Below are 56,610 nucleotides of genomic sequence, written 5' to 3'. Positions count from 1 at the left end.
TTAGGGGAAGATGTCGGCTTAAAAGGCGGCGTGTTCAAAGCGACAACAGGCTTGTATGACCAGTTCGGCGAAGCGCGTGTACTAGATACACCGTTAGCGGAAAGTGCAATTGCCGGTGTTGCCATCGGTGCAGCAATGTACGGCATGCGTCCGATTGCCGAAATGCAGTTTGCGGACTTTATCATGCCTGCTGTAAACCAGATTGTTTCAGAAGCAGCAAAAATTCGTTACCGCTCGAACAATGACTGGAGCTGTCCTTTAGTCGTGCGTGCGCCATTTGGTGGGGGAATTCATGGTGCCCTTTATCACTCACAATCGGTTGAAGCAATGTTTGCAGGGACACCTGGATTGAAGATTGTCATTCCATCAACACCATATGATGCAAAAGGCTTGTTAAAAGCGGCCATTCGCGATCCGGATCCAGTACTGTTTTTCGAACATAAACGTGCATACCGCCTAATTAAAGGTGAAGTACCGACAGATGATTATACATTGCCGATCGGAAAAGCCGATGTGAAACGTGAAGGCGATGATGTAACAGTCATCACATACGGTCTTGCGGTTCATTTTGCATTGCAGGCAGCAGAACGTCTGGCTAAAGACGGCATTGAAACACATATTTTAGATTTGCGTACTGTTTACCCGTTAGATCAAGAAGCGATTATTGAAGCGGCAAGAAAAACAGGTAAAATCCTTCTTATCACTGAAGACAATAAAGAAGGCAGCATTATGAGTGAAGTGGCAGCCATTATTGCAGAGCATTGCCTATTTGAACTGGATGCACCGATCAAGCGTCTCGCAGGACCGGATGTACCAGCAATGCCATACGCACCAACAATGGAAAAGTTCTTCATGATTAATCCTGACAAAGTAGAAAAAGCAATTCGCGAACTCGCTGAATTCTAGTTGATAGAATTGGGATTGTATAAGAATCCTAAACAAACAGCAAAGGCCTATTAGTTAAAGGGGGATTGTTTGATGACAATTCAAAATATCGTCATGCCGCAACTTGGAGAAAGTGTAACAGAAGGTAAGATTGAACGCTGGCTCGTCCAAGTGGGAGATAAAGTAAATAAATATGATCCATTAGCAGAAGTAACAACAGACAAAGTTAGTGCCGAAATCCCTTCATCGTTTGCAGGGGTAATTACAGAGTTAATCGCAAACGAAGGTGAAACATTGCCGGTAGGCGCAGTAGTATGCGCGATTGAAGTGGAAGGCTCTGAATTGCCGCCAGCACCGGCAGAAAAAAGCTCGAATGTCAGCTCGGCCATTTTAAATGCCGGCTCACAGAAGAAAGAAGAAGAAAAACCGGCAGCGAAAAAAGAAGACAAACCAGAGCGCACAGAACGCAAGCCTGGTCGTTTTTCACCTGCTGTTTTATCAATGGCCAATGAACATGATGTCGACTTGTCTCAGATTACCGGCACAGGTGTTGGCAATCGGATCACAAGAAAAGATGTCGAAGCTTATATTGCTGCAGGGAAGCCGACAAATCAGGACATTTCGAATGATGAACAACCAACAGCATTTGCTGAACAAAAACAAGAATCGTCTCCACAAACGTCAGCACAAAGCGCTACGCAAACTTCGGCACCTGCACCACAGCCGAAACAGGACATTCCTGTTGCTGCAGGAGATATCGAAATTCCGGTGACACAAGTGCGTAAAGCGATTGCGAAAAATATGCTGCGCAGCACACATGAAATTCCGCATGCATGGATGATGATGGAAGTCGATGTGACAGAGCTAGTTGAATACCGTGACAGCATAAAAGAAGATTTCAAGAAAAAAGAAGGATTCAATCTGACGTATTTTGCATTCTTCCTAAAAGCGGTCTCTCAGGCGCTTAAAGAATTCCCGATCATCAATTCGGTTTGGGCGGAAGATAAGATCATTCAGAAGAAAGATATTAATTTATCGATTGCTGTAGCTACGGATGATGCATTATTTGTGCCGGTTATCAAAAATGTCGATGAAAAATCGATTAAAGGCATTGCAAAAGAAATTCATGAATATGCGCATCTTGTACGCAACGGTAAACTGAAAATGGAACATATGCAAGGTGGTACATTTACTGTCAATAATACCGGTTCATTTGGTTCTGTTCAGTCGATGGGCATTATCAATCATCCACAGGCAGCAATTTTACAGGTGGAAAGTATTGTAAAAAGACCTGTAATAGTACAGGGGAATATGATTGCACCACGCTCAATGGTGAATTTATGTTTATCATTAGACCATAGAATTTTGGATGGGATGATTTGTGGTAAATTCTTATCTCGTGTGAAAAAAATTCTCGAAAATGTCGATAAACAGAAGATGTCAGTCTACTAAAAATGTCGTGAAAGCCTATGAAATAAGGCTTTCACGTTTTTTTTCTCTTTATTGTCAGAACATTCTCGTGTAAACTATAGTACAGAAATATAACAAGGGGGGAAGCTACTTAGCGACCACATGTCAATGAATATGAAAGAGATCGAATTTCAAACAGCTAGCTATGAGCAGTGGAAGGAAGAAGCGGTAAAAGCATTAAAAGGAAAACCGTTTGAATCCTTATTTACAAAGACAATTGAAAATATAACACTTGACCCACTTTATACAGAAGAAAGCTTAATCGAAAAATTGGGAGATCAACTGGAGAAACAAGTATCAACAATCCGTTCTTTAACAAAACAGACGAGCTTCACTGTTGCCCAGCAAATTGCCGGCAATGACGCAGCCAGCTTTTTTGCCAATATCGAGGATAGCTTATCACGCGGCAATGAAATGATTACAATCAACAGCCCGGTTGCATTTGACTGGACTGAACAAGATAGCGAAAAACTCGCTTCATATTTATCCGAAAATTCATTTAAATTTATCGTTTCTTCTGCTGAAGATGCGGTGCTGGATGTATTCAAATATATTGACGAAGCTAAACGTAGTGATATTGTAGGCTACATCGTTTCCCCAGAATCAGTGGAATTAGCTGACTATCCAAACGTCCGCACTTTTGGGGCAAATACAATTCCGTTCCATAATGACGGTGCTAATGCAGTTCAAGAGCTTGCGATTGCGCTTGCACAAGCAGCAAAACTTGCCACTACAGTAGAAGATTTTAAAGCATTTGAACAGAAGTTTTTCGTACAGTTTGCGGTCGATACGCAATTCTTTGCAGAAGTAGCAAAACTTCGTGCCTTCAAAGTATTATGGAAAGCGTTTGCTTCAGCATTCGGCAATGAAGCAAGCGCTGTCCCGGTCGTTGTGGAAACTTCGGTACGCAGCTTCTCGAAATATGATGTTTATGTAAACCTGTTACGTGCAGGCAATGAAGCGTTCTCAGCGGCAATCGGCGGTGCAGATGTTATTACAGTACACCCGCATGATGCTTTGACAGGTGTATCAGCGCAGTCAATCCGTATTGCACGTAATGTTTCCCTTGTTACGAAGGAAGAGTCGCATGTAACAAATGTAATCGATCCATCAGGCGGTTCATATTTTATCGAATCATTAACAGCAGACTATGTAAAAGAAGCATGGGCACTGTTCTTGGAAATCGAAATTGCTGGCGGATTGGAAACATACGGGATCGATGCTCAAATTGAGGAAGTATATCAGGAGCGCATGAAGCAAGTGGAAACACGCAAGCATTCATTAATCGGTACTAACATTTATGCGAATCCGCAAGACACAGTAGCAACAACTGAGAATGCACAATTTGCAGATGTAAAACGTCTTGCCGTTCCATTCGAAAACTTACGTGCAACTTATGCACAAACTGGAATCAAGGCAGCGATTTTGACATTCGGCGAACTGAAAAACTATAAGCCGCGCGCAGATTTTGTACAAGGATTCTTCGCAACAGCGGGCATCGTAGCATATCAGACAGCAGGCTTCCAAACAGTTGAAGACGCAACAGCTTGGCTGGCAAGCGAAGACTATGACTATGTAGTAATAGCAGCAACGGATGAAGATACGAAAGCCATTGTTCCAGCATTGTTAGAAAATAAAAAACAAACAGTTGTATTGGACGTGGCTGGTAAATATAAAGAAGAAGAAGCGGCATGGACTGCAAAAGGCTTAAACGGCTTTATTCATGCAGGTCAGAATATCGTAGAAAAGCTATCGGATGTCGTGATGAGCGTGAAGGGGGTACAACAATGAGTAAAGCAAATTTCGCAACGGTTGTCATTGAAGATGTATTAAAACAAGAGCAACTTACTTCTACAGGCTCGTACGTGACAAATGAAGGCATTGAAGTGAATTCTGTCTACAATAAAGAAGACATTCAAGATGCAAAACATTTAAAAGATGTGGCTGGTATTGCACCGAATACACGTGGCCCATATCCGACAATGTATGTCGCGCGTCCATGGACAGTGCGTCAATATGCAGGTTTCTCGACAGCGGAAGAATCAAATGCTTTCTACCGTCGTAACTTGGCAATGGGTCAAAAAGGGCTTTCAGTAGCATTCGACTTAGCAACACACCGCGGTTATGACTCGGATCACCCTCGTGTAACAGGGGATGTCGGAAAAGCCGGCGTTGCAATCGATTCGGTTGAAGATGCAAAAATTTTATTCGACGGTATTCCACTCGATCAAATGTCAGTATCGATGACGATGAACGGTGCCGTATTACCGATTCTAGCTTTCTACATCGTTGCAGCTGAAGAACAGGGAGTATCGCCTGATAAATTGGCCGGTACGATCCAAAACGACATCTTAAAAGAGTACATGGTACGTAACACATATATCTACCCACCGGCAATGTCGATGAAAATCATTGCGGACATTTTTGAATATACGGCGAAATTCATGCCGAAATTCAACTCGATTTCCATTTCGGGTTACCATATTCAAGAAGCGGGTGCGACAAATGATATCGAGCTTGCCTATACATTGGCAGACGGTCTTGAATATGTACGTACTGGTTTAAAAGCAGGCATTGATATCGATGCATTTGCACCGCGTTTATCGTTCTTCTGGGCGATCGGCATGAACTATTACATGGAAGTTGCAAAAATGCGTGCAGCACGTCGTATTTGGGCACAGATGATGTCTACATTCAATCCGAAAAACTCGAAGTCTCTTGCACTTCGTACACACTCGCAAACATCAGGCTGGAGTTTAACAGAGCAAGATCCGTTCAATAACGTAACTCGTACATTAATCGAGGCAAACGCGGCAGCGATGGGTCACACACAGTCACTTCATACGAATGCACTGGATGAGGCCATTGCGTTACCGACAGACTTCTCGGCGCGTATTGCACGTAATACACAGCTATTCCTGCAAGAAGAAACAGGAATGACAAAAGTAATCGATCCATGGGGCGGCTCGTACTATGTTGAAAAACTGACAGAAGAGCTGACAGAAAAAGCATGGGCATTAATCGAAGAAATCGAAGCACTTGGCGGAATGGCAAAAGCGATTGAGACAGGGCTTCCGAAAATGAAAGTTGAAGAAGCAGCGGCTAAACGTCAGGCGAAAATCGATTCAAAAACAGAAACGATTGTCGGCGTAAACAAATACCGTCTTGCTGAAGAAGATCCAATCGACATTTTGGATATCGACAATGCAATCGTACGCGAGTCACAAATTGCCCGCCTTGAAAAAATGAAGGCTACTCGTGATGAAGCGGAAGTACAAAAACATTTAGCCCGAATTACAAAAGCGGCTGAAGACGGCTCTGAAAACCTATTAGCTGTTGCAGTGGATGCGGCGAGAGCACGTGCATCATTAGGTGAAATTTCGGATGCGATTGAAGCGGTATCCGGCCGTCATAAAGCAGTTATCCGTTCAATTTCCGGAGTCTACTCTGCTAACTTCTCGGATGATGAAATGATTTCAGAAGTGAAGCAAATGACAGAAGACTTCCTGGAAGCAGAAGGTCGCCGTCCACGTATTTTAGTGGCGAAAATGGGACAAGACGGACATGACCGCGGAGCAAAAGTTGTAGCAACTGGCTATGCGGACTTAGGTTTCGATGTCGATATTTCTCCGTTGTTCATGACACCGGAAGAAACAGCACAAATGGCAAATGAAAATGACGTACACTGTATCGGCGTATCTTCGTTAGCAGCGGGTCATAAAACATTAGTGCCTGAACTTGTAGCTGAATTGAAGAAACTAGGTCGCGAAGACATTATCGTCATTTGCGGCGGTGTCATCCCGGCTCAAGACTATGAGTTCCTGTATGAAGCAGGTGCAGCAGCAATCTTCGGACCAGGTACTGTAATTCCAGTATCGGCAATCCGTATTATAGAAGAAATTTATAAAAAGTTAGGTTATGAGGAAGTGGCAGAGTAGTGATGCCACAAGATGAGAAGAGCGCTTTATTTGTTATGGATGGTGTGAAGGGTGGTCATGATGGTATGAGCTATTCAAACCCGAAAAAGTTCCGGAAAAAAAAGCAGGAAGCACTTGATCTACAGACGCTGGCAAGCGAAGTACGTGCGGGTAACCGTACTTCGCTCGCAAAAGCGATAACACTCATTGAAAGCTCGAACAATGCCCATAAGGAAGAAGCACAGAAGCTGCTGCAGGAACTGTTGCCTTATACAGGTAATTCAATCCGTATTGGCATCACTGGTGTACCGGGGGCGGGGAAAAGTTCGTTTATCGAAGCATTCGGTACAATGCTGTGCAAAATGGGCAAGCGTGTGGCGGTACTTGCAATCGACCCGAGTTCATCGCTTTCAGGCGGCAGTATTTTAGGGGACAAAACACGGATGGAAGAACTGGTACGCCAGGAAAATGCATTTGTCCGTCCATCACCGAGTGCCGGTACATTAGGCGGTGTCCATAAAAAATCACGCGAAACGATGCTCGTATGTGAAGCGGCAGGCTATGACGTCATTTTGATTGAAACAGTCGGTGTCGGTCAAAGTGAAACATATGTGCGCGGCATGGTCGACTTCTTCCTGCTGCTCGTGCTAACAGGTGCGGGAGATGAGCTTCAAGGGATGAAGAAGGGCATTATGGAGCTTGCAGACGGCATTATCGTCCATAAAGCGGACGGGGATAATGTACGCCCTGCACGCCGGACAATGCAGGAATACAAGCAGATCCTTCATTTCCTACAGCCATCGACTCCTGGCTGGCTCAGTACGTCACTGACCGTATCTTCCCTTGAAAAAACGGGGCTCGACAAAGTTTGGGACATGCTGATGCAGTTTGAGCAAACAACAAAGCAGTCGAATTATTGGACGACACGTCGCCATGAGCAAACACGCGACTGGTTCCATACGATGATTACCGATCATCTAATCGATTCGTTCTATAAAAATCCGGATCGCAAAAAGCAGGTCCGGTCACTTGAGGAAGAAATATTGCATGGCCAGCTAACAGTAACACAAGGGGTTAATGCATTATTTGGCGAAAAAAATGTAGATGGATGATAATCAAGAGTCTTTGCACATCTTTCGTAACCTTGCTATGATAAAAAGGAACATAGAAAGGGGCTAAAAAGCTTATGAACATGGATTATGATTTATTTATGCAACAAATTACAACGACTGCACGTGCAGAGATGGAAGCAGCAGGTTATGAACAACTGCGCACTCCGGAAGATGTAGAAGCAGCGTTTGCTCGTCAAGGAACAACTCTTGTTATGGTGAATTCTGTATGTGGTTGTGCTGGCGGTATTGCACGTCCTGCAGCAACACATGCAGTACATTACGATAAACGTCCAGACCACCTAGTAACTGTATTTGCCGGTCAAGATAAAGAGGCAACAGCAGCTGCACGTTATTATTTCGGTGAAGATCATATCCCATCATCACCATCATTCGTATTATTGAAAGATGGACAAGTTGTAGGAGAAGTTGGCCGCTTTGAAATCGAAGGACATGACCCAATGAGTGTTGTAACAAACCTTCAAGGTCACTTCGAGGAAAACTGCGAAGAAATCTAATTTTACTAGAGTTATTGTGTAACGGGTGCGTTTTGAATGTACCCGCTGCACTCCTATAACGGGGGAGTTCAACCGATATGAAGAAATTTTCAATCGGCTATCGTACTTTAAAAACAGCCATTGGTGCTGCCGTTGCGATAGCAATTGCCCAATATTTTGATTTGCAGTTTTTCACGGCAGCTGGTATTCTGACGATTTTAAGCATTCAACCAACAAAACGTAAATCTTTACATGCAGTGTATACCCGGATTGTTTCAACAATTGTCGGGATCGCTTATGCATTTATATTTTTCGAAATATTCGGTTATTCGCCGGTTGTTTTAGGGATTGTGATGATTCTTTTCATTCCGACAATCGTTTCTCTTAGAGTAGTAGAAGGGTTTATTTCTAGTTCGGTCATCATGATGCACATTTATTTGACCGCCAATTTTACGGTCGATTTGCTTATTAATGAATTTTGCTTAATGGCTATCGGTTACGGGGTTGGTTTAGTCGTAAATATGTACATGCCGGATATCCAGCAAGGCCTGTATTACCACCGCGAAAAATTGGAATCGTTATTGAAGAAAATTCTTGCGGAAATTGCAGGGTATTTGAGGGATGGCGATACATTATGGGACGGTCATGAACTGATCGAGGCGGCAAAAGTGGTCGAGGCAGGAAAAGCGCTGGCATTCCAAGATGTTGAAAATCACGTAACGCGTAAAGAAAATACATTTTATCTGTATTTTGATATGCGTGAAAGACAGCTGGAAATTATTGAGCACGTGTTGCCTAAAATTACGACACTGCCGGTAATGACAGAGCAGGCTACATTAATTGCAGCTTTCATGGAAGACTTGAGCGAGAATGTCCATTCAGGAAATACGGCAAGCCGCTTTTTGGAAAAACTCGACAAAGTAAAAGAAGAGTTCGCCAAAATGCCATTGCCAAATGATCACGAAACATTCCTCGCAATGGCCGCACTGTATCAGTTTATCGAAGAAATGGATGAATACCTGGTCATCAAACAATCGTTCAGGGGGATGAAATAATCCTGAATTATTGAGTGGAAGCGTCCGATCCGGGATGGAAATCAACTTCACCCTCAGGAGAAAATAAAAAAATGGATGCCTAAACATCCATTACATAATTGCTGCGACACCCATTGCAACAGTTGAGATTAACATGATAACAACCATTGAATAAACGACTATTTTTTGAAACTTTTTGTTGCTCATTCTTTTCGCTCCTTCAATATGAACTAGTACTAGTTTATCAAATTTGAAGGAATTCTCAAGTACATTAGATTTTACATTTTCGAAATTTTTAAATTTTTTTATCAGGCGTCAAACACCTACTATAAACACCTCAACATGTATGGACACGTTTCAGATATGGGGGAATTAATAATTTTATTCAAAAGGGAGTCAGTACCGTGGAAAAAGTGGATCATATCGGCATTGCCGTACGTAATATTGAAGAACGTATTACATATTACACAGAAACGTTAGGCTTGAAATTATTAAAGATGGAAGAAGTAGAATCACAGCAAGTAAAAGTTGCTTTTATCGATGCAGGCAACGTAAAAATTGAGCTGCTTGAACCAATGAGTGAAAAAAGCGCAATCCATGGCTTTTTGGAAAAGCGCGGAGAAGGCATTCACCATGTTGCATTCGGCGTAACAGGTATTCGTGAGCGCATGGCTGAACTTCGTGAAAAAGGTGTACGTCTATTATCTGAGGAGCCGGGACCAGGTGCTGGCGGCGCAGAAGTAGCATTTTTACACCCGAAAGACTCATTTGGTGTACTTTATGAATTATGCGATAAAAGCGGAAAAGGGGATAAATAACGATGACAACAATGGCAGTAACTCCAGATATGTTTGATAAAATTAATGAGCTTTATGACCGTAAAGAAGCGATCCAGCTTGGTGGCGGGGATGCGCGTATTGAAAAGCAGCATGAAAAAGGGAAAATGACTGCTCGTGAACGTATTGATATGTTATTGGATGATGGGTCATTCGTTGAAATCAATCCATTCATCACACACCGTACAGTTGATTTCGGTATGGAAAAACTTGAAGGCCCTGGTGACGGGGTAGTTACTGGTTTCGGTAAAATCAATGGCCGTAATGTGTATTTATTTGCACAGGATTTCACCGTATTCGGTGGAGCACTTGGTGAAATGCACGCAAAAAAAATCGCAGCGGTAATGGATTTAGCAGCGAAAAACGGTACGCCATTTATCGGGATTAACGATTCAGGCGGTGCGCGTATCCAAGAAGGTGTATTATCACTTGACGGCTACGGTCACATTTTCTACCGTAACTCAATTTATTCTGGTGTAATTCCGCAAATCTCTGTAATTATGGGACCATGTGCGGGTGGTGCTGTTTATTCACCAGCGATTACAGACTTTATTTTAATGGTTGATAAAACATCTCAAATGTTCATTACGGGTCCAAAAGTAATTGAAACAGTAACAGGCGAGAAAATTTCTGCAGAAGGTCTTGGCGGTTCTAAAGTGCATAACGCGACTTCAGGGAATGCCCACTTCCGTGCTGAAAACGAAGAAGCTGCCATTGCACAAATTCAGCAACTGCTTTCTTACTTACCACAAAACAACAGAGAAAAAGCACCGAAGCAAGCTGCTCCAGAAGGCGATAACTTCCGTTCAGAGCTTGTTGATGTTGTGCCGATTGACCAAACAAAATCTTATGATGTTCGTAAAGTAGTAGAACAAGTAGTTGATGAAGGTTCATTCATGGAAGTGCAAAAAGAATTCGCGAAAAACATCGTTGTTGGTTTCGCGCGTATCGCAGGCGAATCAGTAGGTCTAGTATGTAACCAGCCGAAGTTCCTGGCGGGTGGATTAGATATCGATTCATCTGATAAACTAGCGCGTTTCGTGCGTACATGTGACGCATTCAACGTACCTGTTATTACATTTGAAGACGTATCTGGTTTCTTCCCAGGTGTTAAACAAGAGCATGGCGGAATTATCCGTCATGGTGCGAAAATCCTTTATGCTTACTCAGAAGCGACTGTACCAAAAATTACAGTTATTTTACGTAAAGCATACGGCGGCGCGTACGTAGCATTAAACTCAAAAGCAATTGGCGCGGACTTAGTATTCGCTTGGCCAAACGCGGAAATCGCGGTAATGGGTGCTGCTGGTGCGGCAAACATTATTCATGCAGGCGAGATTGCAAAATCGGCTGATCCGGAAGCAACACGTGCAGCGAAAATTGAAGAATACAAAGAAAAATTCGCAAACCCTTATGTAGCGGCTTCACGCGGTATGGTTGACGATGTTATCGATCCACGTGAAACACGTATTAAGCTAATCCAGGCATTGGATATGCTTTCTACAAAACAGGAAGACCGTCCATATAAAAAACACGGAAATATCCCGCTATAAAATTAATAAAGCGCGCTAAGAAACACCTCTTAAATGATTTGTGCACAATACAATCATTTTTGAGGTGTTTTTTTGCTTAAATAAAAGCCCTTATTAATACAAAGTAGAAAAAAGTACTAAAAAATTAATAAAATTTACAGACCTATAATATGGTAAATCCTCCTATTTTATTATAGTGAAATTTTCAAAAAGCCATTATGCTAGATAAAGGAAAGACGATTTAGGAGGACAAAGAATGAAAGATATCTATCAACTACAGAGGGCAATTGATTTAAGAAATGATGGGGAATTACAGCAATCCAATCAGCTGTTGTTAAGTTTAGTTGAACAGCACCCGAACGAGGCCTATGTAAATTATCAATGTGCATGGAGTTTTGATGTGCTAGGAAAAGAATCGAAAGCTGTTCCGTACTATAAAAAAGCAATTCAAGGCGATTTAAATAATGACGATCTAGCAAATGCTTATTTGGGTCTTGGGAGTACATACAGAACACTAGGGGAATACGAGAATTCTAAACATACGTTTGAAAAAGGGTTGGAGATGTTTCCGCACAATTTAGCCATTCAAGTATTTTACGCGATGACATTGTTTAACTTGGAGCAACATGAGCGTTCAATGGAGCTGCTATTGAAAAATTTAGCCGCCACTTCGTCTGATCAACAAATTCAGAAGTACAGAAATGCTATTACATTTTATAGTGATAAATTAAAAGAAGTGTGGAATTGAGTGATAGATTCATTCAGATAAAGGATTTGCACAAATTACGATGAGTACTTAACGTGATAAATACGGCGATGGCCAGCCTGATCGGCTACAGCTGTTATTTTTATCGTTTGGATGGAGCTTACTGCAGCAGAGGCATCCCCAAATTCGGGCAAGTTGCTGACCATTGCCTTACATGCATTTAAATAAACCATTTTTAAAATGGTTTCTTCTATAATTCTCAGTAGTTTTTATTAATCCACCGCTCTAGACAGATTGAATGCTGCTTGTTGTTTTTTCGGTTCCTTTTCATACGGGTGCTCGTGCTCGGCAAACAGAAAGATTGCCCCAAGTTCAATGCCATGCCCATAATGGGCGGTCTCTTCAGGAGTTAATTTCAAAATTCGCAAACTCACTTCATAGACATTTTTTCGTGTGATAAAACTGATCAGCTGGTCGAGCCAGTTGCCGGCAAGATGGACTTGAATATCTGTATACATTTTCAGTGACTGTAAAGGGTGTATATCTTTTGAAAATACATGGATTTCATGCTCGGAAAAACCGTGCCCTCTAATAATGTTCAGCTTTGTCATAGCTTCCTCAACACTGTACACTAAAGCGATTTCACGTCGATACTCCATCATGATCACCTCTTTTTATCATTGTAATGGAATTTTTAATGAGATGGTAGTGATTGAAAACAATCGTACATCCATACAATTATAAAATGCAGAAAATTCGAAACTTATACAAGGTCTAATCCGTAGAACAGGAAAAGGGAGGTTTTACTGATGGGGAACTATTCCATTCGTGATTTTGTCAACAAGACGCAGCAAGACCAAAATGAAAACGATTATTTTGAACTGGAAACCGACCGTGTACTCGAAGTGAATCTGAACGGGGAAGTATGGTCGAAAATGGGCGCGATGATCGCCTATGTCGGTTCGATTAAGTTTGAGCGTGAGCGCATGCTGGAGCATGGCGTATCGAAAATGTTTAAGAAAGCTTTGACAGGTGAAGGTACACAGCTAATGAAAGCAAAAGGAAAAGGCCGGTTATATTTAGCGGATCAAGGAAAAAAGATTACCATTTTTGATCTGCAAAACGAAAGCTTGTGCGTGAACGGCAATGACCTGCTTGCATTTGAACCATCGACCAATTGGGATATACGACTTATGCGCAAAATGGCCGGTATGATGGCAGGCGGCTTATTCAACGTCATGCTGGACGGCAAAGGCAAGGTGGCGATTACAACTCATTTTGAGCCGTTAACCTTAATCGTTAAGCCGGGTGAAACCGTGTATACAGACCCAAATGCGACGGTTGCATGGTCCGGTAATTTAAAACCGGAGTTTGTAACGGATATTACGTTCAGAACACTCATTGGACGCGGCAGCAATGAATCAATCCAAATGGCCTTCTCCGGTGAAGGATTTGTCATCATTCAGCCATTTGAAGAAGTGTATTTATCGTCGGAATCATAATGGCTGCGGTATAAAGTTAGGAGAAAACAGATGTTTTTAAAATCGGTCAAACTTAAAAAAGAAGAAATATCGAACTATAGCGAGTACCCGTTTTCGATTCCGTTTATTCGCCATATGGATGAATTGGATGTGGATGCGAAGGTCACGTTTTTCGTTGGAGAAAATGGTGCGGGCAAATCTACATTGCTCGAAGCGATTGCAGATCAGATCGGATTCAATACGGCAGGTGGCAGTACACAAAACTATAAGGCATATGATGTGGATCAATCCGAATCCGCACTAGGCGATTATGTAAAGCTCTCCTGGTGGCCAAAAGTAACGAATGGCTTTTTCCTGCGCGCCGAGACATTTTATCAGTTTGCGTCACATCTGGATGAAACTGATCAGAACGGCTACAAAGCATACGGGGGAAAATCACTTCATCACCAATCACACGGCGAATCTTTTTTCTCGCTGTTCCAGCATCGGTTTACAGGGCAGGCCATCTATCTGTTGGATGAGCCGGAAGCCGCTTTATCTCCAACAAGACAGCTGGCGTTTTTAACGTTGATGAATGATTTAGTGAAACAGGGCAATGTCCAATTCATTATCGCAACACATTCGCCAATTTTGCTTGGATTTCCCGATGCCGTCATCTATCAGTTTGATGAAAAAGGGATCGAGCAGGTGAAATATGAAGAAACCGAGCATTATCAGGTAACCTCGTATTTTTTGCAGCACCGTAAAAGAATGTTGCAGGAGCTGTTTGCAGAAGATGAGGATGAACTGGATTAGCAATCGAATAAGGATTATCGGGAACTACAACGGATTGATAAAGGAGTGAATAATATGGGATGGCAGCAATTACAACAGCAATCAGAACAGTACCAACTGCAACTGTTGGAAGCAGAAAAACTGAATAAAAAAATCGAGAGCCTAGACCAACAAATCCAGCATGCCGAACAGGATATGAACCGGCATGAACGCGATTTGCAAAAAACACGCCAGCAACTAAACAAGCTTGAAAGTTTTTCGTTCGTGAATCTATTCCGGGGCTGGTCAGGGAAAAAAGATGAGCTCATTGAGGAAAGTATGGACCAGGTTGCAGTAATAGAGCTGAAGCTGGTGGAAGCACAGTTAACATTTAAAGATTTACAGGAAGACCGGGTTCAACTTGAACAACAATTGAGCAAGATCAATGTTTCAACTGTTCGTGAGCAGCTGAAGAAGATAGAAGATGAAAAACAAGTGTGGCTGATGTCAAATGCACCTGCAGCAGCAAAGGAATTAACGGGCATCATTGAACAGGAGCTTTTATGCAAACAGCTGAAAACCGAAATCCATGAAGCGATCGATGCGGGTAAACAGGCATTTAATAAGCTCACGGATGCCGGTTCCAAATTGCAGGATGCCAAATCCTACTCCACATGGGATACTTTTTTAGGCGGAGGCTTTATCGCGACGGCGTTAAAGCACGACAAGCTGGAAGAAACGAATGGCTATTTACATGAAGCACAGATGGCCCTGCAACGTTTCCAAAATGAACTGCTCGACATTAAAGAGATGCGTCAAAGTACATTGGAAGTTCATACGGATGGTTTTGTAATGTTTACGGATTACTTTTTCGATAATATTTTCACCGATTGGTCGGTTCATTCGAAGATTACAACTGCGATTGATCAGCTCTTGCGTGTGCAGGATGATGTAGCGAATACACTTCGCGATTTGAAACAAAAATTGAGCATCACAATCGAAAAAGAAGAGGCGCTACAAGTAGAAAAACAAAGCATTTTAAATGCCGATGATCAATCATTGTTTTTTCAAAAATAGAGGCGTACAATAAAGCGTAAACTAGTTATTTAAAGGAGTTATCAAACATGAACCGAGTAGTAGAAGAGTTTTTGGAATTAGTGCAAATTGATTCTGAAACAAAACACGAAGAAGTAATCGCACCAATTTTAGTGAAAAAATTAGAAGAAATGGGCTTTGATGTTTTCCAGGATGATGCGCACACACGCAATGGTCACGGTGCAGGCAACATTATCGCAACATTAAAAGGCGATGAATCTATCGAGCCAATCTATTTTACAGTACATATGGATACAGTCGTGCCGGGTAAAGGCATTAAACCGGAAATTCGTGAGGACGGCTATATTTATTCTGACGGCACAACGATTCTTGGCGCGGATGATAAAGCGGGTATCGCAGCACTATTCGAAATGGCACGTCGCTTAAAAGAAAAAGACAGCGCACACGGTACGATCCAATTCATCATTACAGCTGGTGAAGAAAGCGGATTAGTCGGTGCCAAAGAACTGGATCCATCAAAAATCATCGCTAAATACGGTTTTGCGGTTGATAGTGACGGCAAAGTAGGCGGTATCGTCGTTGCAGCACCATTCCAGGCAAAAGTATTTACGAGAATCATCGGTAAAACAGCACATGCAGGCGTTGCACCTGAAAAGGGTATTTCTGCAATCACTGTTGCAGCAAAAGCGGTTGCTCAAATGAAATTAGGCCGTCTTGATGAAGAAACAACTGCGAATATCGGACGTTTTGAAGGTGGTAAAGCAACAAATATCGTATGTGATGAAGTATCGATTCTTGCAGAAGCCCGTTCGATTGATGAAGCAAAACTGAATGCCCAAACGGACCATATGAAAGAAACATTTGAACGTGTAGCACAAGAAATGGGTGCACGTGCTGAAGTTGAAGTGAAGTTAATGTATCCAGGCTTCCGTGCGACAGAAGAAGATCAAGTGGTGAAAGTTGCAAAAGCAGCGGTTGAAGCAGTCGGACGTACACCACAGCTAGGTATTTCAGGAGGCGGCAGTGATGCAAACGTTATCGCCGGGTTCGGTATTCCTACTGTAAACTTATCGGTTGGTTATGAAGAAATTCATACAACTAACGAAAGAATGCCGGTTGAAGAGCTGGAAAAACTAGCTGATTTATTGGAAGAAATCGTTGTTCAAACAACGAAATAAGAGGTATTAATATGAGCATTGAAAAAGCAGTCGTATTTTTATGCGGCACAGAACAATATGCTGTGCCGGTTGAGCAGGTCGTATCGATTGAAAAGCTGGAGCGTGTAACACCGATTCCTCATTTACCAAACTACTTGCTCGGCTTTACGCGAATTCGTGGGGAACTTACACCAATCATCGATTTTCAGACGATATTGTACAATCGCCCGACAAATACACAAACGGCTAAAATCATTGTGTTGAAGACAGAGTTGATTAATTACGGATTGGTTGTTGCCGATGCGAAGGAAATTATCGACTTTGAAGAAGGCGTATTAAAACAGATGGGTCTTGTCAATTACGAAAAAACGAAATATTTTACAGCGGTTGCCAATTTGGAAGACCGCATGATTTCTTGCATCGACCCGAATATTCTTGTGCATTCATTGGACGGTATTCGTGAAATCATCGAATATTTACATGAAATGAATAAGCAGGAAAATGAGACAAACTAAAAAAAGGAGCTTATCATCTGAACGTGATAGGCTCCATTTTTTCAATCGGCAGTAACCGCTTTCTTTTTTTTGAATTGTTTAATGTATGCATAACCTGTAAAGCTAAATACGAAAATCGAAATAATCGTAAGTGTCAGGACGAGATTTTCTTCAACCCATGGAATATTTCCGAGTAAAAAGCCACCACCAAGCCAAACAACGGTCCAAAGTACGGCCCCCATGAAGTTATAGCGTAAAAATGTTCCATATGAAAAGCCGGAGTATCCGCATATAAACGGCGTCATTGTCCGCATCAACGGCACAAACCGTGAAAACGTAATGGCAACCCGGTCATAGTCTTCCAGGAATGTCAGTGCTTTTTCAGTCGTTTCCTCAGGCACAAAACGCTTGAACAAATTGCGCTTCGGCGGTATTTTCCGTATCGATTTTCCGATGAGGTAGTTGCTGCTGTCGGCAAGTGTTGTTGCCACGATGAAAATAATGAGCAATGTCAGAAAATCAAGCTTATCGATCGCTGCTAACGTTCCGCTTGTGAACACCGTACTATCCCCGGGTAAGAAAGTTAAAATTACAAATGCAGTTTTCGTGAAAACAACCGCAAATAACAGAATATAAATATACAGTCCGAGCTCTTTTATGTAATAAAATATGATCTGGTCGATTTCCCTTAAAAATTGAATAATATCAAGTAGCATAAGTAGTTCTCCTATCAAGAGGATGATTAAATTCCAGTATAGCGGATATTGGCAAAATATTGTTATAAAAAGTGCTAAGTAAAAATATTTAAAGAGGTGATGGAAATGAGTTTGACGAAACGCCCTAAAATTGAAATTCCAAAAACGAAGTCAGAATGGTTGATGGATATTCTCGGCTATATCGCATTAGCGCTAATGCTTGCTGTCCTATTCATGAACTGGCGTGAACTGCCAAGTGAAGTGCCTGCCCACTTTGGCGGCAACGGTGATGTCGACCGTTGGGGCTCAAAATGGGAGCTGTTAATATTACCGGGCATCGGGATTGCCATGCATATCTTTTTAATGATTTTAGAAAAATTCCCTGAAACGCACAACTATCCGGCACATTTCAATGAATCAAATGCCGAGGTCTTTTACAGAAATAGTCGCCAAACATTAAATTATATGCGAAACATCATTAATATATTATTCGCTTACATCGTATACCGCACGATTGTGATTGCTTTAGAAGAAGCAACAACGATCGGCTGGCCATTTTTCGTCATATTGGCAGCGCTGTTTGTGGTACTAATCTGGAAGATGGTAAAGATATTTAGGATTAAGTAAAGTAGAAGGTTTTAAGGGGAATGTGGAACGTGGTGTAGGAAAAGTAGAAGATTTCGTGGCAAAAGTAAAACATTCCGGTCGAAAAGTAGAATTTTTTCCGAAGAAAGTAGAACATTGCGTGCTGAAAGTAGAAAGTTTCATGAGAAAAGTAGAACACCCCGGTCGAAAAGTAGAACGTAGCCGATGAAAAGTAGAACATTCCGACCGAAAAGTAGAACCTTCAATAAAAAAGCAGATTCCTCATCGAAGACCGAAAGCATCTCATTAAGGAGATGCTTTTTTCAGTTAAAAACTTTTAAATAAAATTACATATTTTTAATTTTCATTCGTCTATAGAAGTAAGAGAGGTGATGGACATGGATTTTGATGAGCTTTATGAGCAGGAGTTCGGCAAAACTTATCAGTACATACGCTACATGGTATCTAACGCACAAGTCGCTGAAGATTTAACGCAGGATACGTTTGTGCGAATTTATAAAACGGATTTGACCAAAGTAACCAATTTCCAAACGTATACGAGGCAAGTCGCTCGAAATCTTGTTTATGACTATTACCGGAAAAGAGCATTAATTAAGTGGCTTCCATTTACAAATATCCCGGAGCAGGTGGGTGATCACGATGTTCCGCATGAATGGCTCATACAGGAAGAAGACCGAAAGCAATTATACGAGGCACTGCAAAAGTTAAAACCAGTACAACGCGAAGTCATCATCTACCGGAAAATTGAGGAGCTTTCGATTCAGGAAACGTGTGCCATTATGGGTTTATCATCTGTGAAAGTCGCAAACACTCAGCGGAGTGCGATGCTGGCATTGCAGAAAATTTTAGGAGGTGAAATCGATGAAGCTTGATGATCGCTTAAAGCAGTTAGATGAACTCCCGCAAAATGAAGCATTAAAAAAATCCATCTATCAGAATATCCATAAGAAATCTGTTAGAAAACAAAATCAGTTGAAAACATTACGTGAAATTGGCATAATGGCGGCGATTTGTTTTATCGGTCTGTTTTTACTGTTCACCTCGGACATGAACAATCAGGCAGCATCAGGTGAAATTGCCAAAATCACTTCCTATGAAAATAATGGGGAAAAGGGGTTTAGGGGAAGAACGTCGACACTTTTCGTTGGTGTTGAAAATGTGACGACAGATTCAATGATCGCCTTATTCGAAAACATTTCAGAACTTCCTGCGGTTATGGCTCCTCCGAAAAGCGACGTGCATTATGACATTATCGTCTTATATAAAAACGGGGAACAGCGAAAATTTGAATGGGCATGGAACTATATGCATGATATTAGCAATGATACATTTTATCCCGGATATGATCAATTCCCATCGACTGTTTTATCTGACTTGGAGAATGCGCATGATCGATTCCAATTTCCATCGATATTTATTGGTCTGGGCGTTTTACTAATGATCTTGGTGGCCTCCAGCTACTATAAGCGCCGACAAATTGAACTGCCGAAAAAAATACGCGGAATGGGTATTGCTATGACAATTTATATAATTGTTGTGGCGATTATGGGCTATTATTATTTCATGATTGGCCCATTTTATAAGCCATTGCTTTTACTTTTATTATTTGCATATGGATTTAGCATTTGGTGGCTGATAAAAAAAGAAGTGACAAACTTACACATTTTGAAAGTGGAGAAGTACAAAATCCTATTTATTGTGCTCTGGTTCCTTATCGGGATTGGCACGGCATAATAAGAAAAATGAACATGCATGGTCCTTCATATAGAAGCGGCCATGTTTTTGCATATTCCATTATAAAAGGTAACGAGTTGAAACTTTTTTGTCGGAAAATTCGTATAAATTAAGAAGCAAAAAAGAGGAGGCATTTGAATGGTTAATCAATTGAAAGAACAGTTCGGTCACTATTTTTTAATCGGTCAATTTGAGGATATCTACGGGAAAACAGCAGAATCGTTTCAGAACCTTGTATCGTTTGAACAATTTCGTGAACTTTCTTTAGACTATAATTCAGATGTAAGCAATTATAAATGTATCGTGTCCAATACATTTCAAGGGCTGGAACAGTATATATGGGTCGATGATACGTATACGAAAGCAGTTGTCGTAGCATTTGACGATAACAATATTATTCAAGGAATGTATTTCAAACCATATGAAACGTATCCGGGCAGTGATCAAATATGGACGAAAAATACATACAGCATGCCGATCAGTGACAAGTGGTATGTTTTTTGGGGCGGCACGAACGAATTTATCAACTATCACTATCCATATGAACAGCAGCGTTACGCTTATGATTTAGTTAAAATGAGCAACAACGAAACATATAGGAACTCGAAACTTCAAAATGAAAGCTACTATGCATTTGGAGCTGAGGTTGTGGCACCGGCTGATGGTGTGGTGGTCGAAGTGTTGGATGGAATTAACGACAATATACCGGGCGAAATGGATGAAGAGAATCTAGCAGGAAACTATTGCATCATCGCACATGAACACAATGAATACAGTATGCTTGCCCATTTCAAGAAGGATTCAATTTGTGTGGAAACAGGGGATAAAGTGAAGGCAGGTCAGCTGCTCGGCTTATGCGGGAATTCTGGCAATTCCTCAGAAGCCCATATCCATTTTCAAGTAATGGATCATCAGGATTTCCTGCAAGCCAAATCACTGCGTATTCAGTTTCATAGCGGAGCAGAACCAATTCAAGGGGATATAGTAAAACCGAGCTCGGCAAGCTGGGACAAAACAGACACATTAGATAAGATTGAAAACTCTGCAACAGCTGGTGAACTGATGTTATTGCTCCCTCGAGTAATTGGCCAGTTTTTTAAATAGAAGTGGAGTTGAATTGGAGGGGTTTCTATAAAGAAGATAATTATCTTTTTAATTTTAGCAATTGTAATTTTGTTGCTCTACATCTCTCTCTTTGGTATATCGGTATCCCCTGAAGAAAAGGTGGCCCATTATAAAGAACGCTGGGGTATAGCATTGCCGGTTCCGACAGAAATAATCAATGTATGGTCAACAAAATTTCCCGCACGTGGAGATGGAGAATGGGTAACTGAATTATTGTATGAGAACAAGATTGAACAAGAGCAACTTCATGATTTTATAAAAGTGACAGAAAATAATTTAATCAAGGCAAATCAGCATGTTTCATATTTTGTAAACAGGGTCCAAAATATGTATAAAATCCAGCAAGACGATGAATTCAAAAATACGATTCAAGCCTATTCAATTGATTTACAGCCGGGTGATTTCTACTTTCATCAATCAGAAAATGGTAATTTTGATACTTTTACTGCAATCTATCAGCAGGCGGAAAATCGCATTTTACTATTTGAATGGCATCAGTGAAATATTTCCGCAAATAATCAGTGAGAAAGGATTGGACTGGATGAAACTCGGATTAAAAAAAGATGAAGTGGTTCTCGTTCCGCATGAAGCAGGTTGGAAGAGAGAATTTGCTGAGACTAAAGAAAACATTCTAAAGTACACAAGTTTACAGCCTCATCAAATAGAACATATCGGCAGCACATCGATTGAAGGGATTCACGCAAAGCCGGTAATTGATATTGTCATCGGTGTTGTCAACCTGGATTCGCTGGGTAAAGACTTTTTCACAGGACTCAAGAAAGCCGGTTTTTATCGCTTGCAAGTGGAAAGACCGGATGAAATTGTTTGCGCAAAATTTACAGATACTACATTTGAAACGAAAACACATTTCATTCATCTTGTAGAATGGGGTAACAAAAAATGGCATCAAATGCGCTTTTTCCGAGATTATTTGAATGCAAATGAAGCAGTGAAAAAGGAATATGAGCTGTTGAAAGTGGCTTTCTTTAAGACAGGTAAGGAAGGGATTACTGAATATACAAATTATAAAGAGCAATTTGTTCAGTCGATTTTTAGGAAAATGGATGAATTAAACTAAATACATACCAAGCTGCCCGCGAAGTTAGAGTGAAATTCTAGTTTCCGGCAGCTTTTTATATTGAAAGAATGGGGAGTAGTATTTTAAACATTGGGATTTTTTTCAAAAAACATTTCTCTTGGTAGCTGATACATTATCTACTATAATTAGAAATCGATTGGGTATGCAGTGGAGGTGTGTAAACAGGTGATACAATTACAGCAAGTTACTAAAAAATTTGGTTCTTTTGTCGCTGTTCAGGATGTGTCGCTGACGATTGCGAAAGGTGAAATTCATGGATTGATCGGGGCGAGCGGTGCAGGTAAATCAACTTTGCTACGTCTGATGAACTTGCTGGAAGTACCGGATAGTGGAGCGGTTGTCATAAATGGTCAGCAACTCACAGCTTTAAGGAATGCTGAACTTCGTAAAGCAAGAAAATCAATCGGAATGATCTTCCAAAATTTTCACCTCGTCGCAAATAAGACCGTCCATGATAATGTTGAAATAGCACTTGTCCTGGCAAACTATCCGAAAAAGCTACGGAAAGCGCGTGTACTTGAATGCCTGAAGTTTGTCGGGCTCGAACAGTTTGCCAATCAATATCCGGCACAGCTGAGCGGTGGGCAAAAGCAGCGTGTGGCGATTGCAAGAGCATTTGCGAATGAAACTGCGGTCCTGCTCTGTGATGAGCCAACCTCTGCGCTCGATGCTAACACCTCTGCGGAAATTTTGCGTGTTTTACAGAAGATCAATGTTGAGCTTGGTGTGACAATTGTCCTTGTCAGTCATGAGCTTGAAGTTGTCAAAAGTATATGTCATCGTGCTACCGTACTGGATGCTGGGCAAATATATGAGACGGTGGAGTTAACACCTGATGGCATCCTTGAAACGAGCCACCATCCGCAAAACTTTGTCGATCAGCTCGTGAAAGGTGGAATCGGACATGCCTGATGTATTACGTCAGTATGAAGCCGAAATATGGCGGGCGATCAGTGAGACCTTTTTCATGGTCGGTGTGTCAATTGTGGCTGCCGTATTAATCGGTTTACCAATCGGTACATATTTATTTCTTTGCGGGAAAGAAAAGTTGCTTGAAAATCGTGTCGTTTACAACATTCTAAACTTAGTGGTGAATACGATCCGGTCGTTTCCTTTCTTGCTATTGGTCGTTTTCCTAATCCCTTTTACACGGTTCATTGTCGGTACAGCTATTGGGACGGTTGCGGCAACTGTTCCGTTATCGATTATTGCCATTGCACATTATGCAAGGCTTGTCGAACAATCCCTGCTTGATGTACCAAAAGGTGTTATTGAGGCAGCTGTGTCAATGGGTGCTTCGGTGCGGCGGATTATTTTCAGTTTTCTTTTTGTGGAGGCGCGGTCAGGTCTGGTGCTCGGCTTGACGACTTCGATTGTCAGCTTCATTTCTTATTCCACAATAATGGGTGTAGTTGGCGGTGGCGGAATCGGTGACTTTGCGATTCGTTATGGTTATCAGCAATTCAAGACAGATCTAATGCTTTACATGATTTTAATTATGATTATTTTGGTGCAGCTTATTCAAATGATTGGTACGACTGCAGCAAGATGGTTGGACAAAAGATAGGAGAATGATTGTGAAAAAAAGATGGATGTTAAGTATAGCAGCAGTACTTGCTTTAGTAGGCTGCGGACAGAATGAAGAAACAGAAACGAATAAAGAAGTGGAAAAAGAAGAGACAACATTAAAAGTTGCATCATTAATTTCACCGATGACGGATATTTTGGAACTAGTAGAGCCGAAATTAGAGGAACAGGGCATTGATCTGGAAATTGTCGTGTTAGGTGATAATGTACAGCCAAACAGTGCGCTGGCTGCAAAGGAAGTCGATGCAAACTTCTTCCAGCACGTACCGTATATGGAGGAATTCAACCGTAACAATGACGCTAATTTAGTGCCGATTCAGCCGATTTACTTTGCGAATTACGGCGTGTATGCTAAAAATTATGATTCAATTGAAGAATTACCGGATGGAGCAACAGTTGCGATTGCCAACGATATTTCAAATGTTGACCGTTCATTAATGCTGCTTGCTCAGCACGGTGTCATTACATTAAAGGAAAAAACAGATGTGTATTACACATTAGCAAGTGTTGAGGACAATCTAAAAAATCTTCAGTTTAAGGAAGTCGATCTGTTAATGCTTGCGCGTATGTACGATGATGCGGATGCGGTAATTATGACGCCTGCTTATGCTGCACCACTTAATCTAACACCGAAAAGTGATGCACTGTTGACTGAAGGTGTGGAAAACGATTTTGCCATTACACTAGTGGCACGTGAAGACAACAAAGACGACGAAGCAATCAAAAAGCTTGCAGAAGCGATGACGAGTGAAGAAGTGCGTAATTTCCTAATAGAAAACTACGACGAAACAGCAACACCAGCTTTTGAATAAATAAATTAATCAATGCCGAGGCGCGGTTCTAACATGCGTTTCGGCTTTTTTATTAAAAATGAGGTGAAACGAAGCTTTTTGACCGGTATGCCTTATTTTGTTACCCTTTATTTGTAAACATTAGAAGGGGTGGTCAAAATGGCAGAAAACTTTAAAGCATTAGTCGTCAATAATGAAGAACAATTTACAGTAGACGTGAAGGAACTTTCCTTAAATGATTTACCTGAAGGAGACGTGCTGCTTAAAGTAGAGTATTCTTCTATTAATTATAAGGATAGTTTAGCAGCAATACCGGATGGCAACATTGTCAAAAGCTATCCATTCGTACCGGGCATTGACTTGGCAGGAACGGTCATTTCATCGGAAAACCCGCAATTTAAAGAAGGGGACAAAGTGATTGCGACAAGCTATGAAATAGGTGTCACTCATTTTGGCGGATATAGTGAATATGCACGCATCCCGTCTGAGTGGCTTGTTCCACTGCCGGAAGGACTTTCATTAAAAGAAGCGATGGTCATCGGTACAGCCGGCTTTACTGCAGCGCTTTCCGTTCAACGACTAGAAGAAAATAATGTAACACCTGATAAAGGGAAAGTGCTCGTAACGGGTGCTACAGGCGGTGTCGGAAGCTTTGCTGTTGCGATTCTGTCAAAGCTTGGCTATGAAGTAGAAGCGAGCACGGGGAAAGAATCGGAACACGCCTTTTTGAAAAGCCTTGGTGCGACTTCGGTCGTTCCGCGTGAAGAAGTATATGACGGTAAAGTTCGCGCACTGGGAAAACAAAAATGGGCAGCTGCAGTCGATCCGGTTGGTGGTGAGCCATTAGCATCATTACTTAGCCAGATTCATTACGGCGGATCTGTTGCAGTCAGCGGATTAACAGCAGGTACAAAACTTCCGTCAACGGTCTTCCCGTTTATTTTACGCGGTGTCAACTTACTGGGAATTGACTCTGTTTATTGCCCGATGGATACAAGATTGAACGTATGGAACCGTTTAGCGACAGATTTCAAACCGGATAATTTGGAACAATTAATTCAGCAAGAAATTACGCTTGAGCAGCTTCCGGAAGCACTGCCAACACTGTTGAAAGGCCAGGCAAAAGGGAGAACAATCGTCAAGCTATAATGAAATATCGGGTGGAACTTTAATTCTTTTGTAAATTAAATTGGACGCACTTCTTAAATAAGGGGTGCGTTTTTTGATTTTCCGGTATATTCATTATCGGTTCCTCCAATTAGGACGACTAGGATAAAAAGGTAATGGGATATCGTAATTGGTTCAAACACCTAAATAATCAATGAACGCTAACTGTTCGCTCTACATAATCTACTTAAAGTAAAGGATTTTGAAGGGAAGGGAGATAAACATGGATTTTATGCCAAGTATGTATGGCCATTGGAATTATGGAAACGGCATGAACGGGAGAACGGATTATGGCAAAAACCCCTTTGTCATTAATATTCATGGAGCGACAATGGGCAATCATACGTATCGGACCGCATTATGGACAGGGGAATATCTGCAGCTGACTGTCATGAGCTTACATCCGGGCGAGGATATCGGCTTGGAAATGCATCCGAACGTTGATCAGTTTTTACGGATTGAACAAGGGCAAGGTATTATTCAGATGGGGAATAGTAAAGACAATCTCAATATGCAATGGGTCGTTTTTGATGACAGTGCCATCATTATCCCCGCAGGCACATGGCATAATTTGATCAATATCAGAAATGTGCCGTTAAAGCTGTATTCCATCTATGCGCCGCCGAATCATCCATATGGCACCGTGCATCCGACGAAACAAGATGCGATGATGCATGAACACTAGTTTTGGGAGCTTGCACAAATGTGCGAGCTTTTTTTTAGTGTGCCCGGCATGCACAACAGCCTGGTGGTGAAAGTCCACTACAGGCTTGGCAGTAGGAACTGTTAGCGAAAGACAAGGGTGTCCATGGTGACGTGGAATCTGAAGGAAGTCGGACGCAAACTCTCGAACTGACGAACAGAAATCAGATAAAAGGCTGACTTGGGACGGATGAGCTTGCTAAACAAAGCGAAGTCCAATACTGCCCAAATCCCATACAGTAAATCTGGCAGTTACATGAGAGGAAGGCGGTTGTGCTTACCCGGGGAGGTCTCTTGAGGGTTATTCAATTAACAATTTGTTTAGTGATAAATGGATGAATCAAGAGAAGTCAGCAGAAGCCATAGTAGTCTTCGACCGAAGATGAAGGGCCGAACAATCTTTTAAATCTTGAAAGAAACAAGGAGGTGGAGACATCCCGCCAAAACACAGAAAACATCAAGGTATAGACCGAATAGATGGCTACTTATAAGAGGGATAAGCTGGAAGCGAAAGAGTATATAAGAGCGTGTAGGGATGTAAACATGGAAATGAAGAAACAAGAAAGTATCAATTTAATTGACAGAATTGCGTCCCATAGAAACCTATGGAATGCATATAAGAAAGTAAAAGGAAATGGAGGAGCACCTGGAATCGACGGTATCACGGTTGATGGACTGAAGGCGCATTTAATAAAATATGAGGAACCATTGAAAAGGAAATTAAAAGATGGTTCCTACCAACCTCAACCAGTGAAACGAGTAGCTATCCCAAAAGCGAATGGCTCCAAACGATATCTAGGTATACCATGTGTATTGGACAGAGTTGTTCAACAAGCCATTCTACAAGTCATCCAACCAATAATTGATCCACACTTTTCAGACAAAAGTTTTGGCTTTCGAAAAGGTCGAAACCAACACCAGGCAATTGCCCTCGCTAAGAAATATTACGAGGAAGGTTATCGAACAGTGGTGGACTGTGACTTGAAAAGTTACTTCGATACGATTCATCACCAGCGACTACGAGCTTATTTGGAAGAATTCATAACAGATAAAATAGTACTTAAGCTAATATGGAAATTCTTACGCTCAGGCATATTGGACAAGGACATCCTCATTGAAACGAAAGAAGGTACACCCCAAGGGGGTCCACTCTCTCCAATTCTAGCAAACGTGTATTTAAACAAGCTAGATAGAGAGTTAGAAAAACGAGGACACCGGTTCATTCGCTATGCGGATGATTTTGTGATTTATGTAAAGTCACCAAGAGCAGGTGAACGCGTCATGACCAGTGTCAAGAATTTTATCGAAGATGAACTGGGTCTCACAATCAATGAGCAGAAAAGTAAAGTATGTGGCGCAACAGCAGCTACATTCTTAGGGTTTCATCTACAAAATCTGTCGGGAAAGTGGGATACCGACCAATCAAGTCCGCCAAGAAACGACTAAAAGATAAGCTAAGAATACTGACGAGTCGTAAACGAACAGGGACATTTAGTGAGATTGTGAAAAGAATCAATCAAACAACGGTTGGTTGGATTAATTACTACGGAGTTTCCAACATGAAAACTTTCATCCAAGAATTACAGGGATGGTTAAACCATCGCTTACGTCAATTAATATGGAAACGGTGGAAGCTACCACGAACTAAATATGTGAAATTACGCCAATACGGAATCCAACATGATGAAGCGATGAAAACGGCGCATTCAAGAAAAGGGTACTGGCGAATATCACGAAGCGAGGTTCTACACCAAGCCATTCCAAATAAAAGGCTCGTAAAATGGGGACTGAAAGACCTGTCCCAATTTTACGAGCAAAGATACTCAAAAGATTGAACCGCCGTATACGGAACCGTACGTACGGTGGTGTGAGAGGTCGGCTAGCCAATTAATGGCTAGCCTCCTACTCGATTTGACATTATACCTATAGGGGTATATTATGTAGTAAGAAATAGCTGAGGTTGTCGAGAGTAAAAAATTACAGCTATTGCTGAAAATTTAAAGTTTGACATATACCCTGAGGGGTAGTATAGTGTGGTTAATAAATTATTCTAAATGAGGTGAGCATATGCAGTATGATCCAAAAGTATTGGCTCGAATGAAAAAAGTCGAAGGTCAGCTACGCGGCATTTTACGGATGATGGAAGAAGAAAAGGACTGCAAAGATGTAATAACGCAACTAAGTGCTGTCCGTTCTGCTGTTGACCGTACAATCGGTGTCATCGTGACGGATAATTTAGTCGAGTGTCTTTCAAAAGAAGATGCCGATACAATCGATAAAAATGCCATGGTCAAACAGGCAGTAGATTTACTAGTAAAAAGTCGATAAGGCTTTTTATTTTTAAAATAAATAATACCTATAGGGGTAGGGGGACTTAACTTGGAAAAGAAAAGAACAACAATCGTATTATTCAGTGGAGATTATGATAAAGCAATGGCTGCTTATATTATCGCAAACGGTGCAGCCGCATATGATCATGAAGTAACCATTTTTCATACGTTCTGGGGTATCAATGCATTACGAAAGCAAGAACCGGTACCTGTTAAAAAAGGGTTCCTTGAAAAAATGTTTGCCAAAATGATGCCGCGTGGTGCGGAAAAGCTAGGGCTATCAAAAATGCAGATGCTCGGCATGGGGCCAAAAATGATCAAACATGTCATGAATAAGCATAACGCGTTAACATTGACACAACTCGTGGAAATGGCGCAGGAACAGGAGATTAAGCTTGTGACATGTACGATGACGATGGATTTATTGGGACTTCAAAAAGAAGAATTGCTGGATGGCATTGAATACGCCGGAGTAGCAGCCTATTTAGCGGATGCTGAAGACGGAAACGTAAATTTATTCATATAAGGGGTGTCATATGGAAACAATACTATTAATTGCTGTGATCGTGGCTTTTTTAGCCTGGCGCATGAAGCCTGTAAAAGGTGTCAAAACCATTTCAACATCACAACTGAAAACAATGATTAATGACAAAGATAAAGTGTTTGTTGATGTACGTACACCTGCTGAGTATAAAGCACGTAATGTGAAGCAATTTAAAAACATTCCACTTGGTTCGGATTTGTCAAAGCTGCCAAAGGGTAAGGAAATTGTAGTCATTTGTCAAAGCGGCATGCGTTCGAAGCAAGCATGCAATCAACTGAAGAAATTAGGCTATGAACAAGTGACAAATGTTCGTGGCGGCATGAGTGCATATTAAGGAGGAAATCAGGATGAAAACTATTTTACCAAATGAAGTACAGGCAAAGTTGGAAGCCGGTGAAGCGGTTCATTTAATCGACGTTCGTGAAGTGGCGGAAGTAGAGGCAGGTCATATTCCGGGCGTTACCCATATCCCATTAGGACTGCTGGAATTCCGTATGCACGAATTGGATAAAAAAACACCGTATATAATGGTTTGCCGTTCGGGTGCACGCAGTGGTCAGGCAACAGCTTTTCTGGAGTCACAAGGATTTGACGTGACAAATATGACAGGCGGTATGCTCGAATGGAATGGCGAAGTTAAGTAAGTAAAATTTTAAAATAATTTATACCCTTACTGGTATGAGTGGAGGATAACAATGATTAAATCAGACGTACAACTTGATGCAAAAGGTTTAGCTTGCCCAATGCCGATTGTCAAAACGAAAAAAGCGATGAATGACGTGGCAGAAGGACAAGTGCTGGAAATTCAGGCAACAGACAAAGGCTCGGTAGCAGATATAGCGGCATGGTCGAAAACAGTCGGTCATCAATATATCGGTTCAAATGAAGTAGATGGTGTGTTTTATCACTATATCCGTAAATGTAATCCGGAAATCAGTGAAGCAGTGGAGAAATCATTTGAACAAACGATTGCAAATGAAGATGCAGTGAAACAAGAAGGCTTAATATTGGATGTGCGAGAAGCAGCAGAATACGCTTTCGGTCATATTCCGGGTGCAAAATCAATTCCAATGGGTGAATTGGCATCACGAATGGGTGAACTTGATAAAGACGAAACAATTTATGTCATTTGCCGAACAGGCACACGCTCGGATTTGGCAGCGAGACAACTGGCTGAAGCAGGATTTACAAAAGTATACAACGTCTTGCCGGGCATGACCGGTTATGAAGACGCGTTACAGAAAGAAGTAGAGTAGTAGAAAAATTTTTAAACGAAAATATACCTATGGGGGTATTGGCGATGACAGTAACAGCATGGACAGCCGCACAAGTGGCACGCAAAGTATTTGAAAACAAAGAATTGTTTATTTTAGATGTCCGGAATGAAGACGCATTTAAAGAGTGGAAAATTGACGGTCACAAATTCGAGTACTTAAACATTCCTTACTTCGAATTATTAGACGGTGTAGAAGAGATTTTACCGCAAATTCCTGCCGACAAAGAGGTATTGGTTGTTTGTGCAAAAGAAGGTTCATCCATCATGGTTGCTGAAATGCTTTCGGATGCGGGTCTTGATGTCGGTTACCTTGAAGGCGGCATGAAGTCTTGGTCAATGTACCTTGAGCCGATTAAAGTCGGGGATCTTGCAAACGGCGGCGAATTATACCAATTCGTACGTTTAGGAAAAGGCTGTCTTTCTTACATGGCCATTTCTGAAGGCGAAGCGGCGATTATCGACGCAGTACGTTTCACAGAAGTATTCACGAAGTTCGCTGAAGAAAAAGGTGTTGAGATTAAACACGTTTTCGATACACACTTACACGCTGACCACATTTCTGGTGGTCGTCATATCGCTGCAGCTACTGGTGCAACATACTACTTACCACCAAAAGATGCGGAAGAAGTTGTATTTGACTACGCACCACTTGAAGACGGTTTAAAAGTACAATTAGGTGCTTCTGAAATCGAAGTCGGCGCCCTTTATTCACCTGGTCACACAATCGGTTCAACTTCATTTGTCATCGACGGTAAATACTTATTAACAGGTGATATCCTATTCATCGATTCAATCGGTCGTCCAGACTTAGCAGGACTTGCTGAAGACTGGGTTGGTGACTTACGCGAAACATTATACTCTTGCTACCGCACATTAGCAGAAGACTTAATCGTGTTACCAGCTCACTTTATGATTATTGACGAGCTAAACGAAAACGGTACAGTTGCAAAACGCCTTGGTGATTTATTCGCTGAAAACCACGGTTTAAATGTGGAAGATGAAGACGCATTCCGCTCAATGGTAACAGATAACTTACCACCTCAACCAAATGCATATCAAGAAATTCGCCACGTTAACATGGGTAAAATTACACCTGATAACGACGAGCAAACGGAAATGGAGATTGGTCCAAACCGTTGCGCAGTACGCTAATTTAAAGCTGGAAATTGAAAGGTTACACCTATGCGTGCCTCACGCTCAAGAGGCACGCAACCGTGTTACACGATAAACTTATAGATCGCTTACAACAAACAAATTTAAGAATAGAGGAATTTTAAATGAATATTACACAAACATTAGATGCAAAAGGCTTAGCATGTCCAATGCCAATCGTAAAAACGAAAAAGGCAATTGATAAAATAAACTCTGGTGAAGTACTGGAAGTTTTAGTAACAGATAAAGGCGCATTAAACGACTTCAAAGCATGGGCAGGTGCAGGCGGCCACACAATCGTTGAACAAAAAGAAGAAGCGGGCGTTCTGTACTTCTATATTCAAAAAGCATAAAAAAATAGCGGGTAGATGAAGCTTCTACTCGCTATATCTTTATTCAGCGGGTGTATACAAACGCCCGCTGAATAAAGATAAACCACTGCTGAGTTCGCAATTACTTGGCTGGGGTATAAATTGAATTTTTGAAAGAAGGAAAACATATGGAAATCGATTTATCATTGATGTATATAGCGGTCATATTTGGACTTGGATTTATCGGCTCGTTTCTTTCCGGCATGCTCGGTGTCGGCGGTTCGATCATCAAATACCCGATGCTGCTTTACATTCCGCCACTATTCGGTTTAGTTGCATTTACCGCACATGAAGTTTCCGGAATTAGCGCCGTACAAGTGTTATTCGCATCGCTAGCGGGGGTTTGGGCTTACCGGAAAAGCGGGTTATTGAACAAGAATCTCATTTTATATATGGGTGCCGCAATTTTGATCGGCAGCTTTATCGGCAGTTACGGTTCAGGGTATTTATCTGAAGATGCCGTCAATATTGTGTATGGGCTGCTTGCTGCTATTGCGGCTGTCATGATGCTAATTCCAAAGAAAACAGTTGAAGACGCTACAGAAATTACATTCAATAAAGTATTGGCGAGTTCACTTGCACTCATTGTCGGGATCGGATCAGGCATTGTCGGAGCAGCAGGCGGTTTTTTACTCGTACCGATTATGCTGACAGTGTTAAAAATTCCAACACGGATTACAATCGCAACAAGTTTAGCGATTACATTTATTTCATCGATCGGTGGCAGTATCGGTAAAGTGATGACTGGGCAGGTCGACTATTGGCCGGCTTTCATTATGATCATTGCAAGTATCATCGCAGCGCCGCTTGGTGCAAAAGTCGGTCAGAAAATGAATGTTAAAATACTGCAATGGCTGCTTGCCATCATGATTGGTGCAACAGCTATTAAAATATGGATCGATATTTTACAATAATAAAAATAGGAAAGGGTGAAGTGGCAAGGTGAGCTTCACTCTTTTTTATTTCCTTCACAATGGCTCAATATAGTTTTACAAATCTACCATTCTAGATTTACAAAAGAACTTTACAATGAAATCGAATTACAAATTAGCGGTTGCTTAGGAGGATATTTCATTGATGAAGAACAAGAAAAAATGGTTTACTTATGCACTTGCGGGGACAGTAGCAGTATCATCACTTTCGGTTATGCAGTTCAATTCAGAGGCTGAAGCAAAACAGGCAAAAAAAGAGCCTACAAATGTCATCATGCTTGTGATGGACGGTTCCAGCAATAATGCGGTATCGTTGGCACGCTGGTACAAAGGTGAAAGTCTCGCAATGGATGAAATTTTAACAGGTGGGGTGACAACTCATTCAGCCGAATCCGCTATTACAGACTCGGCACCAGCTGGAACGGCTCTTGCTACAGGTCACAAATCAAACAGCGGGTATGTAGGAGTACTGCCATCCGTCATTGATATGCCGGGCGTTGAAGGAAATCCGGACGATGCATTTACACCAGTTGCCAATGTGCTGGAAGGAGCGAAACAACTTGGCAAAGCAACAGGAATTGTTTCCACTTCCGAAATTCAGCATGCGACACCAGCAAGCTTCTCTTCACATGTAACCTCTCGCAGTAACTATGACGATATCGGTGAGCAGCAAGTGTATCAAAATATGGATGTCATTCTTGGCGGTGGATATGAATACCTAAAATCAGAAAACCGGAAAGATGGCGAAAATCTTGTTAGCGTGATTGAAGAAAAAGGATATGACCTCCTTAGAACGCGCGATGAGTTATTAGCGACTAAATCCGATAAAATTTACGGAAGTTTTGCCGGCAGTTCGTTAGCATATGAACTAGATCGTACGAAAACAAATCCAAATGAGCCTTCGTTGGCAGAAATGACGTCAACAGCAATTGATACGCTGAACAAAGATAAGGACGGATTCTTCCTTATGATCGAAGGCAGTAAAATCGACTGGGCTGCCCATGCGAATGATCCAATCGGAATGGTTACGGATATTTTGTCATTCGATGATGCGGTAAATGAAGCGCTGAAATTTGCGAAGAAAGACAAAAATACAATGGTAATAGCGGTAACAGACCACGGCAACAGCGGGATTACAATCGGTAATGAAAACACGAACTCTACATATGACAAAATTAATATTTCCAATTATATTAATCCATTGAAGAAGGCAACGATGACAGTCGAAGGCGCACTCAGCCACTTAAAGGCGGATCGCTCGAATTTAGTTGAAGTAGCGAAACTATATGGACTCGATAATTTAACTGCAGAGGAAACGGCTGTCCTAAACGCAACAGAAACGAAGAAGCTTGCCGGTACACTCGTTAATCTGTTATCAAAGCGTGCGGATTTAGGATACACGACTGGTGGACATACGGGAGATGACGTATTCCTGTACTCTTATGGACCAAAACGAATTTCCGGACTAGTGGACAATACCGATTTAGCAAAAGAAATGGCCAGCTTCATGGGGATTAAATTGGATAAATTAACAAAGGATCTTTACACAAACGCAGAAATAGCGCTGAATGGTAAAGGCATGACGACTTCAATCGACCTATCGGATAAGGAAAACGCGGTACTTGTAGTGAAGAAAGGTACGACTACTTATGAAATTCCTGAAAATAAGGACATAATTATTAAAAAAACAGTGGATAAATCAGGCAAAGTAACAACAAATGAAATTCAAACGAATACAATCAGCGTATACAATGAAAGTGGATTCTATATTTCAAAAGAAACAATTAAGGAATTGAAGTAAATGCTGAACTATCCTCGCCAGCTCGTTTGGTGAGGATTTTTTGTTTGAAGTAATCAGGGCAGTTCTTTAAAGGTAATCAATCATTCGCTGTCGAAACTAGAAAATAGTAGTTAACATGGGGGTTAGGGAATGCAGGGGCATAGTATAGAAAAGTTAAGATTTAATTAAAGTCCGATATTTGATTAACGTTGTATAAGAAAGTAGAATGAAGATAATTACAAATTTTGGAGGTTGTTTATTTGCAAAATATTGAACAAAGAACGCCAAAAAGGAAGCATAGTCCAATCAGCTATAGTTCCCTTCTAATTGGTATTATTTGTTTCTTTATCGTCTTTGTAACACCGACAAGGTTAGCCCATACTGGAAATATGACAGGAGATTATATCACCTATGGCATGACATTTATAGGGATCTTATTATCACTTGTAGCGTTATCGAAAGAAAAGGAGAAAAAGTTAATTCCTGTTGTCTCTTTAATTCTTTCATCATCGCTCTTTATTTTTTGGCTAGTAGCGCTATTTTTATTGTTTACAGGTCTAATGGATTTTGCTCCATAACTACATTGAAAGGCGCGGGTCTTGAACAAGAATTCGCGTCTAATTTTATAAAGGGGAATAGTATTGATAAAACAAATTTCAGTTATATTGTTATCCTTGTTATTGATAACCGGGTGTAATGATAGCGATATTAAACGGAATACAGAAATTGAAGAAAGACTGCATTCTTCGATTATTATGGTATCCGATAACAGTACAAGCAAAACTTCTCTAAACACATTTGACGATTTCGAATGGGACAAGGCATTTTTAGTTCAGCCTTATACGACACAAGCAGGTATAGAAGAACAGGTAGGCGTTAAATTCACTGATCCAAGTAACATTGGTTCGAGAGATGATATTTATCTATTGGTTTTTGTCAATGAGGGTAAGGCAGTTCAGTATGCGGAAATTGAACGTTTACATACCACTTTTTCTTTAGGAGGTAAAGAGTATCTTGAGCCTTCAAATGATGTAATTTATATTGAAAGATAATCCAGGTGAGGTGAAAATCATAAAAATTAAAACATTATCAATTGGAATCATCATTATCGGCTTATTTATTGGTGCTTTAGGCTACTTCTTATTTGTGAAAGTTTTTATCCCTAATATGATGTAATGATTAGGTGAAAGTGAAAAAGGGCGTTTGTATTATAAATTAACGGTTTTTTTGTGGGAAAAAATACAACTGAAATATCACGATAAGAGGTTGCTTTCCTAAAAGAAAGGGTATATGATTTACTACAGTTTTGGATAAATTAGAAGTGAATCTTCTTCAAAATTATTTAGTAAAGGAGTGTAGTAATGGAGATTGGTGTAAAAGCAAAAAGAGAAATTAAACCTAGGCTTAAAATTAACAATGCGGATTTCTTCTGGTTTTTCTTTTTTGTTGCGCTACCCTTTATTTCTATAGTTTATTCGATCGCTGAATTTCTTTATAAGAATTGAATTCTTGTCATTCACCAAGCATTACTATACAAGACATCTGCTAAGTGATTTTGAGATTAAATAAATATGACTAAAAGAACATTTTCTGATATAAGGAAAGTGTTCTTTTTTAAATTTACTTATTTTTCTATATATGTATAATTATAAATATGGATTTATATTTATTGAAGGGGAGTGTTATTTTGAAAATTGAAATGAATATTGAACCAGCAAAAGCGGTTAGAGTGATCCATCAAGCGTTCAAGCGTTACGAAACAGATCCGCAACCGTCCAGTGCTTTAAATGAAACAGAGAACTCCATTCTTACCGAGTTAAAGCAAGGGACAGAAATGTTTGGGGTATATGAGAACGATGAATTAATAGCACTCGTGAAATGTATTTTAAATGAGGCGTTTATGTATTTTTCAAGATTGTCAGTGTTACCTGAACACCAGGGGAAGGGCGTAGCAACTAACTTGGTCAACTATTTAGAAAGCTACGCTGTGCAAAACAATGTATTTGTCTCAAAATGCAAAGTACGAAAAAGTGAAAAGAATAATATCGCGCTTTATTCAAAATTGGGATATAAAATCGTGAAAGAAGAAATCATCATGAATAAAAATGGTGATGAAATTCCAGCTGTAACTATGCAAAAAAACCTTACACTGGATTAAGTGACTATTCTATGTTCCGGAATTTTTTTCAGAACGTTTAAAATCATTGCTTCTCTTATAAAACCATACGCAAAGAATAAACCAGCTATAGCCAATGGACCAACCAGCTATTACATCTGAAGCGAAGTGACGTGCCTCTGTAATTCGGGAAATTCCAATTAGTAAAGTTAAAATAATCACGGCAATCCAAACAATCAGTGATGCTTTATTGAAATCATAAAGGCGGTTCAGTACATATGCGATCGTAAACAAATACACCAAACCATGCACTGCATGTCCTGAAGGAAAACTGAATGTGGAAAATTGATCCGCTCTATCCGGACGCGGTCTTTCAATCAGGCGTTTTAACAATTGATATAATCCGTATCCGCCGCCTACGGAAAAAATAACAAAACCAATCAGTCTAAAATCTTTTTTGCGAATCCAGATAAGGATACAAAGAATGACTGCGACAGCAAATATAAAGTTCGTTTCACCTATATGATGAAACATTGTAATGAATTTGTTTCCGTATAATAATTCAAAAGCGCCTTTGTCAAAAGCTTTAATAATAGCTGTTTCAAACGTTATCCATAAAAAACAAAATGCAACGAAAGTAAAAATGCCTAAAATATATGGCCACTTTCTTATATTAGTTCCTCCTAACAAAGAAAATTTAGGATAATGCAAAGTAAATATAACTTATTATGGCTATATGCAAAGAAAAATACATTGAATTAAAAAGAACTCGATTCCGTATAGGCAATCGAGTTTTGTTTTATAGTTACGAAGCGGTGTTTAATTTTAATTATAAAATTCCTTATATAAGACATATTTTAGCGCGGAAAGTTCATCTTCTGACAGCGTGCCTTCCATTTCGGAAACTACTTGATCAACACTGATTGAACCGTTTTGCGCCTGCTCCTGGATTGCTAATAAACGATTAATGCCTACTTTTTTGATTAACAGACGAGTTGCTTCTTCCTTCGTTTGGAAGGGTAGAGAATCGGGGTCCGTAGTTGCTGCCTCGTTTACAATTTCCTGCAGCTTTGGATCGTTTGCGATATAGGATTTCACTTCTTCTTTATCTTCAGCATTTAAATTAGCTTCAACTTGTTCGACGATTTTTTCGGAAGCGATGTTTGTCCCAAAATGCCACACAGCATAGCCTGCTGCTCCAAGTAAAGCAAGGATAATTACAGTAATCGTTAAAAATTTCTTCATCAAATCACTCCTGACAAGTTGAATATAGCACAACCTTTAAAAAACTACGAAGGAAAAATATTTCCAATGTTTGTGTAGATAAGGTTAAACCACTTTTTATCAGTGTATTATTAAAAGAGATAAGCATTTAATATTTATCTATTTCAAAAAACGGTTCAATCCCTATTTCTTTTAATAAGTATTTCATAGGGCTATTTTTTTCTGCTAAATATTTTTTAGGGATTAATATTTCTTGTCTTATTCGGTGAATAACAGTGGGGTTAATTTCAGGAAACCACTTTTCATAACTAATCCCTCTATCCTGTTCAATTTTTATCAAACAGTCCACTATTTCTTCAAACATATAAGGGAATTCTTTTTCTATCTGCTCATGATGTTCTAAAAAGGAATAAAGATAATCTTCAAAATAATAAAACTGACTTTTATTTAGAGGGTAACGCTGACTGCTATTTTCCTCCCATTCCTTTACCGACCAAAATACTTGGCAAAACTTTGTTTCCCAAGTACCTAGCATACAAGTAAAGGCGGCAATCGAATATTTTCTAGTTTCAAAATCTTCGTCTGCAAAATATTTATAAAATTCTTCCTCATACTCGCCACCATAACAACCGCTAGTATGATAATAGCCGATTTCAAAACCCTTCAAGCCACGTTTCGCTTGTTCGATAATATGATGTGCCATATTGTCTTCCTCCTCGAGATGACTTTTCTGCATGTTCAATCATTATATATTATTTGATAAAATTTCCCAACACGATATAACAAAGCCTCTGTTTGAAAAAATGAAGATTAACTTGGATGATTTAGGGAAAGTTAAAAAATGTGATCAAAAATATAAATTTGACTTTATAACTGGCAGGTTAGGAAGATCTATCAAGGAGGTCCATATGTTATGGGAAAAACAGAGCAAACAGTTTCTGAATTAATGCTTGATCAATTGTATATGTTCGGTGTAAGACGGATATATGGGGTAGTAGGTGATACGACATTCGGACTCATCGATGCATTGGCAAAACAGGATAAAATTAAATATATTGCTGTCAAACATGAATCGACAGCTGCTTTTATGGCGTCTGCAGAAGCTAAATTAACGGGTGGTCTCGGTGTATGTACCGCAACGATGGGACCAGGGGCAGCGAATCTTATCAATGGACTCGGCGATGCGCATGCAGACAGAGCGCCTGTGCTTGCGATTACAGGGCAGGCCGAAAGTGGAAAGATTGGTACGGAATATCCGCAATATATCGATCAACAGGAACTTGTAAAGCCTTTTGCCGCTTATTCTGCAAATCTGGCCAGCCCGGATGCAACAATTGAAGTTCTGCAAAAAGCAGCTCGAACATCTCTTGGACAAAGGGTTGTCACGCATATATCCATACCAAAGGATATTATGATGATGCCGGCTAAGGGAGCGCCGCGTCGATTGCCGGATGTAATCGAAGGGACTTCCAGCTTTACGAATGAAAGTCTGAAACACGCTGTAGACATTATGAGAACAGCTAAGCGACCAATGATTCTGGCTGGTTTAGGTGCCACTTCTGTCTCAGCGGATTTGGAAAAACTGGCGGATCTTTGGGGAGCCGGCATTCTAACAAGTTTAGGCGGAAAAGGTTTGTTTGATGAATCTTCACCGCTTGTATTACAAGGGATTGGTGAAGGCGGGAACCCTCATGCTGCTGATGTATTTAAACAGGCAGATGTTGTACTTCTTGCAGGGACGACTTGGTGGCCGGAAGGGTTTGTGCCAACGGATGCGCGAATTATTCAGATTGACCGTCAATTGGATAAGTTTGTAAAAGAAATTCCAACAGAACTTGGAATCATGGGGAAAACAGAGGAAGTAATTCCAATTTTAACGGAGAGCCTGCAACAATTCATTCGCTCTGAGGATTGGGTAACGCATATACAACAAGTAAAAGAAAAGTGGGCAGCACAGAATGAGGAGGAAGGTAATACGAAAGGTTATCCTGTTCATCCTTCCCGAATTATCCGTGCCATTGACCGAACAGTAACATCCGATGCGATTCTTGCACTGGATACCGGCGATAATACCGTATGGACGAATCGTAACTTCAAACAAAAAGATCAGTCTGTTTTATTTTCCGGTTACTGGCGCACAATGGGCTTTGGCCTTCCAGCTGCGATGGCTGCAAAACTGATTAAGCCAGAAAAACAAGTAGTGGCGATTGTTGGTGACGGAGGGCTTCAGATGGTGCTTGCAGATCTGTTGACAGCAACTCGCTATGAACTGGATATTACAGTCGTTGTTTTAAATAATGAAAGTCTGCAAATGGAAAGGGACAAGCTGAAAGTTGCGAAGAAGGAAGAAGTAGGTGTTGATTTAACGAATCCTGATTTTGTGAAATTGGCTGAAGCTTGCGGATGGAAAGGATTACGTCCTACTTCAGATACCGAGTTGGAGTCTGTGATGGAAGAAGCACTCAATACGAAGGGCCCAACACTCGTAGATATCAGCACAGCACAAGTATTTTTCCCGGAAACACAATAAAAGATCCTTTTAATGGGGCAACCTATTTTTTATGGTTTTAATGACTAAAATGCTGGAATAAGTCGTTGATTTTATTACAGGAAAGAATGGATGCTGTTTAAAGTAATTCACACAGGGTATTCAAAAAAGTGTAACAGTTTATGTGAAGGAATATCTGATAAGCCGCTTTAAAGTTTACGGAAATTATCCTTGCAATGAATGTACTATCTAGATAGGAGATGATTTTTGATGGGAAACCCAAACTTAAACGATCCAAGAAAAAAATTTCATACGGAGAAATTCCCGGATCAAGAACAGAATACTCCAGCAATACAAAATGAAATGAGTCCAAAACCTGATTGTGGAGAAAAATCATATAAAGGGCATAATCGTCTGGAAGGGCGAAATGCTTTAGTTACCGGTGGCGATTCCGGGATTGGTCGTGCTGCCGCGATTGCCTATGCACGTGAAGGCGCTAATGTCGCGATTCAATTCTTCCCTGGTGAAGAAGAAGACGCTAATGAAGTAAAAGCATTAATCGAAGAAGCCGGCAAAAAAGCGTTGCTGTTGCCATATGACTTGCGTGAAGATGGCGCGGCAACAGAAATGGTAAAGAAAACAGTGGAAGCTTTTGGCGGATTAGATACGCTCGTATTGAATGCAGGTCAGCAAATCGCACAGGAGACACTAAGCGATTTAACGATCAAACAAGTAGAAGATACGTTCAAAGTAAATGTTATCAGCATGTTTGAAGCCGTTAAAGCTGCTGAAGAACATTTGGAACCGGGAAGTGCAATTATTACGACGACATCGGTTCAATCGTACAATCCATCCACATTTTTAATGGACTATGCCTCAACGAAAGGTGCGATTAGCAACTTTACGGTAAACCTTTCTGCATACTTTGCTTCTAAAGGCGTACGTGTGAACGGGGTAGCGCCAGGGCCGATTTGGACACCGCTGCAATTGGATAATGGACAACCGGATGGCAAAATCCCTGAATTTGGCCAAAATGCACCACTTGGTCGCGCCGGGCAGCCTGTAGAGCTTGCCCCAGTATATGTCCTTTTAGCATCTGATGAAGGAAGCTATATTACCGGACAAATTTACGGGGTAACAGGCGGCGAAACAATCGACTTATAATATTGAAGGGCACGAAAAGCACCTTCAACGAAGAAACGGCAATCTCCTGATGATACGGGAGGTTGCTGTTTTTTTTATTGAGATATGTTTTAAGATCAAATTGAAATTTACTTAACAATTGCCTGGAAATAATACTTATAATGAAAATGCATGTTACAAACCAAATTTTACAACTTACATACAGCTATTTACGTGTTAATCACAATTATTAAATGCATACAAAAAGCGGTGCTATACTACCAATCAAGAGGGAGGACTTATGAAAATTCATTTACATATTGAGCAGGAACTTTCGGAAATTGAAGTCCATGTGCATGCTTCGGAATACAATGAGCAAGTTGTACAGCTGATGAAAAAGCTTAACCAAGCAACGAAAAATGATACAATTCCCGGCTACATGGATGGGGATATCCATCTGATTAAAATGCAGGATATATATAGCATTTATAGCGAACAAGGGAAAGTTTATATCCAAACAGATGAACATGAACTGGAAGTGAAACAAAAGCTTTATGAGTTGGAAGAGCGATTTTCAACACAGTTACTACGTGTTAATAAAGCGACACTTGTTCACTTTGAGAAAATTACTTCGATTCAATCGAAGGTGCTAGGCAATCCACAACTTACGCTCGAAAATGGAGTTATGATACCGGTAAGCCGCAACTATTTTAAAACATTAAAAGAGGCATTCGGGTTAGGGGGAAATAGCAAATGAAAAATTTAATACAAAGCATTCTGATAAGTCTATGTTCATCCTATTTTATCATCATGCTCATTTCTTTAAAGTCACCGAATGATTTCTGGATGAGTGAAACGATTGTAAAACAGTTTTTCTATGCCGTCCTTTTAGGAATCGTCATTGCATTGGCAAATCAGCTATATAAATTGGAATGGCCGATATTAGTTGTACTTATAGTCCATTATGCTGTAACCGTAACTGTAGTCTTTGTCATAGGGTATTATGGCGGCTGGTTTGAACTTAATAACACTAAATCTATCATTTTATTATACGCACGTGCTTCGATTATTTATCTCATAGTTTGGCTGTATTATTATACCGATGAAAAGCGTGTAATACGAAAAATGAACAGTCAACTTCAACAAAGGGGTGAGTAACATGCAAACATTGATTGATGTCCGACAGTTATCAAAGCTTTACGGAGAATTCAATGCCGTAAAAGGGATTAGCTTTTCGGTACAAAAGGGCGCACTTTTTGCATTTATTGGAAATAATGGGGCGGGTAAATCTACTACAATTGAAATGTTATGCACGCTTTTGGAGAAAACGAGTGGGACGGTTTCAATCGATGGGTATACACTTGGTACACTAAAAGGGAATGAGGAAATTCGCAGAACGATAGGTATTGTATTTCAAGAAAGTATTTTAGACCATCAATTGACGGTGAAGGAAAATATTTTGCATCGAGGTCGTTTTTATCGTTTACCGAAGCCAATATTACAGGAGAATTATCAATTTGTGCATCAGTATTTACAGCTTGCAGATATTGAACATAAAAAATACGGTTCGCTTTCAGGGGGACAGCGTCGTCGAGCAGATATTGCACGGGCAATAATTCATAAGCCTAATCTGTTATTTTTAGATGAGCCGACGACTGGACTTGATCCATTAACACGTCAATTTGTTTGGGAAACAATTAATCGACTGCGCAATGAAATAGGCATGACCATATTTTTGACTACACATTACATGGAAGAGGCAGCAAATGCAGATGATATTGTCATCATGAAGAATGGTGAAATCATTGCACAAGGATCGCCGAATGAGTTAAAAGCGCTTTATGCGAAAGACTATTTAAAATTTGTCTTAAAACCGACTGCTACAATTGAAGAAGTTACATCTATTTTACCTGGGATACCTCAAAAGCAACAAGACGAGTGGCAGGTGGAAGTGGCTTCTACAATTTCGACGATTCAAGTTTTAGTACAACTCGAGCCATATATTGCATCATTTGAGGTTATTAAAGGTTCGCTCGACCAAGTATTTATAGAAACGAATATAGTAGGGGAGGAAAACTAATATGATGACGAGCTTGATTGTTCGCAACAATAAAATATTCTTCCGAGACAGAATGCTCGTCTTTTTCTCAATGCTGACTGTTTTGATTTCAATCGGGTTGTTTATTGTCTTTTTACAGAAAGTGCAAATAGATGCAATCAGTCAAGTGATAGCAATGACACCAGCTGTTGAATTAGTTGTAAGTCAATGGATGATTGCTGGGATTTTGACAATGACAGGTATGACATCGACGTTAGCGGTATTTGCTATATTCGTAAGTGATCAGGAATCGAAGCGTACAGCGGATTTTCTTGTTACATCTGCATCGAGAACTTCTATACAGCTAAGCTATGTTATCAGCTCAGTTATAATCGGCTTTATCATGACGTCTATTGCTTTTATTGTATGTGAACTATATTTATTGTCCCTTGGTGGGGATCTACCGAATGTAAAAAAGTTATTGCAACTATTCGGTGTGATAATGCTCGGGGTGTTACTGAGTGCAATGATTAATTTAGTGATAGTACTTTTAACAAGAACAGCAAAAGCATTTTCAACGGTAAATTCACTGGTGGGTACATTAATTGGGTTTTTGTGCGCAGTCTATGTTCCGATGGGGGTATTGCCAAAAGTAATTCAAACAGTCATTCATTTATTTCCTGTGAGTCACGTCGCGGTATTGTTACGTCAATTATTAATGGAAGATTCTTTGCAAACAGTATTTGGAAATGCAGAAGAGGCAATGAACTCCTATATGCTAACTTATGGAGTTGTATATGAAGTAGATGGTAATATTTTAGGAACTCTATCGAGTGTATTATTTATTTGCACTTCAATTGTTGGCATAGTCATTATTTCAGCCATTCTATTCCGCCTACAACATAAGTAAAAACCACTTTCCGTAGATTTATTGGAAAGTGGTTTTCTTATTTTTCCCTAGACTTAGGAAGATACTATATCAAAGAGAAATTAGGAAGGTGTATTATTGGAGGGTTCATTAATAAACAAGTAGCGATTAAATTGGATAAACGTATGAAGAAATGCCCAATTATTTTGTAAAAACTATATTTTAAGACGATTATTTTAATAGCTCAAAAATTTTTTTAGTAAATTTTTATTGTCTTTATATTAATAATGAGGAAAAGAGGGTATATGCATGGTGTAGCACTAGGAGGAATAACAATGAAACTTGAATTTTTAAAAATTGAAAAAATAGTCGAAACAGAAAAAAACAAAATCATATACATACCAGCTGGGGGGATCCAGTTTGTATTTAAAAATAAGATCATATCTTTAAAGGATCCATTACGCATTGCGATGACTCATCGGGGGAGCTTTATCGATGTTGTTCGCTATATCGATTTCGTAGTTTACGACGACCTTTCAATATATACGACTGGTGAGATTAAACGAGAAAGTTTATTTGGTATTGTATCGAATGACGAAGTGCTCTTAGCCATTCATAAAGAAATCGAAAAAGTTTCAGCGGAAGCTCCGATGTATAAATCATTTGATGATAAAGAGCTGTTTAACCAAGAATTTGGACAGGCAAATGAGCAGCCGATTTAAATACATCGATATAATTAGGAAGACCTTTGTTGAAGCGAAGGTCTTCTTTTTATTTAGGATTTATAAACCAGCTCTGCAAGTATAAACGCTGCTACTATAACAATTTATACACTATGTATAACAAAACAATTGAAATATTAGTGTTATTACAATAAATTAAATCTCACTTTTTAATTTATCAATATATTGTTTGGCTTCTAATAGTGAAAACCCTAATAGTTCTCTTGCCCTTTTCACTGCCTTGACATCAGCGCCTTCTTTTAATAGTTGTTTTAATTCATTATTTATCGGATGGTCAGGTGTAATTGTTTGTTTAGTTATTTGTTTTAAAGTAGTCTGCATATCTTTGATTCGATTATTCAAATTAGCTACAGTAAGCAATAAATACGCACAAATAAATAAAATTACTGCATCTAGTACAGAAAATTCCATGAAATAACCTCCTTTTTTTAGTAATATCTACATTTACGAAATATATGAATATAAGGTTTCACATTTTTTGCATAAAATAACGTCCACAAAGCAAGTAAACCATATGATAGATTCGATCACGTTCCCAGTTAAGGAACATATTGTGAAATAGCCATCTTCTATACAAGGTTAAGTTTAATAGGATTTAAAGGATTAACGATCAATATTATTGAATAAGTGTTCTATATCCGTAAGCTTGGAGGTACATAATGGAGTATTATAAATTTAGTAAAGAAAGTGGTAAGAAGATTTCTCATTTCAATTCAAATTTTATAATGTCCCGAATTATCCAAACAGACGAAAAGACCAATATTGGATGGATGCACTTAGATGAAGGTGGTGTTATAGGGTATCATCAAGCAGTAGTACCCCAACTTTTATTAATAATAACAGGAGAAGGGTATGTATGTAACGATAAAGAAGAGTATTTTAAAGTCCAATCTGGTGATGCGGTGTTTTGGAGAAAAGATGAATGGCATGAAACTAAATCAGATAAAGGTTTAACTGCTATACTAATTGAAAGAGATAAACTAAATCCTTCCTTATATATGCCCTTAAAAAATTAAAATCTATGGAAATCGCTTTAAAATTTCTGCAACAAAAAACCTAGTCAGCAGCTTCCAACATCAATACCAATCGGCACTTTTCTTGAAAAAGAAGAGTGCTTTATTCAATTATAGGGCCATATTGTGGAGCAACATTTTTTTCTTGGGGAGTGTTAGAAAATATGCAGATTTATAACGATAAAAGAATGGCAATACAAGTTTTTCTGCAAATTAAAGATTATACCCAACTAGTATAAAATCCTTTATATCAAGAGTTTCAGCTGACTGTATAAAATATCGTATAAATAATGTGATACAAAAAAGTCGAGAACGCTGTTAAATTAACGTTTTCGACTTTTGTTAACTGCCCAAACTTTGATTTGGGATCGTTATTAGGTTTAGTTATGTGTACGTTATAAAAACTTGTTACTAAAATACTCATGAAAGAAAAGAAGACTTATTTAACTTCAATTACAAAGACATAACCCGAACTTCCCTTTTCCCAATTTGCAGAAACACTATAAATATAAACACCCTTTTCTTTTGGCACTACTAGTACATTGTCATTTAATGGGGCATTTTCCGTTTCCCCGTTACTAAGCCATAAAGATGCATTCAACGTATTTTCTAGAGGTTTACGATTAAATTCTATTTTTAATTTAGCTTCAGGTGATACAATAACAGGTTTAAGTTCGTGATGTTTAATAATATCTGGTGGCGAAATCATATCAACACATTGTGCATTAATAAGCCCACGCCAACAATAAGAACCTTGTGCCACTTTTACAGTATTATTTTCAATAGTTATGGTTGGTTTAGGTGGTTTAAGGTTAGATCCAAAATAAATACCACCTACTAGCACAACTACAGCTAATAAAGAAATTAATATCTTTTTCATACATTTCCCCCCTCGTAAACATAGACGTGTAGAATTCCCCTAATGTTACACATATCGCTTTGGGCTGTTATTGTAAGCTGATCATAACCTTATAATGGCATTCGTTATTCCACAATCTGGGCGCTTTTCTTGAAGAAAAGTGCTTTATTCAATTATAGGGCCATATTGTGGAATAAAAGATTTCGTTAAATATTACCAAACGACTGATTGGTAAGGTTATACTTTTATTAATAGAAAAAGTATAGCGTTTTTGATATGGAGGTATTGATATGTATGTTCAAAAATTAACTTTTACTTTATTTTTATTTATTATTCTTTTAACAGGCTGCGGATTAGAAACGAAAAACTTTACAGAATTTTATAAAAATGACCTTGAAGATGTCACAAAAATTCAAGTAACAGATGGGAGTACAGGTTATTCAAAAATCATAACAGATAAAAAAGTAATTGGTGATTTTTTGAGTGAAATCAAGGATGTACAGTTTATACCTGAAGAAAACCAAGAAGATAGAGCTGGATTTCGTTATGCCATATCCCTTTATGAAGGTGAACAAATGACTTTTATATTTACGGAAAATGAGGTAACTGACTATTACTATTATACAGAGCCTGATATTTACCCAATAGTAGATAGTCTTTATAAAAATACTAAACTTGAAGAAGAATAAGCATTTTCTTATGCACTAACGATAGAAGTAGAAATATTGGCTGATAACAATCGGGCGCGATTCTTATATGAAGATCGCGTTTTTCCGTTATAGGACCATATTGTGGAGCAACATTTTTTCTTGGGGGAGTGTTAGAAAAGATGCAAATTTATAACGATTAAAGAATTGCTAGACAAGTTTTTATGCAAATTAAAAATCATGTCCAGCAAGTATTAAAGCTGCTTTAGTAACGTTTCATTGACTTACATAAAATCACATATAAACAATGTTCGATAAGAAAAGCGAGAAACGTTAGTTATTAAATCAACGTTTCCCGCATTTTGGTGTATTCCCAAACTTTGATTTTGGAACGTTATTTATGTTTGTTTTGTATACTCTATAAATCGTAGTTTCACTAAAGCCCCTTGTTAGTGCAACTAGAAGACTTGTGAAACAATCGCGCTCTTTTATAGAGATTAATTCTATTTTTGTATACTCACATCTATTTTTCTGTTATGTACAACCGCATATAAAGATAATCATTTTCTGTATTGTCTGATCGCTCAAAGCCTAGGCTACTCCAAAATTTTATTGCAGTTTTATTTTCTACATTAACTGGTAAGGAAATTCTACTTGTATTATATTCTTTACACAAATATTCAATGCAAAGCTTTGCAGCTGCTGTTCCATAGCCTCTTTTTTGAAAACGGCTATCGATCATAAAATTGATAATTTGGGGGTTGTTATCGCCTATAAACATCGAAACAAAGCCTACCATCACATTATCCTCATAAATTGCAAAAGGGCGTGATTCCTCATAAAATACCCACGCTTCGGCTAATGAAAACTCCACAGAATCTACAAATTCGACACTTGTATCAGTTGTACGCAAGTTTAAACATTCTTCATAATTGTCACTATTAATTTTTCTTAACTCTAGCAAAGCAATCTCACCTTCCAAATATAGTTATAATTTTTCAATTTGTATAATTCAACTTTTGAAAAGCGGAATTAGGATAAATCTTAATACATTGAAACTTTATGGTATAAATATGAGACACCAATAATTATAGCATTATTTTCCAAATAGTTGTTTGGGAATATTGTTATTCATAAACTTGTGAACCTAGCATTAAGAGAAGGTATTCGTTATTCCACAAACTGGCACGATTCTTCAATAAGAAGATCCGTTTTCCATTATAGGGCCATATTGTGGAATAATATTTTTTCTCGGGGGAGGCTTCTTATTAATCTTAAAGTAAGGATTTACAAGGTGTATTTATTAACATTTAAATATACCTATGTGTATTTTATTCATATGGTTTATCATAATCCTCAACTTTAAGCTCTTTAAGGAATTCAATAAAATTTATTCTATTTCTATATTTTTCTCCATAATATGATTTTTTATTGAGAAAATCTTCCTTAACAATATTAATAATATATGGTTTCATATGTGTTTCCTCTGCATAACCATAATTTTCGGTAAGCTCTATTAGAAAGGAAACAATATAATTAAATAATACAGGGAAATCTTTTTCGATTCCTTCCTGGTATTCAACTAAAGCTTTAATATACTTATATAACTCACTTTGTTTAGTAAAGCGAAAACTGCATCCTGTATTCCAATAGCCAAGCCAAATAGTAAATATACCAATAGAATACCGTCTCAATTTTTTATCAGAAGCATTGAAATATGAGTAATATGGATAATGTGGAAATGCCATTCCACCATCAAAACCTAATATTCGAAAGCCACTGTTCAATACTTTGTTTATTTCAGTAAGAATCATGCTTTTTTCTTCCGTTGTAAGTTCTTTTTGAATTTTTTTATCTTCTGAGCTCATAGATAACCCTCCTCTATTTTTCAATAATACCAAATTTAATATTAAGTAAGAACGTCCCCAAACCGATTTTGGTAACAGCTTTTTGCTTATGCAACAATCTGGGCGCTTTTCTTGAAGAAAAGTGCTTTATTCAATTATAGGGCCAGATTGTTGAATAACACCTTTTAAGAAAAATAGTTTTTTATGGTAACATTAAGGAGAGCCTGGAAGAAATGGACTCAAATTAACTAACGAGGCAGTTTAGTGGAAGTAGAGAGATGAACATCTATTTCTTTTTGGCGGATTTGACTAAAAAATACAAATTAAAAGTTGGAAAAACTGGTCACGTAACAAATGCAATAAACACCTCATTAACTTAGCTTTGCTTATACCATACGGTTTTATCATTTGGACTTATTTCAATCCGAAAGAAAGCCTATTGATGGGAAGGCGAGGAATATACAAGGAAGAACCTGAAATAACTGAAAGTGCATTTAGAAATACAAAAGCAAAAGCTTTAGTCACTATAATCGTCTTTCCGATAGTTTTTATTATAATTTTTGTTTATATTTACAGCTTGTAAAAAAATAAATCCTTTCTTCAACACTCGCGCGCTTTCCGATGAAGCACCCGCAATATTAAAGATCGCAGCTGGAGCTTTCCTTGCCGTTTATATAACGTTGAACCGCTGCTAATTTTTGTTCTGGGCTCATTTTAGCCATAAAAAACTACACCTCCTTGTTAGGGTTTGTCTAACAAATGGGGTGCAGCTCAATGAAACTTTGGGTGTATTATTATTTTATCTATTGAATATGTTATCAGAATTTTATGTCAAACTAGATATATGCATTTTTTAGTAATTAGGGGGTGGGCTATGGAAGCGAAAAAAACGGTGGTTCTATATTAAGCTCAATTGGTTGGTTATCTGTGGCGTTCTTAGCTATAAATTTAATGCCGCCACTTCTTATGTTTTTCCCTATACGCATAGGAATAGTGTTAAGAGGGGATTATCAAGAGCAGAAACAAGGATTAGCAATGATTATTTTAGGTGAAACTTTGAAATAAAGTTTGAGCAAAACACCTCATAAATTATAAAAAAGTTTGATGATTTTCTACCTTTATTACTTCATAAACGCACCCGATAGAGTTCTGAGAGTTCAGCAAAAAAGTTGACTCTCTCATAAACTAAGGTTTTTCTCCTCTTAGTATTTCTGTAAGCTTTGCATTTTTCATAATACTCCTTTATGATTTGGGAGTCTAAGGGGTTTTATTTAAGAGTCATCGAGAACGAAAAATTTAAAATTAAAGGGGATAGTATTCTTATGAATCGAAATGATTTAATTATTGAAAAAATTAATAAAGTATACCAATCCGTAGAGAATGTTGGATTCGATATTGCATTAGATTGGAAAAGCGAATTAAGTTATTCATATTATGAAGGTTTTAGTAGTGATATTGATTTTATTCGAAAAGGATCTTTATTTTCATTTTTAGGTATGGTTATAAATCATTTTTATAGATCAACATTAGCTTTTGGTCCCGAAAAAAGTGAGGATAAAGAGAATGGAGAAGAAAAAATATTACATGATATCACAATTTTCATTAAAATTTTTATAGATAATTTTGAACATCTAAATAAAGACTTTCCTATAACAGTATTTTTTGTTATTAAATTCCTGTTTTTAATTGATAATACAAAAAAGTTTGAGGATAGATTTGAAGACCCTTTATATCCACAATATTTTAATATATTAAGAAAAGAATACTTTAGTAACATTGATTTTTCTAAATATAAGTATTATAGTGAAATAAAGGAAGAGTTAGGTTTTTCTTACAATTACTTTTAAAGGTGATATATTTAATTTGAAAAAAATAGTTAGTAAAATTAGTTTTGTTTTATTATTTTCTTTAGTTGTTTTTATGGGTTCAAATCAAGCAAATGCAGATTACCCCCATATGGGTAAAGAGGTTCAGCTGTCTCCAGAGGAAATTGAAAAAATTCAAGCAGAATTAGAAGAAATGGAAATACCTTCATACGAAGAAATGGAGCAGCTTTTGACTAATGATGGATTAAATAGTGTTCAGAAGATCCAACCTATGAGCTATGTAGCTAAGCCTTGGTCAGAAGTTCCTTATAATCAATTAAAAATGGTAATAAATGACCAATGTGCTGCTGGTACACAAGCAACTTATGTGTTAGGAGATAGCTTTAATACTTCTTCTGGTAGTGATATTATAATGGCTTCAGGTAAGGGATGGAAGAATTACGGGTATTGCCATATTTATAAAGGCCATATGCAAAATAATATTTTAGGTAAATTAAATTATACATATACTCCTTTAGGGAAAAGTCAATTTCAATTAGTTCATAATCCTTATGCTATGATAGATATTATGAAAAACGTTATTAACAAAGACCTTGATTATGAAAGAGTAACTCCAAATAGAATTATTAAAGAAGCATATAATGTACGCGAAAATCAAAAAGTTAGAGTTGTTCTTGATGATCCAAAAGGGTGGACTACTCGACAATTTGACCAATATGATTGGATTGTAGTAAGTTCATATCCTGTATTTTAACCCCAAATATTCATATGGGAATTTTATTGAAATTCCCTATCAAAAACCTTACATTTCAATTTGTAAGGTTTTTTTGATATGTACATTTAAGGTATCTCGTTGCTTGAGGGTCATATATAAGGATGTCCTAGTTCTTTTAGATATAAAAAAACAATGAATCTTTATCAATCAGCGCTTTTCTTGAAGAAAAGTGCTTTATTCAATTATAGGGCCATTTAATTGAATAACATTTTTATATGGTAGCGTCAGAAAATGATGGATTTACAAAGATAAGAAATATACACAATTTTATGCAAAGAGAAGAACACTCCCAGTAAATGCAAATACCGCTGTATCAACGACTTAAACCATTTGTATAAAATACTGTATAAACAATGTTCACATAAAAAAGCACGAAACGCTGTTAAATCAACGTTCGTGCCTTTTTATAGTGTCCCAAAACTTTGATTTGGGAACGTTATTCGGTTTATTTATGTAGAGATTATTTATTTCTTGTTGTACTAAAGTACATAGTTAATGAAGTAAGAAGGGATTTATTTAGATTGTTTCCAAAATCTTTTTTGCTATTTCATCAAGTTCTTCTGCGAGTTCATTACGTGTAGGTGTTTCAGATACTCTTGTTAAATACTCTCTAAACTGAACTCTCGACTCTCTCGGCAATTCTAAAACTAAATAGTGTAAAATGAACCACTTCCAGTTATCATCATCAGAAGAAGTTAAAACATCTTGCACATATGGAACAATTTCTTCTGGAAAAGTTAAAAGTATTTCTAACACGCTTGGTGCCACTGGCCAATTCATATCTTGAATCCATTCAAGGAGATTAGGCAATAAAGGCAAGATTTTATCCCTATCCATTTTTTTTATTATTTCTACTCTATCATTATCTAATTTATGTCTTCGCAAAAGACTTTCGAAATTCTCCATATACACTCACCCTCCTTGCTTACGTTAGTTGAAGTATAACATTCCTTAAGTGACGTTTGGGAGTATTGCTGATCATAAGCTTGTAGTGGCACTCGTTCTTCAACAAACTGGGCGCGTTTATTCAAGAACGCGCTTTTTCAGTTATAGGGCAAGATTGCAAAATAACTTGATAAAAGGTATCTGGATATTAATGTTAAAATTCTATGTAAGATGGTGAAACAATTTATTTACGATAACAGGCAGGTTAATAAACAAGGAAATGCTAAAAAATTATTGTTAGGAACTGATAAAATGACTAATTTATATTTTGTTAGGCACGCACATTCTCTATATACACCTGATGAAATAAATAGACCTTTGTCGGAAAGAGGTTTTTCTGATGCAAAAATTGTTACCAAATTATTAAAAACGGAGGAAATTGGTATTGTTGTTTCAAGTCCTTATAAACGAGATGTTCAAACTGTCAAAGGTATAGCAGAATACATAAAAACAGAAGTTGAAATTATAGATGGTTTTAAAGAACGTACTTTAACCACAGTCCCAGCCAACGATTTTACTCTTGCAATAACAAAAGTATGGGAGGACTACAATTTTTCATGGGAGGATGGAGAATCTAACATAGTAGCTCAAAAAAGGGGTGTAGAAAGCACTTTGAATATATTAGAGAAATACAAAGGTGAAAATGTTGTTATTGGCACACATGGAAATATAATGGTTTTAATCATGAATTTCTTTGATAGCCAGTTTGATTTTCCTTTTTGGCAAAATCTTGATATGCCAGATATATATAAATTAACTTTTAAGGGTAAAGTGCTAACAAACGTAGAGAAAGTATGGCAAAGAACATAATATAATTCTTCGATTAAGGGCTGCTCTAGTTGAATAAGATGTTCAATAATCGGGCGCGATTCATAAACAAGAAGATCGCGTTTTATACGTTATAGAATAGTATTCTAATAAATTCCTTATAGATACCTGGATATTTATGTTAAAATTTAAGCTAGTTTGTGAATTAAAACTATCGGATCATTATTCTTTAAAAAGACTTGGTGTGAAAGGAGAATAAATAAATGGAGAGTAGATTAAGAAAATCAAGTATATATGGACTATTGTTTGGATTGGCCATCTCTATTTTATTTGTTAATTATAAGGATGTTACACAGATAGGGGATGGGGATTATCAAACTACATATAAACCTGTAATTGAATTCCTCCGCTAAAAGAAGCTATAAATTTTTGTCCGTAAGCACTATTTTTCCAATCCATTAATTCTGCCATTTCTATCTTTCCCCTTATATTTAATGACTTTAATGAGTTTTCATAGCTCTAATTATTTGTTTAATTTTATCACGAATGGACCTTATAAATAGGCTAGTATTGTATCCTGGTAGAATAGATTGAAATAAAAGAAAAAATCATTTCAATAAAACTCCTTCATACGACAGAGAATTGAGATGTCCGATCACTAAAGGAGGTTATTCCAGTATGCAATTTTAGGGCGCGTTCCTTGTATTGAAGAAGGAAAGTGTCTTTTTTTATGAAATGAATTAGGTCATTGATGAAAAGCAAATGTGTCCATTATCCTCAAGCTAACAAATTATGTTTTAAATTGGAGGACTTCTTTTTGTCTCAAGAATTTTATCATAGAAGGTTGAATTCAATGAGAACAATGGAATTTAATGGTAATAATAGCCAGAAAATTGAAACTTTATACCAACTTATTCGTATAGTAGTTAATAACACAAATACTTATTCATATTTAATTCAAAGGAGGAATTAAAATGCGAACTCATTACTCGCCTCGTCTAATCTTTTTAGTGCTCGCCATCGTCGCACTTATCAGCATACCTGTTGTCGGAGCAATATTACCGGTGTTCTATGTTCAAACATTTATATTTGATAGAATGGCAATTATCCTTTATCCGGATGGAATTAATTTTAGACTCGTAATGGCTGCTTGCTTTATATTATTTCTCGGATTAATGATTCCGGTAATCAAACAGAACAAACTCTTTTATAGCCTTTCAAGTATTATTATTGCAGGTGCCCTCTTCGTATTCTATTTATCAATCTTAAGTTATACGTATATAGGAAATGAACAAGTGGTTTCAAATAAATTGTTCGATGGCAAAACATTTCAATGGTCTGAAATTGAAGAAGTAGTGCTCGAATATTACGTGGATGATATCGGTACACATGAAGAATACATTTTCACTTCAGTTGATGGAAATTCTATTCGAATTCCTTTAAATGATCAGTTCCTACATGAAGATAAAAATGAAATCTACAGAGTGGCAAAACAAAACAATGTAGAATTTATTGAACGTGAGAAAATGTAATTTACTAAGGATGATTGGCTAATCTGAAAGGTTAATGAACTGAATTCTAACTGTTAGCCAAAAATAACGGTTGGAATTCAGCTTTTTATTAAGGGGGAAGGAGATGGAAGCGTGAAAAGAATTTTATGTTTAGTCATATGTGTTTTCTTTTTATCTGGTTGTAATTATGAAACAAGAAGTCATGAGTATGTTGGAGAAAGTGATAATTGGGCGATCGATTATAAGTATAAAGTCAAAATCAAAAATGATGAAAATCATAGTGAATATGAGATAAAAATAAACTACAAAGGCGAAATTGATAAATTAGCAAATGGAGAAGCAATACAAGTTACATATAAAATTGGAGAAAAAAGTGGTTCAGAAACTTTCATAGTTAAGGATGCAAGCGAACCATTATATATTGTTAGTCCTGGTAATCTGAATGCTTCTACTTTGGAAGGAAACGAAGTAGGAATAATAACTGTCTCATGGGGTGAAAATTACGAGGAGTTTGAAATTAAGAGTTCAAAAGAATGAAAATTTATAAATAAGCCTTTACCGAAAGGAAAGCATCATAATAGGAGGAGAAATATGACTACAACATATGTTAATTGGGGTGAATCAAGAGTTAAATTGACTTGGGAGAAAAATAGTGTACTCCCTCCAAATGATTTAATTACAAGTGTACATGGATTTTGTTTTCGGGAAGATCGACTGTTGTTAGTCGACTTGAACGATAGGGGATGGGATTTCCCGGGAGGACACATTGAACCTGAGGAAACTCCAGAAGAATGCTTTAAACGGGAAGCTTTGGAAGAAGGTTATATTGAAGGTGAATGTAAGTTGTTAGGGTACATAATTGTAGATCATACGGAAAATCCAAATTGGGAAGAAAGTAGTCCATATCCAAAAGTCGGTTATCAAGTGTTTTACAAAATGGATATTAAAAAGCTTTTACCATTTGAAGGAAGACATGAATCTTCTCAACGGATCTTTATAAAT

Annotated in this window: 68 protein-coding genes (2 of these 68 running past the window's edge); 57 read left to right on the top strand and 11 right to left on the bottom strand. The window is 38.5% G+C overall.

Annotated elements, in window-relative coordinates; translation table 11 throughout:
- The 7 genes from MKY27_RS10055 to MKY27_RS10025 all read left to right on the top strand — a co-directional run.
- Nucleotides 1-906, top strand: the 3' portion of a protein-coding gene (locus MKY27_RS10055) for an alpha-ketoacid dehydrogenase subunit beta (protein ID WP_339171688.1). The gene continues 78 nt to the left of window position 1, outside the view; 906 of the gene's 984 nt are visible here — the last part of the coding sequence; its start codon lies off the left edge, out of view; its stop codon occupies nt 904-906.
- Between the two features lie 72 nt (nt 907-978).
- Nucleotides 979-2,337 carry a dihydrolipoamide acetyltransferase family protein gene (locus tag MKY27_RS10050; RefSeq protein WP_339194805.1) on the top strand — a complete coding sequence of 453 codons (1,359 nt, stop codon included), beginning with the start codon at nt 979-981 and terminating at the stop codon, nt 2,335-2,337.
- Between the two features lie 126 nt (nt 2,338-2,463).
- Nucleotides 2,464-4,146 carry a methylmalonyl-CoA mutase family protein gene (locus MKY27_RS10045; RefSeq protein WP_339194803.1) on the top strand — a complete coding sequence of 561 codons (1,683 nt, stop codon included), beginning with the start codon at nt 2,464-2,466 and terminating at the stop codon, nt 4,144-4,146.
- Nucleotides 4,143-6,293, top strand: a complete 2,151-nt coding sequence (gene scpA, locus MKY27_RS10040) for a methylmalonyl-CoA mutase (protein ID WP_339171680.1) — start codon at nt 4,143-4,145, stop codon at nt 6,291-6,293. Before MKY27_RS10045 ends, scpA begins: the two co-directional genes overlap by 4 nt.
- Nucleotides 6,294-6,295: 2 nt before the next feature.
- A complete protein-coding gene (gene meaB, locus MKY27_RS10035; protein ID WP_339199697.1) occupies nt 6,296-7,384 on the top strand; it encodes a methylmalonyl Co-A mutase-associated GTPase MeaB in 1,089 nt (362 codons plus the stop codon).
- A gap of 74 nt (nt 7,385-7,458) precedes the next feature.
- Nucleotides 7,459-7,899, top strand: a complete 441-nt coding sequence (locus MKY27_RS10030) for a BrxA/BrxB family bacilliredoxin (protein ID WP_339171678.1) — start codon at nt 7,459-7,461, stop codon at nt 7,897-7,899.
- A 77-nt stretch (nt 7,900-7,976) separates the two neighbouring features.
- Complete coding sequence (locus tag MKY27_RS10025) at nt 7,977-8,933, top strand: aromatic acid exporter family protein (RefSeq protein WP_339171676.1); 957 nt, start codon at nt 7,977-7,979, stop codon at nt 8,931-8,933.
- A gap of 90 nt (nt 8,934-9,023) precedes the next feature.
- On the opposite strand, the gene prli42 is transcribed toward MKY27_RS10025, so the two are convergent.
- Nucleotides 9,024-9,119, bottom strand: a complete 96-nt coding sequence (gene prli42, locus MKY27_RS10020; RefSeq protein WP_008404197.1) for a stressosome-associated protein Prli42 — start codon at nt 9,117-9,119, stop codon at nt 9,024-9,026.
- Nucleotides 9,120-9,316: 197 nt separating this feature from the next.
- Between prli42 and mce the strand changes: the two genes are divergently transcribed.
- From mce to MKY27_RS10005, 3 genes are all read left to right on the top strand, one after another.
- Nucleotides 9,317-9,730: a methylmalonyl-CoA epimerase gene (gene mce, locus MKY27_RS10015; protein ID WP_079527547.1), complete on the top strand. Its 414-nt coding sequence runs from the start codon at nt 9,317-9,319 to the stop codon at nt 9,728-9,730.
- Nucleotides 9,731-9,732: 2 nt separating this feature from the next.
- Nucleotides 9,733-11,301, top strand: a complete 1,569-nt coding sequence (locus tag MKY27_RS10010; RefSeq protein ID WP_339171671.1) for an acyl-CoA carboxylase subunit beta — start codon at nt 9,733-9,735, stop codon at nt 11,299-11,301.
- A gap of 235 nt (nt 11,302-11,536) precedes the next feature.
- The gene (locus MKY27_RS10005; protein ID WP_339194801.1) at nt 11,537-12,028 is read left to right on the top strand and encodes a tetratricopeptide repeat protein; all 492 of its coding nucleotides are present in this window, start codon (nt 11,537-11,539) and stop codon (nt 12,026-12,028) included.
- Nucleotides 12,029-12,258: 230 nt separating this feature from the next.
- On the opposite strand, the gene MKY27_RS10000 is transcribed toward MKY27_RS10005, so the two are convergent.
- Complete coding sequence (locus tag MKY27_RS10000; RefSeq protein WP_339194798.1) at nt 12,259-12,648, bottom strand: general stress protein; 390 nt, start codon at nt 12,646-12,648, stop codon at nt 12,259-12,261.
- Between the two features lie 147 nt (nt 12,649-12,795).
- On the opposite strand from MKY27_RS10000, the gene MKY27_RS09995 reads away from it, so the two are divergent.
- From MKY27_RS09995 to MKY27_RS09975, 5 genes are read left to right on the top strand one after another with little or no spacing between them, the layout of a single operon-like run.
- Nucleotides 12,796-13,488 carry an AIM24 family protein gene (locus tag MKY27_RS09995; protein ID WP_339194796.1) on the top strand — a complete coding sequence of 231 codons (693 nt, stop codon included), beginning with the start codon at nt 12,796-12,798 and terminating at the stop codon, nt 13,486-13,488.
- Nucleotides 13,489-13,518: 30 nt separating this feature from the next.
- On the top strand, nt 13,519-14,262 hold the full coding sequence (locus MKY27_RS09990) for an AAA family ATPase (RefSeq protein ID WP_339194795.1): 744 nt from the start codon (nt 13,519-13,521) through the stop codon (nt 14,260-14,262).
- Between the two features lie 54 nt (nt 14,263-14,316).
- The gene (locus tag MKY27_RS09985; RefSeq protein ID WP_339194793.1) at nt 14,317-15,297 is read left to right on the top strand and encodes a hypothetical protein; all 981 of its coding nucleotides are present in this window, start codon (nt 14,317-14,319) and stop codon (nt 15,295-15,297) included.
- Nucleotides 15,298-15,344: 47 nt separating this feature from the next.
- The gene (locus MKY27_RS09980) at nt 15,345-16,454 is read left to right on the top strand and encodes a M20/M25/M40 family metallo-hydrolase (protein ID WP_339194792.1); all 1,110 of its coding nucleotides are present in this window, start codon (nt 15,345-15,347) and stop codon (nt 16,452-16,454) included.
- A gap of 11 nt (nt 16,455-16,465) precedes the next feature.
- Nucleotides 16,466-16,948, top strand: coding sequence for a chemotaxis protein CheW (locus MKY27_RS09975; RefSeq protein ID WP_339194791.1), 483 nt, complete (start codon nt 16,466-16,468; stop codon nt 16,946-16,948).
- Between the two features lie 41 nt (nt 16,949-16,989).
- Here MKY27_RS09975 and MKY27_RS09970 read toward each other — a convergent pair whose 3' ends face one another.
- The gene (locus tag MKY27_RS09970) at nt 16,990-17,643 is read right to left on the bottom strand and encodes a DedA family protein (RefSeq protein ID WP_339194790.1); all 654 of its coding nucleotides are present in this window, start codon (nt 17,641-17,643) and stop codon (nt 16,990-16,992) included.
- Nucleotides 17,644-17,748: 105 nt separating this feature from the next.
- Here MKY27_RS09970 and MKY27_RS09965 point away from each other — a divergent pair, with 105 nt between their 5' ends.
- The 27 genes from MKY27_RS09965 (at nt 17,749) to MKY27_RS09835 (ending at nt 36,976) form a co-directional block, all read left to right on the top strand.
- Nucleotides 17,749-18,249 carry a DUF1648 domain-containing protein gene (locus MKY27_RS09965; protein WP_339171653.1) on the top strand — a complete coding sequence of 167 codons (501 nt, stop codon included), beginning with the start codon at nt 17,749-17,751 and terminating at the stop codon, nt 18,247-18,249.
- A 356-nt stretch (nt 18,250-18,605) separates the two neighbouring features.
- Entirely contained in the window at nt 18,606-19,100 is a 495-nt protein-coding gene (locus MKY27_RS09960) for an RNA polymerase sigma factor (protein WP_339194788.1), read from the top strand.
- Complete coding sequence (locus tag MKY27_RS09955) at nt 19,090-19,962, top strand: dehydrogenase (RefSeq protein ID WP_339194786.1); 873 nt, start codon at nt 19,090-19,092, stop codon at nt 19,960-19,962. Before MKY27_RS09960 ends, MKY27_RS09955 begins: the two co-directional genes overlap by 11 nt.
- Nucleotides 19,963-20,100: 138 nt before the next feature.
- Entirely contained in the window at nt 20,101-21,066 is a 966-nt protein-coding gene (locus tag MKY27_RS09950) for a M23 family metallopeptidase (RefSeq protein ID WP_339194784.1), read from the top strand.
- Nucleotides 21,067-21,219: 153 nt separating this feature from the next.
- Entirely contained in the window at nt 21,220-21,588 is a 369-nt protein-coding gene (locus tag MKY27_RS09945) for a hypothetical protein (RefSeq protein ID WP_339194783.1), read from the top strand.
- Nucleotides 21,589-21,628: 40 nt separating this feature from the next.
- The gene (locus tag MKY27_RS09940; protein ID WP_339194781.1) at nt 21,629-22,165 is read left to right on the top strand and encodes a GrpB family protein; all 537 of its coding nucleotides are present in this window, start codon (nt 21,629-21,631) and stop codon (nt 22,163-22,165) included.
- Nucleotides 22,166-22,351: 186 nt separating this feature from the next.
- Nucleotides 22,352-23,098: an ATP-binding cassette domain-containing protein gene (locus MKY27_RS09935; protein ID WP_339194779.1), complete on the top strand. Its 747-nt coding sequence runs from the start codon at nt 22,352-22,354 to the stop codon at nt 23,096-23,098.
- The gene (locus MKY27_RS09930) at nt 23,091-23,753 is read left to right on the top strand and encodes a methionine ABC transporter permease (protein WP_339194777.1); all 663 of its coding nucleotides are present in this window, start codon (nt 23,091-23,093) and stop codon (nt 23,751-23,753) included. Before MKY27_RS09935 ends, MKY27_RS09930 begins: the two co-directional genes overlap by 8 nt.
- Before the next feature lie 10 nt (nt 23,754-23,763).
- Nucleotides 23,764-24,585, top strand: a complete 822-nt coding sequence (locus MKY27_RS09925; RefSeq protein WP_339194775.1) for a MetQ/NlpA family ABC transporter substrate-binding protein — start codon at nt 23,764-23,766, stop codon at nt 24,583-24,585.
- A 138-nt stretch (nt 24,586-24,723) separates the two neighbouring features.
- Entirely contained in the window at nt 24,724-25,713 is a 990-nt protein-coding gene (locus MKY27_RS09920) for an acryloyl-CoA reductase (RefSeq protein WP_339194773.1), read from the top strand.
- A 250-nt stretch (nt 25,714-25,963) separates the two neighbouring features.
- Nucleotides 25,964-26,416: a cupin domain-containing protein gene (locus tag MKY27_RS09915; protein ID WP_339199695.1), complete on the top strand. Its 453-nt coding sequence runs from the start codon at nt 25,964-25,966 to the stop codon at nt 26,414-26,416.
- A gap of 566 nt (nt 26,417-26,982) precedes the next feature.
- Nucleotides 26,983-27,879: a group II intron reverse transcriptase/maturase gene (ltrA, locus tag MKY27_RS09910; RefSeq protein WP_339194772.1), complete on the top strand. Its 897-nt coding sequence runs from the start codon at nt 26,983-26,985 to the stop codon at nt 27,877-27,879.
- Complete coding sequence (locus tag MKY27_RS09905) at nt 27,783-28,268, top strand: group II intron maturase-specific domain-containing protein (RefSeq protein ID WP_339171587.1); 486 nt, start codon at nt 27,783-27,785, stop codon at nt 28,266-28,268. Before ltrA ends, MKY27_RS09905 begins: the two co-directional genes overlap by 97 nt.
- Nucleotides 28,269-28,500: 232 nt before the next feature.
- Complete coding sequence (locus MKY27_RS09900) at nt 28,501-28,761, top strand: metal-sensitive transcriptional regulator (protein ID WP_339194770.1); 261 nt, start codon at nt 28,501-28,503, stop codon at nt 28,759-28,761.
- A 30-nt stretch (nt 28,762-28,791) separates the two neighbouring features.
- The gene (locus MKY27_RS09895) at nt 28,792-29,289 is read left to right on the top strand and encodes a DsrE/DsrF/DrsH-like family protein (RefSeq protein WP_339199693.1); all 498 of its coding nucleotides are present in this window, start codon (nt 28,792-28,794) and stop codon (nt 29,287-29,289) included.
- Nucleotides 29,290-29,299: 10 nt separating this feature from the next.
- A complete protein-coding gene (locus tag MKY27_RS09890) occupies nt 29,300-29,641 on the top strand; it encodes a rhodanese-like domain-containing protein (protein ID WP_339194767.1) in 342 nt (113 codons plus the stop codon).
- Nucleotides 29,642-29,654: 13 nt separating this feature from the next.
- Nucleotides 29,655-29,951 (top strand): rhodanese-like domain-containing protein, encoded by a 297-nt coding sequence (locus MKY27_RS09885; protein WP_339194766.1) that lies wholly within the window; start codon nt 29,655-29,657, stop codon nt 29,949-29,951.
- A 51-nt stretch (nt 29,952-30,002) separates the two neighbouring features.
- Nucleotides 30,003-30,563 (top strand): sulfurtransferase TusA family protein, encoded by a 561-nt coding sequence (locus MKY27_RS09880; RefSeq protein WP_339194764.1) that lies wholly within the window; start codon nt 30,003-30,005, stop codon nt 30,561-30,563.
- 44 nt (nt 30,564-30,607) lie between these two features.
- Nucleotides 30,608-31,735 carry an MBL fold metallo-hydrolase gene (locus MKY27_RS09875; protein ID WP_339194762.1) on the top strand — a complete coding sequence of 376 codons (1,128 nt, stop codon included), beginning with the start codon at nt 30,608-30,610 and terminating at the stop codon, nt 31,733-31,735.
- Nucleotides 31,736-31,860: 125 nt separating this feature from the next.
- The gene (locus MKY27_RS09870) at nt 31,861-32,088 is read left to right on the top strand and encodes a sulfurtransferase TusA family protein (RefSeq protein WP_008404128.1); all 228 of its coding nucleotides are present in this window, start codon (nt 31,861-31,863) and stop codon (nt 32,086-32,088) included.
- A 146-nt stretch (nt 32,089-32,234) separates the two neighbouring features.
- Nucleotides 32,235-33,020 (top strand): sulfite exporter TauE/SafE family protein, encoded by a 786-nt coding sequence (locus MKY27_RS09865; RefSeq protein ID WP_339194761.1) that lies wholly within the window; start codon nt 32,235-32,237, stop codon nt 33,018-33,020.
- Nucleotides 33,021-33,183: 163 nt separating this feature from the next.
- On the top strand, nt 33,184-34,839 hold the full coding sequence (locus MKY27_RS09860; protein ID WP_339194760.1) for an alkaline phosphatase: 1,656 nt from the start codon (nt 33,184-33,186) through the stop codon (nt 34,837-34,839).
- A 239-nt stretch (nt 34,840-35,078) separates the two neighbouring features.
- Nucleotides 35,079-35,396 carry a hypothetical protein gene (locus tag MKY27_RS09855; RefSeq protein WP_339194758.1) on the top strand — a complete coding sequence of 106 codons (318 nt, stop codon included), beginning with the start codon at nt 35,079-35,081 and terminating at the stop codon, nt 35,394-35,396.
- Nucleotides 35,397-35,459: 63 nt separating this feature from the next.
- Nucleotides 35,460-35,870, top strand: a complete 411-nt coding sequence (locus MKY27_RS09850) for a hypothetical protein (RefSeq protein WP_339194756.1) — start codon at nt 35,460-35,462, stop codon at nt 35,868-35,870.
- Nucleotides 35,860-35,994, top strand: coding sequence for a hypothetical protein (locus MKY27_RS09845; RefSeq protein WP_339194755.1), 135 nt, complete (start codon nt 35,860-35,862; stop codon nt 35,992-35,994). Before MKY27_RS09850 ends, MKY27_RS09845 begins: the two co-directional genes overlap by 11 nt.
- A 185-nt stretch (nt 35,995-36,179) precedes the next feature.
- Complete coding sequence (locus MKY27_RS09840) at nt 36,180-36,323, top strand: hypothetical protein (RefSeq protein WP_339194753.1); 144 nt, start codon at nt 36,180-36,182, stop codon at nt 36,321-36,323.
- Nucleotides 36,324-36,505: 182 nt separating this feature from the next.
- A complete protein-coding gene (locus MKY27_RS09835) occupies nt 36,506-36,976 on the top strand; it encodes a GNAT family N-acetyltransferase (RefSeq protein ID WP_339194751.1) in 471 nt (156 codons plus the stop codon).
- A 9-nt stretch (nt 36,977-36,985) separates the two neighbouring features.
- On the opposite strand, the gene MKY27_RS09830 is transcribed toward MKY27_RS09835, so the two are convergent.
- From MKY27_RS09830 to MKY27_RS09820, 3 genes are all read right to left on the bottom strand, one after another.
- Entirely contained in the window at nt 36,986-37,468 is a 483-nt protein-coding gene (locus MKY27_RS09830; RefSeq protein WP_339194749.1) for a phosphatase PAP2 family protein, read from the bottom strand.
- A 291-nt stretch (nt 37,469-37,759) separates the two neighbouring features.
- Nucleotides 37,760-38,179: a hypothetical protein gene (locus MKY27_RS09825; protein ID WP_339171604.1), complete on the bottom strand. Its 420-nt coding sequence runs from the start codon at nt 38,177-38,179 to the stop codon at nt 37,760-37,762.
- A 127-nt stretch (nt 38,180-38,306) separates the two neighbouring features.
- Complete coding sequence (locus MKY27_RS09820; RefSeq protein WP_339194747.1) at nt 38,307-38,861, bottom strand: hypothetical protein; 555 nt, start codon at nt 38,859-38,861, stop codon at nt 38,307-38,309.
- Between the two features lie 210 nt (nt 38,862-39,071).
- On the opposite strand from MKY27_RS09820, the gene MKY27_RS09815 reads away from it, so the two are divergent.
- The 7 genes from MKY27_RS09815 to MKY27_RS09785 all read left to right on the top strand — a co-directional run bounded on the left by MKY27_RS09815 (nt 39,072) and on the right by MKY27_RS09785 (nt 45,396).
- Nucleotides 39,072-40,688 (top strand): thiamine pyrophosphate-binding protein, encoded by a 1,617-nt coding sequence (locus MKY27_RS09815; RefSeq protein ID WP_339194745.1) that lies wholly within the window; start codon nt 39,072-39,074, stop codon nt 40,686-40,688.
- A 228-nt stretch (nt 40,689-40,916) separates the two neighbouring features.
- Nucleotides 40,917-41,810: an SDR family oxidoreductase gene (locus MKY27_RS09810; protein WP_339194743.1), complete on the top strand. Its 894-nt coding sequence runs from the start codon at nt 40,917-40,919 to the stop codon at nt 41,808-41,810.
- A gap of 259 nt (nt 41,811-42,069) precedes the next feature.
- Nucleotides 42,070-42,525 (top strand): LytTR family DNA-binding domain-containing protein, encoded by a 456-nt coding sequence (locus tag MKY27_RS09805; protein WP_339194741.1) that lies wholly within the window; start codon nt 42,070-42,072, stop codon nt 42,523-42,525.
- Complete coding sequence (locus tag MKY27_RS09800) at nt 42,522-42,926, top strand: DUF3021 domain-containing protein (protein ID WP_339194739.1); 405 nt, start codon at nt 42,522-42,524, stop codon at nt 42,924-42,926. Before MKY27_RS09805 ends, MKY27_RS09800 begins: the two co-directional genes overlap by 4 nt.
- Nucleotides 42,919-43,848 (top strand): ATP-binding cassette domain-containing protein, encoded by a 930-nt coding sequence (locus tag MKY27_RS09795; RefSeq protein WP_339194737.1) that lies wholly within the window; start codon nt 42,919-42,921, stop codon nt 43,846-43,848. Before MKY27_RS09800 ends, MKY27_RS09795 begins: the two co-directional genes overlap by 8 nt.
- Nucleotide 43,849: 1 nt before the next feature.
- Complete coding sequence (locus tag MKY27_RS09790; RefSeq protein WP_339194735.1) at nt 43,850-44,716, top strand: ABC transporter permease; 867 nt, start codon at nt 43,850-43,852, stop codon at nt 44,714-44,716.
- A gap of 293 nt (nt 44,717-45,009) precedes the next feature.
- Complete coding sequence (locus tag MKY27_RS09785) at nt 45,010-45,396, top strand: molecular chaperone (protein WP_339194734.1); 387 nt, start codon at nt 45,010-45,012, stop codon at nt 45,394-45,396.
- A 156-nt stretch (nt 45,397-45,552) separates the two neighbouring features.
- On the opposite strand, the gene MKY27_RS09780 is transcribed toward MKY27_RS09785, so the two are convergent.
- Nucleotides 45,553-45,828, bottom strand: a complete 276-nt coding sequence (locus MKY27_RS09780; protein WP_339194732.1) for a hypothetical protein — start codon at nt 45,826-45,828, stop codon at nt 45,553-45,555.
- 248 nt (nt 45,829-46,076) lie between these two features.
- Here MKY27_RS09780 and MKY27_RS09775 point away from each other — a divergent pair, with 248 nt between their 5' ends.
- Complete coding sequence (locus MKY27_RS09775; protein ID WP_339194730.1) at nt 46,077-46,433, top strand: cupin; 357 nt, start codon at nt 46,077-46,079, stop codon at nt 46,431-46,433.
- A 436-nt stretch (nt 46,434-46,869) separates the two neighbouring features.
- Here the strand turns inward: MKY27_RS09775 and MKY27_RS09770 are convergent, their stop codons facing one another.
- The gene (locus MKY27_RS09770) at nt 46,870-47,310 is read right to left on the bottom strand and encodes a hypothetical protein (RefSeq protein WP_008405454.1); all 441 of its coding nucleotides are present in this window, start codon (nt 47,308-47,310) and stop codon (nt 46,870-46,872) included.
- Nucleotides 47,311-47,579: 269 nt separating this feature from the next.
- On the opposite strand from MKY27_RS09770, the gene MKY27_RS09765 reads away from it, so the two are divergent.
- Entirely contained in the window at nt 47,580-47,978 is a 399-nt protein-coding gene (locus tag MKY27_RS09765; RefSeq protein ID WP_339194728.1) for a hypothetical protein, read from the top strand.
- A gap of 481 nt (nt 47,979-48,459) precedes the next feature.
- Here the strand turns inward: MKY27_RS09765 and MKY27_RS09760 are convergent, their stop codons facing one another.
- Together MKY27_RS09760 and MKY27_RS09755 are read right to left on the bottom strand one after the other, a co-directional pair.
- On the bottom strand, nt 48,460-48,900 hold the full coding sequence (locus MKY27_RS09760) for a GNAT family N-acetyltransferase (RefSeq protein ID WP_339194726.1): 441 nt from the start codon (nt 48,898-48,900) through the stop codon (nt 48,460-48,462).
- A 367-nt stretch (nt 48,901-49,267) separates the two neighbouring features.
- A complete protein-coding gene (locus MKY27_RS09755; protein WP_339194723.1) occupies nt 49,268-49,804 on the bottom strand; it encodes a carbamoyl-phosphate synthase small subunit in 537 nt (178 codons plus the stop codon).
- Nucleotides 49,805-51,105: 1,301 nt separating this feature from the next.
- On the opposite strand from MKY27_RS09755, the gene MKY27_RS09750 reads away from it, so the two are divergent.
- Together MKY27_RS09750 and MKY27_RS09745 are read left to right on the top strand one after the other, a co-directional pair.
- Nucleotides 51,106-51,630, top strand: coding sequence for a hypothetical protein (locus tag MKY27_RS09750; RefSeq protein ID WP_339194722.1), 525 nt, complete (start codon nt 51,106-51,108; stop codon nt 51,628-51,630).
- A gap of 16 nt (nt 51,631-51,646) precedes the next feature.
- Entirely contained in the window at nt 51,647-52,363 is a 717-nt protein-coding gene (locus MKY27_RS09745; protein WP_339194720.1) for a hypothetical protein, read from the top strand.
- 537 nt (nt 52,364-52,900) lie between these two features.
- On the opposite strand, the gene MKY27_RS09740 is transcribed toward MKY27_RS09745, so the two are convergent.
- Nucleotides 52,901-53,290: a DUF5071 domain-containing protein gene (locus tag MKY27_RS09740; RefSeq protein ID WP_339194719.1), complete on the bottom strand. Its 390-nt coding sequence runs from the start codon at nt 53,288-53,290 to the stop codon at nt 52,901-52,903.
- A 291-nt stretch (nt 53,291-53,581) separates the two neighbouring features.
- Here MKY27_RS09740 and MKY27_RS09735 point away from each other — a divergent pair, with 291 nt between their 5' ends.
- From MKY27_RS09735 to MKY27_RS09720, 4 genes are all read left to right on the top strand, one after another.
- Nucleotides 53,582-54,139: a histidine phosphatase family protein gene (locus MKY27_RS09735; protein ID WP_339199691.1), complete on the top strand. Its 558-nt coding sequence runs from the start codon at nt 53,582-53,584 to the stop codon at nt 54,137-54,139.
- A gap of 932 nt (nt 54,140-55,071) precedes the next feature.
- Nucleotides 55,072-55,629, top strand: coding sequence for a hypothetical protein (locus MKY27_RS09730; protein WP_339194716.1), 558 nt, complete (start codon nt 55,072-55,074; stop codon nt 55,627-55,629).
- Between the two features lie 111 nt (nt 55,630-55,740).
- A complete protein-coding gene (locus tag MKY27_RS09725) occupies nt 55,741-56,145 on the top strand; it encodes a hypothetical protein (protein WP_339194714.1) in 405 nt (134 codons plus the stop codon).
- A gap of 54 nt (nt 56,146-56,199) precedes the next feature.
- Nucleotides 56,200-56,610 carry the 5' portion of an NUDIX domain-containing protein gene (locus MKY27_RS09720; RefSeq protein WP_339194712.1) on the top strand. The gene runs 72 nt beyond the window's last position, so 411 of the gene's 483 nt are visible here — the first part of the coding sequence; the start codon lies at nt 56,200-56,202; its stop codon lies off the right edge, out of view.

Origin of the sequence: Solibacillus sp. FSL R5-0449, from assembly GCF_037975215.1 — a bacterium.
In the GTDB taxonomy this organism is placed as follows: domain Bacteria; phylum Bacillota; class Bacilli; order Bacillales_A; family Planococcaceae; genus Solibacillus.
Note: the sequence above shows the minus strand (reverse complement) of the source record. Positions and strands in the feature narration are given on the sequence as shown.

What these genes read in the sequence shown, in the direction of transcription:
- MKY27_RS09905 (WP_339171587.1), top strand. Translation starts at nt 27,783, where the DNA reads ATGTGGCGCAACAGCAGCTACATTCTTAGGGTTTCATCTACAAAATCT.
- MKY27_RS09990 (WP_339194795.1), top strand. Translation starts at nt 13,519, where the DNA reads ATGTTTTTAAAATCGGTCAAACTTAAAAAAGAAGAAATATCGAACTAT.
- MKY27_RS09730 (WP_339194716.1), top strand. Translation starts at nt 55,072, where the DNA reads ATGCGAACTCATTACTCGCCTCGTCTAATCTTTTTAGTGCTCGCCATC.
- scpA (WP_339171680.1), top strand. Translation starts at nt 4,143, where the DNA reads ATGAGTAAAGCAAATTTCGCAACGGTTGTCATTGAAGATGTATTAAAA.
- MKY27_RS09880 (WP_339194764.1), top strand. Translation starts at nt 30,003, where the DNA reads ATGATTAAATCAGACGTACAACTTGATGCAAAAGGTTTAGCTTGCCCA.
- MKY27_RS09970 (WP_339194790.1), bottom strand. Translation starts at nt 17,643, where the DNA reads ATGCTACTTGATATTATTCAATTTTTAAGGGAAATCGACCAGATCATA.
- MKY27_RS09820 (WP_339194747.1), bottom strand. Translation starts at nt 38,861, where the DNA reads ATGGCACATCATATTATCGAACAAGCGAAACGTGGCTTGAAGGGTTTT.
- MKY27_RS09955 (WP_339194786.1), top strand. Translation starts at nt 19,090, where the DNA reads ATGAAGCTTGATGATCGCTTAAAGCAGTTAGATGAACTCCCGCAAAAT.
- meaB (WP_339199697.1), top strand. Translation starts at nt 6,296, where the DNA reads ATGCCACAAGATGAGAAGAGCGCTTTATTTGTTATGGATGGTGTGAAG.
- MKY27_RS09940 (WP_339194781.1), top strand. Translation starts at nt 21,629, where the DNA reads ATGAAACTCGGATTAAAAAAAGATGAAGTGGTTCTCGTTCCGCATGAA.
- MKY27_RS09775 (WP_339194730.1), top strand. Translation starts at nt 46,077, where the DNA reads ATGGAGTATTATAAATTTAGTAAAGAAAGTGGTAAGAAGATTTCTCAT.
- MKY27_RS09885 (WP_339194766.1), top strand. Translation starts at nt 29,655, where the DNA reads ATGAAAACTATTTTACCAAATGAAGTACAGGCAAAGTTGGAAGCCGGT.
- MKY27_RS09930 (WP_339194777.1), top strand. Translation starts at nt 23,091, where the DNA reads ATGCCTGATGTATTACGTCAGTATGAAGCCGAAATATGGCGGGCGATC.
- MKY27_RS09815 (WP_339194745.1), top strand. Translation starts at nt 39,072, where the DNA reads ATGGGAAAAACAGAGCAAACAGTTTCTGAATTAATGCTTGATCAATTG.
- MKY27_RS09975 (WP_339194791.1), top strand. Translation starts at nt 16,466, where the DNA reads ATGAGCATTGAAAAAGCAGTCGTATTTTTATGCGGCACAGAACAATAT.
- MKY27_RS09965 (WP_339171653.1), top strand. Translation starts at nt 17,749, where the DNA reads ATGAGTTTGACGAAACGCCCTAAAATTGAAATTCCAAAAACGAAGTCA.
- MKY27_RS09870 (WP_008404128.1), top strand. Translation starts at nt 31,861, where the DNA reads ATGAATATTACACAAACATTAGATGCAAAAGGCTTAGCATGTCCAATG.
- MKY27_RS09985 (WP_339194793.1), top strand. Translation starts at nt 14,317, where the DNA reads ATGGGATGGCAGCAATTACAACAGCAATCAGAACAGTACCAACTGCAA.
- MKY27_RS09920 (WP_339194773.1), top strand. Translation starts at nt 24,724, where the DNA reads ATGGCAGAAAACTTTAAAGCATTAGTCGTCAATAATGAAGAACAATTT.
- MKY27_RS09960 (WP_339194788.1), top strand. Translation starts at nt 18,606, where the DNA reads ATGGATTTTGATGAGCTTTATGAGCAGGAGTTCGGCAAAACTTATCAG.
- MKY27_RS09735 (WP_339199691.1), top strand. Translation starts at nt 53,582, where the DNA reads ATGACTAATTTATATTTTGTTAGGCACGCACATTCTCTATATACACCT.
- MKY27_RS09890 (WP_339194767.1), top strand. Translation starts at nt 29,300, where the DNA reads ATGGAAACAATACTATTAATTGCTGTGATCGTGGCTTTTTTAGCCTGG.
- MKY27_RS09840 (WP_339194753.1), top strand. Translation starts at nt 36,180, where the DNA reads ATGGAGATTGGTGTAAAAGCAAAAAGAGAAATTAAACCTAGGCTTAAA.
- MKY27_RS09790 (WP_339194735.1), top strand. Translation starts at nt 43,850, where the DNA reads ATGATGACGAGCTTGATTGTTCGCAACAATAAAATATTCTTCCGAGAC.
- MKY27_RS09950 (WP_339194784.1), top strand. Translation starts at nt 20,101, where the DNA reads ATGGTTAATCAATTGAAAGAACAGTTCGGTCACTATTTTTTAATCGGT.
- ltrA (WP_339194772.1), top strand. Translation starts at nt 26,983, where the DNA reads ATGAAGAAACAAGAAAGTATCAATTTAATTGACAGAATTGCGTCCCAT.
- MKY27_RS09810 (WP_339194743.1), top strand. Translation starts at nt 40,917, where the DNA reads ATGGGAAACCCAAACTTAAACGATCCAAGAAAAAAATTTCATACGGAG.
- MKY27_RS09995 (WP_339194796.1), top strand. Translation starts at nt 12,796, where the DNA reads ATGGGGAACTATTCCATTCGTGATTTTGTCAACAAGACGCAGCAAGAC.
- MKY27_RS09740 (WP_339194719.1), bottom strand. Translation starts at nt 53,290, where the DNA reads ATGGAGAATTTCGAAAGTCTTTTGCGAAGACATAAATTAGATAATGAT.
- MKY27_RS09900 (WP_339194770.1), top strand. Translation starts at nt 28,501, where the DNA reads ATGCAGTATGATCCAAAAGTATTGGCTCGAATGAAAAAAGTCGAAGGT.
- MKY27_RS09765 (WP_339194728.1), top strand. Translation starts at nt 47,580, where the DNA reads ATGTATGTTCAAAAATTAACTTTTACTTTATTTTTATTTATTATTCTT.
- MKY27_RS10000 (WP_339194798.1), bottom strand. Translation starts at nt 12,648, where the DNA reads ATGATGGAGTATCGACGTGAAATCGCTTTAGTGTACAGTGTTGAGGAA.
- MKY27_RS09825 (WP_339171604.1), bottom strand. Translation starts at nt 38,179, where the DNA reads ATGAAGAAATTTTTAACGATTACTGTAATTATCCTTGCTTTACTTGGA.
- MKY27_RS10010 (WP_339171671.1), top strand. Translation starts at nt 9,733, where the DNA reads ATGACAACAATGGCAGTAACTCCAGATATGTTTGATAAAATTAATGAG.
- MKY27_RS09755 (WP_339194723.1), bottom strand. Translation starts at nt 49,804, where the DNA reads ATGAGCTCAGAAGATAAAAAAATTCAAAAAGAACTTACAACGGAAGAA.
- MKY27_RS09830 (WP_339194749.1), bottom strand. Translation starts at nt 37,468, where the DNA reads ATGTTTCATCATATAGGTGAAACGAACTTTATATTTGCTGTCGCAGTC.
- MKY27_RS09785 (WP_339194734.1), top strand. Translation starts at nt 45,010, where the DNA reads ATGAAACTTGAATTTTTAAAAATTGAAAAAATAGTCGAAACAGAAAAA.
- MKY27_RS09770 (WP_008405454.1), bottom strand. Translation starts at nt 47,310, where the DNA reads ATGAAAAAGATATTAATTTCTTTATTAGCTGTAGTTGTGCTAGTAGGT.
- MKY27_RS09865 (WP_339194761.1), top strand. Translation starts at nt 32,235, where the DNA reads ATGGAAATCGATTTATCATTGATGTATATAGCGGTCATATTTGGACTT.
- MKY27_RS09780 (WP_339194732.1), bottom strand. Translation starts at nt 45,828, where the DNA reads ATGGAATTTTCTGTACTAGATGCAGTAATTTTATTTATTTGTGCGTAT.
- MKY27_RS09805 (WP_339194741.1), top strand. Translation starts at nt 42,070, where the DNA reads ATGAAAATTCATTTACATATTGAGCAGGAACTTTCGGAAATTGAAGTC.
- MKY27_RS09980 (WP_339194792.1), top strand. Translation starts at nt 15,345, where the DNA reads ATGAACCGAGTAGTAGAAGAGTTTTTGGAATTAGTGCAAATTGATTCT.
- prli42 (WP_008404197.1), bottom strand. Translation starts at nt 9,119, where the DNA reads ATGAGCAACAAAAAGTTTCAAAAAATAGTCGTTTATTCAATGGTTGTT.
- MKY27_RS09750 (WP_339194722.1), top strand. Translation starts at nt 51,106, where the DNA reads ATGAATCGAAATGATTTAATTATTGAAAAAATTAATAAAGTATACCAA.
- MKY27_RS10045 (WP_339194803.1), top strand. Translation starts at nt 2,464, where the DNA reads ATGAATATGAAAGAGATCGAATTTCAAACAGCTAGCTATGAGCAGTGG.
- MKY27_RS09875 (WP_339194762.1), top strand. Translation starts at nt 30,608, where the DNA reads ATGACAGTAACAGCATGGACAGCCGCACAAGTGGCACGCAAAGTATTT.
- MKY27_RS09860 (WP_339194760.1), top strand. Translation starts at nt 33,184, where the DNA reads ATGAAGAACAAGAAAAAATGGTTTACTTATGCACTTGCGGGGACAGTA.
- MKY27_RS10050 (WP_339194805.1), top strand. Translation starts at nt 979, where the DNA reads ATGACAATTCAAAATATCGTCATGCCGCAACTTGGAGAAAGTGTAACA.
- MKY27_RS09800 (WP_339194739.1), top strand. Translation starts at nt 42,522, where the DNA reads ATGAAAAATTTAATACAAAGCATTCTGATAAGTCTATGTTCATCCTAT.
- MKY27_RS10025 (WP_339171676.1), top strand. Translation starts at nt 7,977, where the DNA reads ATGAAGAAATTTTCAATCGGCTATCGTACTTTAAAAACAGCCATTGGT.
- MKY27_RS09915 (WP_339199695.1), top strand. Translation starts at nt 25,964, where the DNA reads ATGCCAAGTATGTATGGCCATTGGAATTATGGAAACGGCATGAACGGG.
- MKY27_RS10030 (WP_339171678.1), top strand. Translation starts at nt 7,459, where the DNA reads ATGAACATGGATTATGATTTATTTATGCAACAAATTACAACGACTGCA.
- MKY27_RS10005 (WP_339194801.1), top strand. Translation starts at nt 11,537, where the DNA reads ATGAAAGATATCTATCAACTACAGAGGGCAATTGATTTAAGAAATGAT.